This window comes from Bacillus sp. C1, assembly GCF_054570475.1.
The window spans coordinates 1-57,671 of sequence record NZ_JBTMZT010000007.1 but is presented as its reverse complement, the minus strand read 5'-3'; the positions used below and the strand labels follow the sequence as shown (position 1 = coordinate 57,671).

At 35.9% G+C, this 57,671-nt stretch carries 51 protein-coding genes, 1 pseudogene and 2 riboswitches; of the genes and pseudogenes, 38 read left to right on the top strand and 14 right to left on the bottom strand.

What is annotated here, in order from left to right; genetic code table 11:
- The first annotated feature begins 137 nt into the window (after positions 1–137).
- Entirely contained in the window at positions 138–899 is a 762-nt protein-coding gene (locus ACX5JI_RS18390) for a C39 family peptidase (protein ID WP_459502486.1), read from the top strand.
- A gap of 188 nt (positions 900–1,087) precedes the next feature.
- Here ACX5JI_RS18390 and ACX5JI_RS18385 read toward each other — a convergent pair whose 3' ends face one another.
- The 4 genes from ACX5JI_RS18385 to ACX5JI_RS18370 all read right to left on the bottom strand — a co-directional run bounded on the left by ACX5JI_RS18385 (position 1,088) and on the right by ACX5JI_RS18370 (position 5,119).
- Entirely contained in the window at positions 1,088–2,503 is a 1,416-nt protein-coding gene (locus ACX5JI_RS18385; RefSeq protein WP_459502485.1) for an amino acid permease, read from the bottom strand.
- A gap of 375 nt (positions 2,504–2,878) precedes the next feature.
- Entirely contained in the window at positions 2,879–4,306 is a 1,428-nt protein-coding gene (locus tag ACX5JI_RS18380; RefSeq protein ID WP_459502484.1) for a PTS galactitol transporter subunit IIC, read from the bottom strand.
- Between the two features lie 19 nt (positions 4,307–4,325).
- The gene (locus tag ACX5JI_RS18375; RefSeq protein ID WP_459502483.1) at positions 4,326–4,646 is read right to left on the bottom strand and encodes a PTS sugar transporter subunit IIB; all 321 of its coding nucleotides are present in this window, start codon (positions 4,644–4,646) and stop codon (positions 4,326–4,328) included.
- 14 nt (positions 4,647–4,660) lie between these two features.
- Positions 4,661–5,119: a PTS sugar transporter subunit IIA gene (locus ACX5JI_RS18370; protein ID WP_459502482.1), complete on the bottom strand. Its 459-nt coding sequence runs from the start codon at positions 5,117–5,119 to the stop codon at positions 4,661–4,663.
- 100 nt (positions 5,120–5,219) lie between these two features.
- Positions 5,220–5,320, bottom strand: a riboswitch (SAM riboswitch).
- Positions 5,321–5,388: 68 nt separating this feature from the next.
- Positions 5,389–5,495, bottom strand: a riboswitch (SAM riboswitch).
- A 132-nt stretch (positions 5,496–5,627) separates the two neighbouring features.
- Here ACX5JI_RS18370 and treR point away from each other — a divergent pair.
- The 12 genes and pseudogenes from treR to ACX5JI_RS18310 all read left to right on the top strand — a co-directional run.
- On the top strand, positions 5,628–6,338 hold the full coding sequence (gene treR, locus ACX5JI_RS18365) for a trehalose operon repressor (protein WP_459502481.1): 711 nt from the start codon (positions 5,628–5,630) through the stop codon (positions 6,336–6,338).
- Between the two features lie 157 nt (positions 6,339–6,495).
- A complete protein-coding gene (gene treP / locus ACX5JI_RS18360; protein WP_459502480.1) occupies positions 6,496–7,923 on the top strand; it encodes a PTS system trehalose-specific EIIBC component in 1,428 nt (475 codons plus the stop codon).
- A 13-nt stretch (positions 7,924–7,936) separates the two neighbouring features.
- Positions 7,937–9,598: an alpha,alpha-phosphotrehalase gene (gene treC, locus ACX5JI_RS18355; RefSeq protein ID WP_459502479.1), complete on the top strand. Its 1,662-nt coding sequence runs from the start codon at positions 7,937–7,939 to the stop codon at positions 9,596–9,598.
- Positions 9,599–9,772: 174 nt separating this feature from the next.
- Positions 9,773–10,744 (top strand): phosphotransferase enzyme family protein, encoded by a 972-nt coding sequence (locus tag ACX5JI_RS18350; protein WP_459502478.1) that lies wholly within the window; start codon positions 9,773–9,775, stop codon positions 10,742–10,744.
- 356 nt (positions 10,745–11,100) lie between these two features.
- Positions 11,101–12,561: an alanine/glycine:cation symporter family protein gene (locus ACX5JI_RS18345; protein ID WP_459502477.1), complete on the top strand. Its 1,461-nt coding sequence runs from the start codon at positions 11,101–11,103 to the stop codon at positions 12,559–12,561.
- 154 nt (positions 12,562–12,715) lie between these two features.
- A complete protein-coding gene (locus ACX5JI_RS18340) occupies positions 12,716–13,444 on the top strand; it encodes an amino acid ABC transporter ATP-binding protein (protein ID WP_459502476.1) in 729 nt (242 codons plus the stop codon).
- Positions 13,445–13,456: 12 nt separating this feature from the next.
- The gene (locus ACX5JI_RS18335; protein ID WP_459502475.1) at positions 13,457–14,287 is read left to right on the top strand and encodes a glutamate ABC transporter substrate-binding protein; all 831 of its coding nucleotides are present in this window, start codon (positions 13,457–13,459) and stop codon (positions 14,285–14,287) included.
- 63 nt (positions 14,288–14,350) lie between these two features.
- Complete coding sequence (locus ACX5JI_RS18330) at positions 14,351–15,007, top strand: amino acid ABC transporter permease (protein ID WP_459502473.1); 657 nt, start codon at positions 14,351–14,353, stop codon at positions 15,005–15,007.
- The gene (locus ACX5JI_RS18325) at positions 15,008–15,652 is read left to right on the top strand and encodes an amino acid ABC transporter permease (RefSeq protein WP_459502472.1); all 645 of its coding nucleotides are present in this window, start codon (positions 15,008–15,010) and stop codon (positions 15,650–15,652) included. It begins immediately after the preceding gene.
- A gap of 391 nt (positions 15,653–16,043) precedes the next feature.
- Positions 16,044–17,462 carry an amino acid permease gene (locus tag ACX5JI_RS18320; RefSeq protein WP_459502471.1) on the top strand — a complete coding sequence of 473 codons (1,419 nt, stop codon included), beginning with the start codon at positions 16,044–16,046 and terminating at the stop codon, positions 17,460–17,462.
- A complete protein-coding gene (locus ACX5JI_RS18315; RefSeq protein ID WP_459502470.1) occupies positions 17,446–17,826 on the top strand; it encodes an OsmC family protein in 381 nt (126 codons plus the stop codon). Before ACX5JI_RS18320 ends, ACX5JI_RS18315 begins: the two co-directional genes overlap by 17 nt.
- A gap of 146 nt (positions 17,827–17,972) precedes the next feature.
- Positions 17,973–18,242 (top strand): annotated as a pseudogene (locus ACX5JI_RS18310) (HIT family protein); the annotation flags it as partial.
- Between the two features lie 21 nt (positions 18,243–18,263).
- Here ACX5JI_RS18310 and ACX5JI_RS18305 read toward each other — a convergent pair.
- Positions 18,264–19,637: a sensor histidine kinase gene (locus ACX5JI_RS18305; protein ID WP_459502469.1), complete on the bottom strand. Its 1,374-nt coding sequence runs from the start codon at positions 19,635–19,637 to the stop codon at positions 18,264–18,266.
- Positions 19,634–20,326, bottom strand: coding sequence for a response regulator transcription factor (locus ACX5JI_RS18300; RefSeq protein ID WP_459502468.1), 693 nt, complete (start codon positions 20,324–20,326; stop codon positions 19,634–19,636). Before ACX5JI_RS18300 ends, ACX5JI_RS18305 begins: the two co-directional genes overlap by 4 nt.
- 473 nt (positions 20,327–20,799) lie before the next feature.
- Between ACX5JI_RS18300 and ACX5JI_RS18295 the strand changes: the two genes are divergently transcribed.
- The 3 genes from ACX5JI_RS18295 to ACX5JI_RS18285 all read left to right on the top strand — a co-directional run bounded on the left by ACX5JI_RS18295 (position 20,800) and on the right by ACX5JI_RS18285 (position 23,061).
- The gene (locus ACX5JI_RS18295) at positions 20,800–22,242 is read left to right on the top strand and encodes a SulP family inorganic anion transporter (RefSeq protein WP_459502467.1); all 1,443 of its coding nucleotides are present in this window, start codon (positions 20,800–20,802) and stop codon (positions 22,240–22,242) included.
- 81 nt (positions 22,243–22,323) lie between these two features.
- On the top strand, positions 22,324–22,746 hold the full coding sequence (locus ACX5JI_RS18290) for a universal stress protein (RefSeq protein ID WP_459502466.1): 423 nt from the start codon (positions 22,324–22,326) through the stop codon (positions 22,744–22,746).
- Positions 22,747–22,944: 198 nt separating this feature from the next.
- Entirely contained in the window at positions 22,945–23,061 is a 117-nt protein-coding gene (locus ACX5JI_RS18285) for a DUF4027 family protein (RefSeq protein ID WP_459502465.1), read from the top strand.
- A gap of 118 nt (positions 23,062–23,179) precedes the next feature.
- On the opposite strand, the gene glpT is transcribed toward ACX5JI_RS18285, so the two are convergent.
- Positions 23,180–24,526 carry a glycerol-3-phosphate transporter gene (gene glpT, locus ACX5JI_RS18280; protein ID WP_459502464.1) on the bottom strand — a complete coding sequence of 449 codons (1,347 nt, stop codon included), beginning with the start codon at positions 24,524–24,526 and terminating at the stop codon, positions 23,180–23,182.
- Positions 24,527–24,791: 265 nt separating this feature from the next.
- On the opposite strand from glpT, the gene ACX5JI_RS18275 reads away from it, so the two are divergent.
- From ACX5JI_RS18275 to ACX5JI_RS18230, 10 genes are all read left to right on the top strand, one after another.
- On the top strand, positions 24,792–25,250 hold the full coding sequence (locus ACX5JI_RS18275; RefSeq protein ID WP_459502463.1) for a MarR family winged helix-turn-helix transcriptional regulator: 459 nt from the start codon (positions 24,792–24,794) through the stop codon (positions 25,248–25,250).
- Between the two features lie 19 nt (positions 25,251–25,269).
- Complete coding sequence (locus ACX5JI_RS18270) at positions 25,270–26,883, top strand: MDR family MFS transporter (RefSeq protein WP_459502462.1); 1,614 nt, start codon at positions 25,270–25,272, stop codon at positions 26,881–26,883.
- Positions 26,884–27,027: 144 nt separating this feature from the next.
- Positions 27,028–28,005, top strand: coding sequence for a LacI family DNA-binding transcriptional regulator (locus ACX5JI_RS18265; protein ID WP_459502461.1), 978 nt, complete (start codon positions 27,028–27,030; stop codon positions 28,003–28,005).
- A gap of 13 nt (positions 28,006–28,018) precedes the next feature.
- Positions 28,019–28,915: a ribokinase gene (rbsK, locus tag ACX5JI_RS18260; protein WP_459502460.1), complete on the top strand. Its 897-nt coding sequence runs from the start codon at positions 28,019–28,021 to the stop codon at positions 28,913–28,915.
- The gene (rbsD, locus tag ACX5JI_RS18255; protein WP_459502458.1) at positions 28,912–29,307 is read left to right on the top strand and encodes a D-ribose pyranase; all 396 of its coding nucleotides are present in this window, start codon (positions 28,912–28,914) and stop codon (positions 29,305–29,307) included. The genes rbsK and rbsD overlap by 4 nt, the downstream gene beginning before the upstream one ends.
- Positions 29,308–29,325: 18 nt before the next feature.
- Positions 29,326–30,810, top strand: a complete 1,485-nt coding sequence (locus ACX5JI_RS18250; protein ID WP_459502457.1) for a sugar ABC transporter ATP-binding protein — start codon at positions 29,326–29,328, stop codon at positions 30,808–30,810.
- Between the two features lie 3 nt (positions 30,811–30,813).
- Positions 30,814–31,749 carry an ABC transporter permease subunit gene (locus ACX5JI_RS18245; protein ID WP_459502456.1) on the top strand — a complete coding sequence of 312 codons (936 nt, stop codon included), beginning with the start codon at positions 30,814–30,816 and terminating at the stop codon, positions 31,747–31,749.
- A 14-nt stretch (positions 31,750–31,763) separates the two neighbouring features.
- A complete protein-coding gene (gene rbsB / locus ACX5JI_RS18240) occupies positions 31,764–32,687 on the top strand; it encodes a ribose ABC transporter substrate-binding protein RbsB (protein ID WP_459502454.1) in 924 nt (307 codons plus the stop codon).
- Positions 32,688–32,722: 35 nt separating this feature from the next.
- Positions 32,723–33,370: a fructose-6-phosphate aldolase gene (fsa, locus tag ACX5JI_RS18235; RefSeq protein ID WP_459502453.1), complete on the top strand. Its 648-nt coding sequence runs from the start codon at positions 32,723–32,725 to the stop codon at positions 33,368–33,370.
- 950 nt (positions 33,371–34,320) lie between these two features.
- Positions 34,321–35,163, top strand: a complete 843-nt coding sequence (locus tag ACX5JI_RS18230) for an N-acetylmuramoyl-L-alanine amidase (protein WP_459502452.1) — start codon at positions 34,321–34,323, stop codon at positions 35,161–35,163.
- Positions 35,164–35,193: 30 nt separating this feature from the next.
- Here ACX5JI_RS18230 and ACX5JI_RS18225 read toward each other — a convergent pair whose 3' ends face one another.
- A complete protein-coding gene (locus ACX5JI_RS18225) occupies positions 35,194–36,348 on the bottom strand; it encodes an MFS transporter (RefSeq protein ID WP_459502451.1) in 1,155 nt (384 codons plus the stop codon).
- Between the two features lie 228 nt (positions 36,349–36,576).
- On the opposite strand from ACX5JI_RS18225, the gene bdhA reads away from it, so the two are divergent.
- The 4 genes from bdhA (at position 36,577) to ACX5JI_RS18205 (ending at position 40,960) form a co-directional block, all read left to right on the top strand.
- Positions 36,577–37,629: a (R,R)-butanediol dehydrogenase gene (bdhA, locus tag ACX5JI_RS18220; protein ID WP_459502450.1), complete on the top strand. Its 1,053-nt coding sequence runs from the start codon at positions 36,577–36,579 to the stop codon at positions 37,627–37,629.
- Between the two features lie 114 nt (positions 37,630–37,743).
- Positions 37,744–38,088 carry a potassium channel family protein gene (locus ACX5JI_RS18215; protein WP_459502449.1) on the top strand — a complete coding sequence of 115 codons (345 nt, stop codon included), beginning with the start codon at positions 37,744–37,746 and terminating at the stop codon, positions 38,086–38,088.
- Between the two features lie 410 nt (positions 38,089–38,498).
- Complete coding sequence (locus ACX5JI_RS18210; protein WP_459502448.1) at positions 38,499–39,671, top strand: amino acid deaminase/aldolase; 1,173 nt, start codon at positions 38,499–38,501, stop codon at positions 39,669–39,671.
- Positions 39,659–40,960, top strand: coding sequence for a D-arabinono-1,4-lactone oxidase (locus ACX5JI_RS18205; protein ID WP_459502447.1), 1,302 nt, complete (start codon positions 39,659–39,661; stop codon positions 40,958–40,960). Before ACX5JI_RS18210 ends, ACX5JI_RS18205 begins: the two co-directional genes overlap by 13 nt.
- A gap of 62 nt (positions 40,961–41,022) precedes the next feature.
- Here the strand turns inward: ACX5JI_RS18205 and ACX5JI_RS18200 are convergent, their stop codons facing one another.
- Positions 41,023–41,325 carry an antibiotic biosynthesis monooxygenase family protein gene (locus ACX5JI_RS18200; RefSeq protein WP_459502446.1) on the bottom strand — a complete coding sequence of 101 codons (303 nt, stop codon included), beginning with the start codon at positions 41,323–41,325 and terminating at the stop codon, positions 41,023–41,025.
- A 604-nt stretch (positions 41,326–41,929) separates the two neighbouring features.
- Here ACX5JI_RS18200 and ACX5JI_RS18195 point away from each other — a divergent pair.
- The 5 genes from ACX5JI_RS18195 to ACX5JI_RS18175 all read left to right on the top strand — a co-directional run bounded on the left by ACX5JI_RS18195 (position 41,930) and on the right by ACX5JI_RS18175 (position 46,345).
- Complete coding sequence (locus ACX5JI_RS18195) at positions 41,930–43,255, top strand: 3D domain-containing protein (RefSeq protein ID WP_459502445.1); 1,326 nt, start codon at positions 41,930–41,932, stop codon at positions 43,253–43,255.
- A 103-nt stretch (positions 43,256–43,358) separates the two neighbouring features.
- Positions 43,359–43,586 (top strand): helix-turn-helix transcriptional regulator, encoded by a 228-nt coding sequence (locus tag ACX5JI_RS18190; protein WP_459502444.1) that lies wholly within the window; start codon positions 43,359–43,361, stop codon positions 43,584–43,586.
- Positions 43,579–44,052: a DUF2178 domain-containing protein gene (locus ACX5JI_RS18185; RefSeq protein WP_459502443.1), complete on the top strand. Its 474-nt coding sequence runs from the start codon at positions 43,579–43,581 to the stop codon at positions 44,050–44,052. The genes ACX5JI_RS18190 and ACX5JI_RS18185 overlap by 8 nt, the downstream gene beginning before the upstream one ends.
- A 125-nt stretch (positions 44,053–44,177) precedes the next feature.
- Positions 44,178–45,614 (top strand): choice-of-anchor I domain-containing protein, encoded by a 1,437-nt coding sequence (locus ACX5JI_RS18180; protein WP_459502442.1) that lies wholly within the window; start codon positions 44,178–44,180, stop codon positions 45,612–45,614.
- A 95-nt stretch (positions 45,615–45,709) separates the two neighbouring features.
- The gene (locus tag ACX5JI_RS18175) at positions 45,710–46,345 is read left to right on the top strand and encodes a class A sortase (protein WP_459502441.1); all 636 of its coding nucleotides are present in this window, start codon (positions 45,710–45,712) and stop codon (positions 46,343–46,345) included.
- 153 nt (positions 46,346–46,498) lie between these two features.
- On the opposite strand, the gene ACX5JI_RS18170 is transcribed toward ACX5JI_RS18175, so the two are convergent.
- Positions 46,499–47,884 (bottom strand): peptide MFS transporter, encoded by a 1,386-nt coding sequence (locus ACX5JI_RS18170; protein WP_459502440.1) that lies wholly within the window; start codon positions 47,882–47,884, stop codon positions 46,499–46,501.
- A gap of 509 nt (positions 47,885–48,393) precedes the next feature.
- Between ACX5JI_RS18170 and brnQ1 the strand changes: the two genes are divergently transcribed.
- The gene (brnQ1, locus tag ACX5JI_RS18165) at positions 48,394–49,695 is read left to right on the top strand and encodes a branched-chain amino acid transport system II carrier protein BrnQ1 (protein ID WP_459502439.1); all 1,302 of its coding nucleotides are present in this window, start codon (positions 48,394–48,396) and stop codon (positions 49,693–49,695) included.
- A gap of 316 nt (positions 49,696–50,011) precedes the next feature.
- On the top strand, positions 50,012–51,739 hold the full coding sequence (locus tag ACX5JI_RS18160; RefSeq protein ID WP_459502438.1) for a DUF2339 domain-containing protein: 1,728 nt from the start codon (positions 50,012–50,014) through the stop codon (positions 51,737–51,739).
- Between the two features lie 35 nt (positions 51,740–51,774).
- Here the strand turns inward: ACX5JI_RS18160 and ACX5JI_RS18155 are convergent, their stop codons facing one another.
- Both ACX5JI_RS18155 and ACX5JI_RS18150 read right to left on the bottom strand, forming a co-directional pair.
- Entirely contained in the window at positions 51,775–53,322 is a 1,548-nt protein-coding gene (locus ACX5JI_RS18155) for a DNA-binding protein (protein WP_459502437.1), read from the bottom strand.
- 184 nt (positions 53,323–53,506) lie between these two features.
- Positions 53,507–54,898, bottom strand: a complete 1,392-nt coding sequence (locus tag ACX5JI_RS18150) for an amino acid permease (RefSeq protein ID WP_459502436.1) — start codon at positions 54,896–54,898, stop codon at positions 53,507–53,509.
- A gap of 538 nt (positions 54,899–55,436) precedes the next feature.
- On the opposite strand from ACX5JI_RS18150, the gene ACX5JI_RS18145 reads away from it, so the two are divergent.
- Positions 55,437–56,729 carry an NCS2 family permease gene (locus tag ACX5JI_RS18145; protein ID WP_459502435.1) on the top strand — a complete coding sequence of 431 codons (1,293 nt, stop codon included), beginning with the start codon at positions 55,437–55,439 and terminating at the stop codon, positions 56,727–56,729.
- A 46-nt stretch (positions 56,730–56,775) separates the two neighbouring features.
- Here ACX5JI_RS18145 and ACX5JI_RS18140 read toward each other — a convergent pair whose 3' ends face one another.
- Together ACX5JI_RS18140 and ACX5JI_RS18135 are read right to left on the bottom strand one after the other, a co-directional pair.
- Positions 56,776–57,213, bottom strand: coding sequence for a GNAT family N-acetyltransferase (locus ACX5JI_RS18140; protein ID WP_459502434.1), 438 nt, complete (start codon positions 57,211–57,213; stop codon positions 56,776–56,778).
- A gap of 16 nt (positions 57,214–57,229) precedes the next feature.
- Positions 57,230–57,463, bottom strand: coding sequence for a DUF4022 family protein (locus ACX5JI_RS18135; protein WP_459502433.1), 234 nt, complete (start codon positions 57,461–57,463; stop codon positions 57,230–57,232).
- Positions 57,464–57,671 lie beyond the last annotated feature (208 nt).

Sequence of the window (57,671 nt, the reverse complement as noted above, 5' to 3'; positions counted from 1 at the left end):
CGGACTGTTTGTGGTCTGTTTTTTTGTAGCTAACAAACAATCTGTGGTCAGGGAAAAAATAACAATAGGATTTCATCTGTAAGAGTGCAAAATAGAAAGGGATTATTTAAATATGAAATGGAGTCAGAATCATATATATGAGAAAATATGTAAGATTGTATAGTTTGTTTTTTATGCTATTGATATTATGTGCGGGATGCATATTTGTTAATAAGGAATCTTCGGAGCAAGTACAGGTGGGTCAGAAGTCAAATCAATATAGGATGCAGCAAGTAAATCAAGAATGGCCAAAATTTTTACCGGAGAAAATGATATTATCACAGGTTCCGTTTATAAGCCAACTTCCGGAATTAAAAAGGGGGTGTGAAGTAACGAGTTTGGCAATGCTACTTCAATCGGCAAATATTCAAGTAGACAAAATGAAATTAGCGAAAGAAATAGACAAAGTTCCATTCTGGATTGGAAAGAAGCATGGACATCCAAATGAGGGATTTGTTGGGAATATATATACGTATTCTTACCCGGGGTACGGTGCATATCATAAACCTATTTATAAGTTAGCAAAACAATATTTAGGGGACCGTGCAATGGATTTGACTGGAAAAAATATAGAGAGTATTTATACACAGATTCGTTCTAAAGTACCTGTGTTAGTAGTTATAAATTCTACTTTTCGGCCGCTTTCAGATAGTCAGTTTCACAATTGGGAAACGCCGCAAGGAATGGTTCGGATTACATACCATGAGCACAGTGTTCTCGTGACAGGATATGATAAAGACAAGGTGTACATTCATAATCCTCTTGGAAAAGAGCCACATATAGCTGTTTCAAAAAATGAATTTCAGGCAGCTTGGGAGCAGATGGGGAAGCAAGCAATTAGTTATAAGAAAGGAACGTAAGGAATGCGATCAATTTTTATAGCTAATTTTGTTTGATGATTGAGTAGTTATTTGTATTATGATATAAACAAGTTTCATTTACCTGTAATAGAATGGAACATTTCTGTTATGCAAAAGAGGCAGTTGTAGCTCTTATTCCAGTAAATATGGAATATAGCTAACAGTTGCCTCTTTTTGATTAACTTACTCTATTCTTTTTTCTGGATCGGTGTAGATGGTGCCGATTTTTTCATAAGGAATGGATAAAGAATAAGTCCTAATACAAATAATCCAATGCCTAAGAAAAATGTTTTTAAATCAGCTGTTCCAGTTTTAATTACCCATAGAGAATATAAAAGTGCTAGCGCAGTAATGATTCCATCTTTTATGCGAGAACCTGGTGTTATATCATATGTTTCCCCGGTAACAACGAGTTTTAACTGGTAAAGAGTAGAAACAAGATATGGAATTAAATATGCTAAAGTCGCAACAACAATCGCAAAACTATAAGCTTCTGAAACAGTACCAGATATTGTTGAGAATAAGAAAATTTGCGTCATAATATTTGTAACAAACAACGAATTTGAAGGACTTCCTTTTTTATTTGTTTTGCCAAAAAATTGTGGGAAAAGCCCGTTCTTTGCTGCTTGATAAGGTACTTCTGAACTGACAACAATCCATCCTACAGTAGATCCGAACAATGATATAAGTGCAAGGAGTGCCATAATGTAAGCACCTTTATTACCAATTGCTAGGCTTAATGCATCAACGAGTGGCTTTTGTGATTCTTTTAACGCATCTTGCGGAAGAGCGCCCATCGTAAGTAAGGTAATTGCCATGTAAATAAGAAGAGCGATAATTAATCCAAAAATCGTTGCTTTTTTTACATCGCGCTGTGACTTGGCACGATTAGACAGCATCACTGCTGACTCAATTCCGATAAATGCCCAAAGCGTTGCGATCGCAGCAGCGTTTATTTGTCCGCCTAATGGAATTGATTTCCCGGCCTCATTCATAAATGTTTGACCATCACCAAAATTAGAGGCGTTAAAAATAAATAATGTAATAACGATGAACATTGTAAATCCAATAATCTTTGCGATTGTTGCAAGTAAGTTCATGTTACCGGCACGATCAATATTTTGAGAAAGAATGTATTGAATGCCCCAGAGCACAATGCTGCATACAGCAAATGTTAATCCTTTTCCAAGTTCTAATGAAAAACCGTTTAGTGAAAAAAGAATTTGCTTACTTTGTAATACTGGGAAGAATGTAGACAAGTACCCCGCAAATGAAATAATAACAGAAGCTGTAGCAGCCCAGTTAGCAGCCCAGTATCCCCATGCCATACTATATCCAGCTGCTTTACCCATTTTTTGAGAAGTAAACATTGCCTGTGCATAACTTTGTGGACCAGCCTTTAACTCCGGTTTACGTACGGCAAGGTTTCCAAATACAAGAGCAATCATAAATACACCAAGCCCAGTAATTGTCCATGCAAGTGTTGATCCCATCGGACCTGATACTTGCGCTAAATTTGCTGGAAGCATAAATACGCCGCCGCCAACCATATTTCCAACAACAAATGCTGTTAAAATCCATAAACCCCATTTTTTTGTTCCCATAGTTGTATAACTCCTTTGTAGTAGTTTTGCTTACTCATCGTTTTTTACTAGCATTTTTGGAAAATAAAAAAGAGCCATGTAGATAAAAAATACCTACATGGCTCTTTGCCGAAGTGTAGGTACAACGGGAATAACCCTTGTACCTACGCGTGAATTTTTCCGCTAGGTTTCAAGGGTTTACGTATGATGATGATGTTTTTGTGCAAATGTAACTACAGTTGTATTCGTAAGCATAGTTCTTTGCTCCCTTTCTCCTCTGATTTTGAAGTTAGTATACTACATGTCTTTTAGAATGAAAAGAAAAAAATTTATAAGTACATATATTTTTGTTTGAAAATGCATGAACATTTTTGATTTGTTTGGTGTTGGTAAAACTTACATTTTAGCTTGTTTTATATTTACAGAATCATGCAAAGGTAAATCATTGGCATGTTCTAAATAGTTTTGGATATCCAGTTTGTATTTTCTAAAGAATACATATGTGACAATATAAAGAAGAAGTATACCCCCAATCCAGAAAGGAGATTTTGATAAAAATGCTAAAAAAATTAGTCCTGTTACAGGAGATGTAAGAATTCCGAAACTTGTAATCAGAAGGACACCCGCTGGAATGGTTACTCCAACTTGTTGTGCAACTTCTGTAAATATTGGTGCAGTGTACGTTGCCATATAAAGGCCTAAGCTAAACCAAATTACACCAATTAGAATAGATTTAAAAATATTTCCATTTGTAATTGCTACTATTCCTTGAACCATATAAGGGAGTGCAATTAGATCGACAATAGGGAGTACTTCATTTCCAGGTAAAATTAATGCTAGTATAACCATAATTGGAATGAGTAAGATACCAGTTGTTAGTGTAGCGGTTTCACCATATCCCATTGCATCATTTACACCTAAATACCAATCTCTTGGGTTATTTTTATCTTTGTTAATATTTTTTTTTGCAGATTCTGTAAGTGGTAAAAAAGCTTGAGCAAATATCCCTGAAACCTTTGGAAAAATAGTCATAATAGCAGCGGTTGAAATTCCTACAGTAGTAATTTGTCCCCATGCTTTTAACGTATTAAGAGAATGAAAGTTCCCTAAAATTCCGATACTAGCACCGAGAAAGAGCCCTAGAAAAATAGGTTCTCCAAATAATCCTAGTTTTTTCTTTAGAACTTCTGGATTGGCATTTACTTTTCCAACACCTATCTTTGTTAGAAGACGATTTAATCCAATTGCAAATGGAATACTCCCAACATGATGTAGCTGTACAATCGCACAGCGAGGATACTGAAAATATGTAGACCATCTTTTGGATAATAGTTCTGCAAAAAGAAGACTGTAAAGATTGAGTGTAATCATACAAGCAAAAGCCAACCATAAGTTATTTGTAACTAAATAAATCATAGAGCCCCATACCATGTAGGAATAATTGTTCCACAAATCTCCAGGTTGGAAAATGTTTGTCCATTTTATTAAAAATAATCCGATTTGAAGTAATAGTGCAACGCCTACAAAGATCATTCCAACTTCCGTAGAATAGGCAACAATAGAGCTAGCTTGCCAGCCAATATCAAATACTGGAAGACTGACTCCTGTACTTTTCACCATATTTTGAACGACAGGCATAATAATAGGGATATAAGCATTGAGTAAAAGAGTGAAGCCTTGTAAGCCGATACCTGCGTATAAAGCAGAATAAAAAGCTTTTTTACGATTTACTTTTAAAGCAATGGCGATTATAAAAATAACAATTGGTACAAAAATAGATGCACCAAATGTGTCAAAAATCTTTTTAAGAAATTCTAGCTCCATTTGTATCAATCCACCCGTCTTATAAATTTGTGATAGTTTCCTTTTCTACAATGGTATGAATGACGTGTCTTACTTCTTCTAAAAAACTTTCTTCATCAAAACCAGTTAAAAATCCAACAGCATTAATGGTTGGAATAGAAAGGTTTTGAGGGATAGGTGTAGTGTAAGCAATAAAGTCATATTGTCTTTCTTCCAAAAACTGTTCGACTTGTGTCGGCTTAACCTCAGTTGTCGTAATCGTAATATAATCTTCGCTTAAAGCCTCTTTTAGTTTTTCTGAAACCATAGTAGAGCTGACTGTACCTGAACCACAAACTGTTAAAATATGAAATGTTCTCATGTTTTTTTTCCTCCTTAAATAGTAAGAGCTGAAATAGAGTTTATAATCTCTAATTTTGTAGATGCAGCAGTTAGCTGTTGAAGCTGCTGTGGATGTTGAATAAGTTTCATAATTTCCTTAAGTATTTGAATATGTTGTCTACCGTCTTGTAATGCAAGTAAGAACAGAACTTGCACATTTGTTGTTTCTTTTTCGAGATTTCCCATAAGAGTAAAAGGGATAGATGATTCTAATGTAATTACACTAATGACAGGTTGTATAATATGTGAAGAATCAGTATGAGGAATTGCTACCCCGATGTTTCCGGTGGGGAGACCTGTTGGATGATGCATTTCTCGTTCTAGGACAGCTTGTGAGAAGGTTTCTTTTACAAATCCCTGTATAAGTAAGTCGGTGGAAACTTTCTCTAAAATTTCTTTAAATGTCGTGCCTGAAAGTTTTGGGTAAATAAATTGTTCATGGAAAATATCCAAATAACTCATCTCCTCTTTAGTTGTAATTTAGTTATGTGGTAATAAAAAATCACCCCTTTCTATACGAAGAAAGGGATGATTACTTTGATAGAAAATCATCGCCTTATCTGTCGCTTTAAACGCAGGAATTGGCACCTACCTAATAATATAGGGGTTGCCGAGGTTTCATAGGGCCGGTCCCTCCACCTCTCTTGATAAGGATGAAAGTATGAAAATAATAAAAAACCTTCTCGATAAGAAGAAGGTTTTTGAATACACAATATCGCTTCTTCTTATCTTTTAGAATTTAAATTCTAAAGGAATTGGCACCTACCTAAATAACATAGGGGTTGCCGAGGTTTCATAGGGCCAGTCCCTCCACCTCTCTTGATAAGAGTTTGTTAATTTTGATTTTTGTAAAATATGTGAATATTGTATAGCTAATGTGTAAAATAATCAAGAGGAAAAACTAATTTTCTGGCATGCTATAATACAAGTAGAAAAAGAAGGTGGCAAGGGGTTATTCAAGATGATGAGTAAGTATGAGCAGATTTATACGGAGATAAGTGATTCAATTGATAATCGCAAGTTAAAAGAAGGGTGTAAAATTCCTTCTGAAACAGAATTAATGAAACAGTATGAAGCAAGCCGTGGGACAGTAAGAAAAGCTGTTGATTTATTACAGGAACGTGGGTACGTACAAAAGATTCACGGTAAAGGCGTTTTCGTTTTAAAACGAAAAAATATTGAATTTAACTTTGGCGGTATTGTGAGTTTTCAAGAGGAAAACGAACGATTAGGGCGCAAATGTATAACGAGTGTTGTAGAACAGGAACAATTGTTAGTCTCGAAAGAAATCGCAAAATCATTAAATGTAAAGACGAAAACAAAGGTAGATCATATTAAACGTGTTCGAAATATTGATGGGGAAAATGTAATTTTAGATGTAAACTATTTTGTATCTGAATATATTCCCGGATTAACAAAAGAAATTGCTGAGAATTCGATTTATAAATATATTGAACAAGATTTAGGATTACATATTAGTTATGCACAGCGTGTTATTGAAGTTCAGCCTTGTACAGAGGATGATCAAAAATATTTAGATTTGAATGGTACAGATTATGTTGTTGTTGTCAAAAACTTTACGCATCTTTATGATGGAAGCCAGTTTGAATATACAGAGTCACGGCATCGACTTGATATTTTTCATTTTTCAGATGTAGCTCGGAGAAAATGAGGAGATGAAACGATAAAGTTTCATCTCCTTTTTTTGCGTTTTGGGGGAATAAGAAAAAATTTCGCAAACTCGTATATACGAGTGTTGACTAACTTATATATACGAGTTAATATGTATTTGTAAACGGTATCAAAAAAAGAGAAAAGAGGGATGGGAGATGGCCAAAGATTATCGGAAAGTAGCAGAAGAGGTGCTGAAATATATTGGCGGGGAAGAGAACATTGAACAGGCAGCTCATTGTGTAACGAGACTTCGTATTGCGTTAAAGGATGAAAGTAAAATAGATAACGATAAATTGCAAGCGATTTCTTTAGTGAAAGGAGCGTTTCATAACGCTGGTGTGTTTCAAATTGTTATTGGTCCAGGAGATGTGGACCGCGTATATGCGGAATTGATTGTGCTTACAGGTATGAAGGAATCGACAGTAGCGGATGTGAAGGATTCGGGGAATCAAAAGTTAAATCCGATGCAAAAATTTGTAAAGATATTTTCTGATGTATTTATGCCGATTTTACCAGCGATTGTTACTGCTGGTTTATTGATGGGGATTAATAATTTATTAGGTGCTAAGGACTTATTTTTTGATGGAAAGAATTTACTAGAAGTATATCCGAACTTAGGCGGATTATGGGATTTAATTAATTTGATGGCAAATACAGCATTCGTATTCTTACCAGCGCTTGTTGGGTGGTCAGCAACGAAGCGTTTTGGTGGAAGTCCAATACTTGGGATTGTAATGGGATTAATGCTTGTACATCCGGATTTATTAAATGCATGGAATTATGGGAAAGCAGCAGCGGGACTTGATGGGCAAAAGATTGAGTACTTTGACATTTTAGGTCTTTTCCAAATTGAAAAGGTAGGATATCAAGGACAAATATTACCGGTTTTAGTAGCGGCATTTGTATTAAGTAAAATTGAGATTTTCTTAAAAAAACATGTACCAAATGCGATTCAACTATTAGTTGTGCCGATTACGACAATCGTTGTGACTGGTGTACTAGCACTAGGAATTATCGGTCCAGTTACACGTCATATTGGTGATTTACTAACGGCTGGATTAGTTGGTGTATATGAAACAGTACCAGTACTTGGTGCAATTCTATTTGGCGCACTATATGCACCACTTGTAATTACGGGGATGCATCATATGTTTATTGCAATTGACTTACAGTTAATCGCACAACATGGTGGTACGTTCATTTGGCCGATGATTGCACTTTCTAATATTGCACAAGGTAGTGCTGCGCTGGCGATGTTTTGGATTTCTAAAAATCAAAATGATAAAAGTATGGCGTCTACATCCGCAATTTCAGCGTACTTCGGTATTACAGAACCAGCGATGTTTGGCGTAAACTTACGAAATAAATTTCCGTTTTATGCAGCAATTATTGGTTCGGCACTAGCAGCTGTATTCATTACATTAAATGGGGTATTAGCACCAGCGATCGGAATTGGGGGATTACCAGCATTTATTTCCATCATTCCGAAATCGATTCCGATGTTTGTTGTTGGGATGATAGTCGCAGTAGTAGTACCATTTGTTTTAACATGGTTATTTGCAAAACGAATAAAAAAGAAGTAGGAGGAAGTTTGACATGAAAGATTGGCAGAAAAGTGTTGTCTATCAAATTTATCCGAAAAGCTTTAATAGCTATTACAATACAGAGACGGGCGATATAAAAGGTGTCACAGAGAAGTTAGATTATTTACAGGAGCTTGGTGTTGATTATATTTGGCTAACGCCAATTTATCGTTCACCGCAAAATGATAATGGCTATGATGTGAGCGACTATTATTCTATAGACCCGTCTTATGGAACGATGGAGGAATTTGAAGAACTTTTACTAGAAGCGAAAAAACGTGACATTGATATTATGCTTGATATTGTTGTTAATCATAGTTCAACGGAGCATGGTTGGTTCAAAAAGGCGCGCGAAGATAAAAATAGTCCGTACCGTGATTTCTATATATGGCGTGATGAAAAGAATAATTGGCAATCTAAATTTGGTGGTTCTGCTTGGGAATATGACGAAAAGACAAGGCAATATTATTTACATTTATTTGATAAAACACAAGCTGATTTAAACTGGGAAAATGAACAGCTTCGAAAAGAAGTATATGAAATGATGCATTTTTGGCTGGATAAAGGTGTTAGAGGATTTAGGCTTGACGTTATTAACTTAATCTCAAAAGAACAGCACTTTGTAGATGATGAAGGAACATCAGCTACAAGTGATGGGCGTAAATATTATACAGATGGACCTCGTGTTCATGAATATTTACAAGAAATGAATCACGAAGTATTTGAAGGGCATGATGTAATTACTGTTGGAGAAATGTCATCGACGACAATTGAGAATTGTATTAAATATTCAAATCCAGATCGCAATGAGTTAAGTATGACATTTAGCTTTCATCATTTAAAAGTAGATTACCCAAATGGTGATAAATGGACAAAAGCTGATTTTGACTTTATACAGCTGAAAGAAATTATGTCGAAGTGGCAAAGTGAGATGCAAGAGGGCGGAGGATGGAACGCATTATTTTGGTGTAACCATGATCAACCGCGCATCGTATCTCGTTTTGGGAACGATAAAACATATAGAAATGAATCAGCAAAAATGTTAGCTACTGCGCTGCATATGTTACAAGGCACACCTTATATTTATCAAGGTGAAGAAATCGGAATGACGAATCCAGGATTTGATAATATCAATTTGTATCGTGATGTAGAATCTTTAAATATTTATAAAATGAAACGAGAAGAAGGCATGTTAGATGAAGACATTATTGAAATCTTACAGCAAAAATCTCGTGATAATTCTCGTACACCGATGCAGTGGAATGAAGAGGAACATGCTGGATTTACAACAAATACGCCTTGGATTTCCGTTGCGGGTAATTATAAAGAGGTGAATGTAGAAAAGGCACTGAAAGATAAACAATCTATTTTTTATCACTATAAAAGGCTCGTTAAACTTAGAAAGAAATACGATATCATTACAAATGGGAAATATGAAATGATAGATGCAAGTCATCCGAATGTATGGGTATATACACGGAAGCTAGAAGATGAAGTACTACTTGTGGTCAATAATTTTTATGAAGAGACAATTATATATTCTGTGCAAGAAGAAATGATAGATAATGAAATGAAGCAAGAAATATTACTATCGAATTATGAGGATTCAAGTAATGATATTAGAAACCTTACACTGAGACCGTATGAATCTATAGTGTACCGGTTTATTAATTAATTGAAATAAGAGGTTGTATGTGTATAACGTACAGCCTCTTATTTATTTTGTGTTATGTTTCAAACGGATTACTGTTCATATGCTGGAGTGTTAACTTAGTTACATTTTTATAGAAGTATTTTTCACTTGTATGGCGAATTATATATGGATACATAAATAAGGGGAGAGATACAAATGGAAATAGCTGTAGAACGAGTTTTTACGAATGAAATTTTGGAGGAAGCTAGAAAGCGATTTAACGTTACGGTGGAAGAAACGCCACTTGGTGATTTTGAAAACTATATTTTTCGTGCAGAAGATGAAAAGAGAGTACCGTATGTACTAAGGTTAACGCATTCTTCTCATCGATCTGAAAAACAAGTAGAAGCAGAATTAGATTTTTTACAGTATTTGAAAGAGCAAGGAGCTAAAATTGCCGGACCTTATTATTCAAAATCTAGAAAACTCGTAGAAGGAATAGAAGCGATAGATGGGACCTTCTTTTATGCTTCTCTTTTTTCATATGCACAAGGAGAAAGTGTAAAGGGGGGGGCATCTACTCATTGGAAAGAGAGTTTATTTGAAGCGTGGGGAAAAGCGATTGGTCAGCTCCATCGTCTGACAATGAAGTATCCTGAAACAGAATATCGTGATACGTGGGAAAAAGATGAGAAAGCGATTGTTGACGAATTAGAAGAGAAACGAGTGAAAGAAATTGCATATGTATTGATTGATAAGATCAAAGCGTTACCGATAGAAAGAGAAAGTTTTGGACTTATACATGGCGATATTCATCAAGGGAATTTCCATTACGATGGGAAAGATTTAACCATTTTTGATTTTGATGATACGACTTATAACTACTTTATTCATGATTTGGCAATGGTGATTTATTATTCTGTATTGATGACGGACTGGACAGAAGAAGAGAAAACGCAGTTTGCTCGTGAGCAATTTAAGATTGTTAAAAAAGGATATGAATCTGAACACCAGTTGGCAGAAATGTGGTATGAATCACTACCACTATTTTTACGCCTTCGCGATATTGGTTTATATGGTACGATTCAGAAGAAATTTAAGGGAAAAGAAATGCCAGATCAGTTCGGAAAACTAGCAGATGAAATTTATGTAAGGATTATCAAGCAGGAACCAATTGTGAATATATAATACACATGTAATGAAACAAAGTATATAACATGAATATATATAAATCCAAATTAAAAAACGAACATCAAACCATTCTTTTCAGATGGATGAGAGCATCAGGCCATGGATAGAAGCGGTCAGTGCCTTTTTTAGCCCCATTCCATGTGAAAACAGAAGGAGAAAACGAGTGAAGGTCTCTGTCTGTTCTTCATAACCATAATGTATCTGTTATAAAATCAAATTGGATTTATATATATTTTGTTTTTTTATACAAAAATATGTTTATTTTATCAAAATAATATTGTCATAGACTATAGATGCATCTATAATTTTATGTATATTCTGAATATTCTTTATAAAGAGAGGGGGAAATGGACTTGGAAGCTTTCGTTACTTGGTTGAATAGCATAGTATGGAGTCCAGCACTTGTTTATTTATGTTTAGGCGTAGGTTTATATTTTTCAATACGAACGAGGTTTTTACAAGTTAGGCATGCTGGTGAGATGGTGAGACTTACATTTAAAGGAGAAAAATCGGAAGCCGGTGTTTCTTCTTTCCAAGCGCTAGCGCTTTCTTTATCAGGACGCGTTGGAACAGGGAATATCGCTGGTGTAGCAACAGCAATCGCTTTTGGTGGTCCGGGAGCGGTCTTTTGGATGTGGGCTGTAGCATTTTTAGGAGCAGGTTCTGCTTATGTGGAATCAACACTTGCTCAAATATATAAGACGAAGCATCAAGGACAATTCCGTGGTGGTCCAGCTTATTACATTGAAAAAGGTTTAGGCGTTAAGTGGTATGCACTTATGTTTGTTGCTGCTACCATTCTTGCGACTGGTATGTTATTACCAGGTGTTCAAGCGAATAGTATTGCAGTAAGTTTGGAAACAGCTTTTGGTATTCATACATCTGTCTCAGGAGCAGTATTAGTTGTTGTATTAGCACTTATTATTTTTGGTGGGGTTAAGCGTATTGTTAACGTAGCGCAGGTTGTTGTGCCATTTATGGCAGTTGGATATATACTTGTTGCTTGCGTAATTGTATTTATGAATATTGAAAAATTACCTGAAGCATTTATGTTAATTATAAAAAGTGCATTTGCATTAGAAGCTGCGTTTGGAGGAATTATTGGTTTAGCGATTTCATGGGGAGTAAAGCGTGGTATTTATTCGAATGAAGCTGGTCAAGGAACTGGCCCACATGCTGCTGCGGCTGCTGAAGTATCTCATCCAGCAAAGCAAGGCCTTGTACAAGCATTTTCCGTTTACATTGATACATTATTTGTTTGTTCAGCAACGGCGTTTATGATGATTATTACGGGGATGTATAACGTATTTGATGCAAGCGGAAAAAACTTCATTGTAAATAAATTAAATGGTGCCGAACCGGGACCTGGGTATACACAAGCTGCGGTAGAATCTGTATTCCCTGGATTTGGAAGCGGTTTCGTGGCAATTTCTCTATTATTCTTTGCATTTACAACAATTATGGCGTATTACTACATTGCAGAAACGAATATCGCTTATTTAAATCGTGATAAAGATCGTCCATGGATGTCACTTGTTTTAAGAATTGTTTTTTTAGGTGTTGTATTCTACGGCTGTGTGAAAACAGCAGCAACTGCTTGGGCTCTTGGCGATATTGGTGTAGGGATTATGGCTTGGGTCAATATCATTGCAATTTTACTTTTACAAAAACCGGCACTGTTAGCGCTGAAAGACTATGAAAAACAGAAAAAAGAAGGAAAAGATCCTGTATTCGATCCTCGGGAACTAGGGATTAAAAATGCTGATTTTTGGGAGCACGAATATGGAAAAGATAAGAAAGAAGAAGTATCGTAAACGGCATTTGTATGACTTGTAAATAATGTAAAAAAGGCAAAGGGAATTTTCTCTTTGCCTTTTTTATGTCCAAAATATTGTAGTCAGTTATTTTTTTATGAAGCTTTGAATATACAAAGAACGTACAGGCTTTTTATGGAGAGGGGGGAGTACGATGATTATTTTCAAAAATGTAAATAAATATTACGGTAATTTTCAAGTCTTAAAAAATATTAATCTTCAAGTGCAAAAAGGAGAGGTAGTTGTAATTGTTGGTCCATCAGGATCGGGAAAAAGTACGCTCTTACGTTGTATAAATCAATTGGAAACAATAACAGATGGTGAATTATTCGTTCAAAATGTGGAAGTGCATAATCCAAAAACAGATATAAATGAGTTGCGCCGAAATATTGGAATGGTTTTTCAACATTTCTATTTATATCCACATAAAACGGTGCTTCAAAATATTACGTTAGCACCGATGAAAGTGAGCAATATTTCAAAAGAAGAAGCTGAAAAAATAGCGATGTTTTATTTAGAAAAGGTTGGAATTCCAGAGAAGGCTAAAGTGTATCCGCATCAACTATCAGGAGGACAACAACAAAGGGTAGCGATTGCAAGGGGATTAGCGATGAAGCCGGAAATTATGTTGTTTGATGAACCAACTTCTGCGCTAGATCCAGAAATGATTGGTGAAGTATTAGATGTAATGAAAGCGTTAGCTAAAGAGGGAATGACAATGGTTGTTGTGACTCATGAGATGGGATTTGCACGTGAGGTAGCAGATCGAATTTTATTTATGGATGAAGGTCAGATTATCGAGGATACAGTGCCAATCGAATTTTTTGCTAATCCACAGCAAGAAAGAGCACGATTGTTTTTAAGTCGCGTTTTAAATCATTAAAGGAGGAGTTTCATGAGTAAAATCAAAAAATGGTTCACTCTGCTTGTTTTTGCTTGTTTGTTTACGCTTATTGTCGCAGGATGCGGAAATAAAAAAGAAGAGGCAAAAGAAACAAATACAAAACAAGGCGGAGTTGTTGAGCAGATTAAGAAACGGGGAAAATTAGTGGTCGGTGTAAAGAACGACACGAATTTATTTGGATTGAAAGACCCTGGGACAGGGAAAGTAGAAGGATTTGATATTGATATAGCAAAGGCGCTTGCGAAAAAAATACTTGGAGATGAGAACAAATTAGAATTAAAAGAAGTAACTTCTAAAACGCGCATTCCAATGCTGAAAAATGGGGATATTGATGCAATTATCGCAACGATGACAATTACGGAAGAACGGAGAAAAGAGGTTGATTTTTCAGAAGTATATTTTAAAGCTGGTCAATCTTTACTCGTCAAAAAAGGGAGTAAGATTAAAGGTATTGATGATGTGAAAAAAGATGTAAAAGTATTAGCAGTAAAAGGTTCAACGTCTACAAATAATATTCGTCAAAAATCACCGGAAGCAACTGTATTGGAATTTGAAAATTATAGCGAGGCATTTACGGCGTTAAAAGCAGGTAAAGGTGATGTTTTAACGACAGACAATGCAATTTTATATGGAATGGCAAAACAAGATGCAGATTATGAAGTAGTTGGGAAAATCTTTACGGATGAGCCATATGGGATTGCAGTTCAAAAAGGTGCGGATGACTTAACGAAAGAGATTAATAGTCTATTAAAAGATATGAAGGCAAGTGGAGAATACGATAAATTGTACGAAAAATGGATTGGGGAAAAGCCTGAGAAATAAATAATAAGAGCGAGAGGATGAGGGAAGCTCATCCTCTTCTTGTAAAGAAAGAGGGGGGAGTATTTGCCTGATTTTTCTATTTTGATAAATAATATTGATATGTATGTAGAAGGATTTAAATATACGGTAATGTCTAGTGTAATTGCGTTAATTGGAAGTTTTATTGTAGGAGTTATTATGGCAGTGATGCGGATTGCACCTATTCGTATTTTGAACTGGATTGGATCGATTTACGTAGAATTTGTTCGAAACATCCCGATTGTGTTAATTGCGTTTATATTATATTTTGGATTTCCAGTAATAGGAATTACTTTGAATGGTTTTGTAGCAGGGACAGTTACTCTTACGATATATACGGCTGCGTTTATTGCAGAAGCGATTCGAGCTGGCATTCTGTCGGTTGCGAAAGGACAGATGGAGGCAGCAAGGTCCTCAGGGTTAACATACGTACAAGCGATGTATTATATCGTTTTACCTCAAGCAGTTAAAATTGTTATTCCGCCGCTTGGAAATCAATTTCTCAATTTGGTGAAAAACTCTTCTATACTGGGGATTATTGCAGGAGCAGATTTAATGTATCAAGGAGATTTAATTTCAACGAAAACATTTGTTACTTTTGATGTGTATATATTCGTAGGGATATTTTATTTGATTTTAACAATCCCGCTCAGTGTGCTGGTGCGTTATTTTGAGAAACGCTTGGCGAAGGGGGCGGTGTAAATGGACTTTCGAGGTGCTTATACAGGAGAACATATATTATTTTTGTTAAAAGGACTAGTTATAACATTAGAAATCGCGGTTATTGCTATTTTACTTAGTTTTATAATTGGCAGTGTCATTGGGATACTTCGGTATGCAAAAATTCCAGTTGTATCTCAATTACTTGCTGTTATTGTTGAAACGATTCGTAATTTACCCCTTCTTTTAATTATTTTCTTCACGTATTTTGCATTACCGGAGATCGGACTAAAATTAGAAATTAAAACAGCGGCGATTGTCGCATTAACAATCTTTGAAGCAGCGATGATATCAGAAATTGTACGAAGCGGTTTGTTATCGATTGAAAAAGGACAAATTGAGGCCGCTCGGGCATCTGGTTTATCGTATACAAAAACACTGTGGTATATTATTTTACCGCAAGCATTAAGACGTATGGTACCACCGCTTGTTAGTCAATTTATTTCATTACTCAAGGATACATCATTAGCAGTTGTTATTTCGTTACCAGAGCTTATGCATAATGCACAAATTATTAATGGGCAAAATGTAAATTATATGATTCCTACATTTATACTAGTAGCGTGTATGTATTTCGTTGTGAATTATAGTTTATCAATTGTATCTAGAAGATTAGAAAGTCGTTAACTCTTACATGAGAATATATAAATGCAAATTGAAAAACTGACACACCCCTTACTTTTTAGTTGGAAGAGAGCATCCGGCCGAGTGTAGTAGCGATCAGTTCCCTTTTTAGCCTCATGCCATGTAAAAAACAAAAAGAAGAAATAAGTGGGGATTTCCTTTTGTTTTCATAACCGCAATTTAGTTGTTGGAAAATCAAAATGTATTTATATACTATGTAAGAGTTTTTTTGTATCTAGTTTAGAGGTCGAAAAAACAACTTGATAATTGAAATTTTTATCATTTTATCAGAAAAGTTTTAATTTTATATAGAAATTGTAATCGCTTTCGTGTATATTTTTATTATCAGAAAATTTTAAAAGAGATAGAGGGTATGGATTAGGGGAGGAATACTATGCAGCAAGCAACGAATGAGAAATTACATCGTACGATGAAGAGTAGACATTTATTTATGATTGCACTTGGAGGTGTAATCGGAACAGGTTTTTTTCTTGGATCAGGATATACAATTAACCAAGCCGGCCCAGGGGGAGCAATTCTTTCATATTTAGTCGGCGGATTTATTATGTATTTAACAATGCTTTGTCTTGGTGAGCTCACGGTAGCAATGCCGGTGTCTGGTTCTTTCCAAAAATATGCGACGAAGTTTATCGGTCCAGGAACAGGGTTTATGATTGGATGGCTGTACTGGCTTGGATGGGCAGTTACAGTTGGATTAGAGCTTACATCAATTGGTTTAATGATGAAAAGATGGTTTCCGAATGTAGATGTTTGGGTATGGTGTCTTGTATTTGGATTTATTTTATATATGTCAAATGCTATCTCAGCAAAGAGTTATGCGGAATTAGAATTTTGGTTCTCAAGTATTAAAGTTATTACAATTATTGCATTTGTTGTTCTTGGTGGTAGTGCGTTATTCGGTTTATTACCATATGATGGGAAAGAAGCGGCGCCACTTTTTTCTAATTTTGTGAGCGATGGTGGATTGTTCCCGAATGGACTCGCAGCGGTACTTCTTACGATGATTACCGTTAATTTTTCGTTCCAAGGTACCGAGTTAATCGGGATTGCAGCAGGAGAGAGTCAAGAACCAGAAAAAACAATCCCACGTGCGATTCGTAATACGGTATGGCGCATTATGTTGTTCTTTATTTTAACGATGACGATTTTAGTAGGTTTAATTTCATGGAAAGATGCAGGGGTTATTGAAAGTCCATTCGTTGTTGTCTTTGATAAAATAGGTATTCCATACGCAGCAGATATTATGAACTTCGTTATTATCACAGCTTTATTATCTGTAGCGAATTCAGGATTATATGCAGCAACTCGTATACTATGGTCACTTGCAAATGAAGGAATGGCACCAACTTCTTTCAAAACGGTAAATAAGCGCGGTATTCCGATTACAGCATTAGTAGTTACAATTGCAGTAGCGGCGTTATCTTTACTAACAAGCTTTTTAGCAGAGGATACAGTATATATGTACCTATTATCTATAGCTGGTTTATCTGCAGTATCAAGCTGGATTATCATTGCATTGTCACAACTTCGTTTTAGAAGCCAGTACATAAAAGGTGGCGGAAAATTAGAAGACTTAAAATATAAAACACCGCTATATCCATTTGTTCCAATTTTAGCGTTAATCACAAATAGCGTTGTTGTAATTAGTTTAGCGTTCATTCCAGAACAGCGCATGGCGTTATATTGCGGCATTCCATTTATCATTTTCTGTTACGTGTATTATTATATAACTAAGAAGCGGAAGCAAATTACGAAAGTGGAGATGGGAACAACGTATGAAACTAACAATTAAGCATGAGGATATTACGGCAGAACTTTCCCATGGACAGTTGCAAATTGGGAAAGAAAGTGGACATACACCATTAGAATTACTAGTTTCTTCTATTGCAGGATGTAGTGCGATTGTCTTTCGAACAATTTTAGAAAAAAAGCGCATTACATATGACACGTTTACAATTGAAACGGAAATAGGGAGAAGTGAAGCTTTATCAAAACCGGTGGAAAGTGTTCATTTGCGTTATAAAGTAAAGGCAGAAGGAATCTCGCAAGTACAATTAGAAAAAGCGTTAGAGTTTGCGGTGAAGAATTGTACAATTGTGCAATCTGTGAAGGATAGTATAAAAATTACGGAAACAGTTGAGTTAGTTAGTGAGTAATCTTAGGAAAAAACGAGAGCGAGATCATATAAATCTTGCTCTCGTTTTTTGTAATATACTGAAAAAAGGCGATAATTATGAAGGTGAATCAAGAATGTTTAGGGTGTAAATTAGCAAGGAATGAAGAACTTGATGTAAATACCTAAAAAGCGATTATGGATGCTTCTAAGTTGATTTCAAAAGCCATCAAGTTATTGTATAAACCAGATGGAATTACAATTTGTCAAAACGGTGGGATCTTCAATGAATTAACACATTATCATATGCATGTTGTACCGAGATATAAAGAGCGATCATTTGCAAAATTTTATATGGAACAATCGATGGATAGTGAAGGTGGAAATTATAATTTTGAAGAGACGAAGAAATTATTACAAGAAGCAATAGAACAAATCATAGAGATAGAAAAAGCTTAAGAAGAATTGTCTTAAGCTTTTTCACGTGTGAATTGGCAACGAAATCGTAAAGCAAGAACCATAGTTTAATGTACTAGTAACAGTGACGGTCCCGCCATGAAGTTCGACGATTTCTTTTACAATTGCAAGTCCTAATCCTGTTCCACCAGTTGTGCGTGATCTTGCTTTATCAACGCGATAAAATCGTTCGAATATATGCGGAATATCTTCTTTTGGAATGCCTTCACCGGTATCTTGAATGGAAATTTTAACATGTGTTGGATTTTGTATGACGGTGATTTTAATTTTTGTATTTTCCGCTGAATGTGCATAGGCATTATTTAAAATATTGATAATAACTTGTTCAAATCGTTGTTCATCAAGAGTTATAGAAAGGGAAGAAGGACATGTTAAAGAAACATGAATCTGTTTTACTTCATACATAATGTTCACTTTCGTAATAATACGAGAAAGAAAGTGATACAAATGTACTTCCGTTGTCACGATGGAAAAGTTATGTTGTTCCATTTGCGCGAGTAAAAATAAGTCTTGTACTAAATTTGTAATGGAATCAGCTTCATCTTTTATAATCGATAAATATCTTTGACGCTGCTCAGGAGATGTATGATCTTTCAGTGCAATATCTGCATATCCCCTCACATAGGTTAGAGGGGTTCTGAGTTCATGAGCAACACTTGCGAGAAATTCACTGCGTTCTTTTTTCATATAATGCAAATCATTTGCAAGCGTTTGGATGGAGCTAGAAAGTTCGCCGATTTCATCATTTCGAGAAGTAGCTAAAGAAACAGATAAATCACCACGGCTCATTTTTTCAGTAGCGTGCTTCATTCGAAGAAGTGGTTTTGTTAATAATCTTGATAGTAGAAAAATCGTAATAACGGTTAGTATAAAAGTAACTGCACCAGCAATAATAAATTGCTTAGTTAACCCGTCAATCATATGCTCAATCGAATCAGTGCCGAGAAACATGTACACATAGCCTTCTGTCTTTCCTTTTATTACAATTGGACTAACTGTGCATATATAATTAGATGTTTTCCAGTGGTTTTCTATAATGGTTCCGTTATGACTTGTATTTGTTACCATTTCTCTAATATGTTTTTTTATGGTGGAATCTATATTATTAGATTTCGCTAATATTTTTTTATCTGTATTTGTAATGACAACCGTTGTTTCAGTTTCTGATTCCATTAAAGCGACATGAGAGATTGTTTTAGCATCAAAATATTTCTCAAGAACATCTCGATGGCTATTTCCACGCTTTAATAGCGCAGTCATTTCTTCATTCACCCTTGTGTTAACAAGGCTGAAATACAGCAATATAAATAGGATGCTTTCAATTAAAAATGTAACAATTAAAAAATAAAATCCGAGTTGAACAGAGATTCTTTTCATCGCGCAGCTCCTTGATTTTCAGTATCCATCCAGCGATAGCCAACTCCGTACACAGTTTTTAAATGTTCATCAATTGGAAAATCTGCTTTTCGCAATTTGTCACGTAAATTACGAATATGAGAATCGACTGTCCGGTCTTCTGTATTTGTATTTAGTCCCCAAATGCGTTCAATGAGTTGATCGCGGCTGAGCACATGATTCTTATGGCGTAAAAATAATCCAAGTAAAGAAAATTCAATAGGTGTAAGCAAAATTTCTTGATCATAAACAGAAGAAAAATGTTTTGTTTCATTCCATAGAATTCCCTTATATTGTATGCGTTCATGCTGATTCGCTCGCCGCAAGACGGCTTCAATTCGTGCCAATAGCTCAGATTCATGGAACGGCTTCGTTATGTAATCATCCGCGCCAATTTTTAAACCTTGAACAACGTCTATCGTCTGATCTCGTGCAGTTACCATAATGATAGGAATGTTGCTAAATGAACGGACTTTTTTACAAGTTTCCCACCCATCCATTTTTGGCATCATAATATCGAGAAGAACGAATCTGAAATTTTGTTTTTCTATATAGGAAATGGCTTCTTGCCCTGAAGTTACACAGACACAATTATATCCTTTTGGAGAAAGGTAAAGGGTTAACAGTTCTAACATTCTTGGTTCATCATCAACAAGTAGTATATCAACCATAGAGGTTCCCCCATATTTGTTATTTGTTATGTAAAGTGTAATGCAAAATCATGAAGAAATGGTGCAGATTATGATGCGAATGCATAATTTCTTCAGAATTGGTTGTTATTGTATACTTTAAGTAAAGGAAAGGTTTCATAACCTGTGTATAATTTATTGATGGTGATCCCACGCTAAGCCCATATTCATGGCTTATTATTCGAGAATCCAGAGCATATTTCGCTTGAAACATACGGAATATTAGATGAAAAGTTAGAGATTGTCCAAGCGAATGGTGAAGGGTACGGTGGACATGAAGTAAAGAAAGACGCTGCATAAGTGAGGTGCCCCCCGATTGTTAGACACAGTCTAACAATCGGGGGGCACTTTTTTATGGCAGAAAATCTGACACTCGTTATATAATAGCACTCGTGCAGTCGGAATGATTTTCTTAGGGAGAAAATCAAAAGAAAGCAAAGTAGAGGAGTGTTATCTTGTTACAAACTATAAAAACTGAATGGTTTTCTAACGTGAAGGGAGATGTGTTATCAGGTATTGTCGTTGCATTAGCATTAATTCCTGAAGCAATTGCCTTTTCTGTCATTGCAGGGGTAGATCCAATGGTAGGATTGTATGCGGCTTTTGGTATTGCGGTGACAATTTCATTTGTTGGCGGAAGACCGGGAATGATTTCTGCAGCAACAGGTGCGATGGCACTGTTAATGGTGACAATTGTAAAAGATTATGGATTACAGTATTTGTTTGCTACAACTATTTTAACAGGTGTCGTTCAAATTATCTTTGGCGTATTAAAGCTAAGCTCATTTATGAAATTTGTTCCGCGTTCTGTTATGAGCGGCTTTGTGAATTCGTTAGGGATTTTAGTGTTTACAGCACAATTGCCACATTTTCAAGGGGCAAGCTGGCACATGTATGCATTAGTAGGATTAGGACTTGCAATTATTTATCTATTTCCACGTATTACAACAGCAGTACCTTCTACACTTATTGCGATTATTGTCGTGACAAGTATTGCAATACTTGGCGGGTTACAATTACGTACAGTTGGTGATATGGGAAGTTTACCAACAGAGTTACCGTTTTTTAGTATTCCAGATGTGCCATTTACGCTAGAAACAGTAGCGATTATTTTACCGTATTCGATTATGTTAGCTGTTATCGGCTTATTAGAATCACTCCTAACAGCATCTCTTTTAGATGATATGACAGATACACCAAGTAATAAGCATAAAGAAGCACGTGGACAAGGACTTGCCAATATTGTTGCTGGTTTCTTTGGTGGAATGGCAGGGTGTGCGATGATTGGACAATCTATCATTAATATAAAATCAGGTGGTCGTGGGCGCTTATCTACATTTGTAGCAGGTGGATTTCTCATTGTATTGCTCTTCGTCCTTGGTGACTATGTGATCCATATTCCAATGGCAGCATTAGTTGCAGTTATGATTATGGTGTCGATTGGTACGTTCGATTGGAACTCTGTATTCACTCTGCATAAAGTTCCAAAAGGTGATGCATTTGTTATGGTTGTAACAGTCGCAATTGTTCTTGTGACGCATAATTTAGCTCTTGGTGTTATGATTGGTACAGTAATAAGCGCAGTTTTATTTGCATGTAACATGGCAAAGATTCACGTGAAACATTTTTATGTTGGTGAGAAAAAGGTATATACAATTTATGGACAACTCTTTTTTGCATCTACGACAGAATTCATAAATGCATTTCAGTTTAAAGAAGATGTAAAAGAAGTAGAAATTGATTTTATACATGCCCATGTATGGGATGATTCAGCGGTCGCAGCAGTGGATAAAGTCGTGCTGAAGTATGAGAAAAATGGTGTGAAAGTAAAAATAACCGGATTAAATGAGCGGAGTTCAGAGCTTGTTACAAAATTAGCGAAACAAGCTGTTCGTTAAATAGGAAGAACCTTTTCGGAGGACCGAAAGGGTTCTTTTTGTATTATAATACGAGTATGATGATGAAAGGGGCTTCAGCATATGTACAAGCAAATTATACTAGCATGTGATGGTTCAAGACACGCGCTCCGTGCAGCAAAGCATGCCGCACATATTGCGAAATGTAGTAAAGAAGTAACCGTTGAAGTTGTATATGTTGTAGACAATAGAACAGCGAAATCAGATATTATACAAGGCCAAACAGATATAGAGACCATCTCATCTAGTAGAAAAGATAGATTAAAAGAAATTGAGACTTTATTACAGCAAGAAGAACTCTCCTATAAGATTACAATTTTGCATGGTGATCCAGGAAATACACTTGTACAATATGTAAATACAGGAGACATTGATCTTGTTATAGTAGGGAGCAGAGGATTAAATACATTGCAAGAAATGGTACTTGGTAGTGTGAGTCATAAAGTAGCAAAACGAGTGAAATGTCCGGTAATGATCGTCAAGTAACAGACAGCAATAATGTTGTCTGTTTTTTATGTTAAATAGGCATCGAAATGAAAGAAGAGCCCATATAAATTGAAAGTTTATTTTCCATGAATAAATCTTACAATTTTGTAAGACAGCTGTTAGGTAAATCGATGTTATAAAATCTTTTCTATTGATATGATGGAATCATCAAAGGGAGCGAATGGGAGGATGAAAGAAATGAAAGTATTTCAACATTTATCATATAGTCAAGGTGTAAGTTTAATTTGTTTGACTGGATTTGTCAGTTCAGTACTGTTAGCTGTTGTTATGAAGATGGTCCAGCAAATCTTTTAATAAGAAGGATTTTGTAAATAGAAGGGAAATGATTGTTATAAATGGCAAGGTAATCGTAACAAGTATAATTAAAAAATAGCCTCTTGCATAAAAGAATCTATGCGAGAGGCTATTTTGTTTAGTTTTGTGGTTTTGCCGATCCTGTATTCAACGTTAAAGCAAGGAATACAATTGCAAGTACACAAGATGCAAGTAATAGAATGAAACCGCCATCCCATCCGAAAGCATCTACAATAAAGCCCATTGCAGCACTAGCAAATGAAGCACCGCCAAGATAACCGAAGAAACCAGTTAAACCAGCAGCAGTACCCGCAGCTTTTTTGGGTGCTAAGTCAAGTGCGTGTAGTCCAATTAGCATAACTGGTCCGTAAATTAAGAAACCAATTGCAACAAGTGCGATGCTATCAATCATTGGATGACCAGCAGGATTTAACCAGTAAACAAGAACGGCAATGAATACGCCAATCATAAATAAAATGCCAGCAGGTGCCCGGCGGCCTTTAAAGAGCTTATCACTCATCCATCCGCAAAGAAGGGTACCTGGAATACCAGCCCATTCATATAGAGCGTAGGCTGTACGAGAGCTACTATGAGTAAAGCTTTTTTCCTCTACTAAATAAGTAGGTGCCCAGTCTACAACGCCGTAGCGTACAAAATATACAAATACGTTAGCGATAGCGATGTACCATAAAAACTTATTGTTTAGTACATACTTGAATAAAATTTCTTTTACCGAAAGCTCGCGTTCACGATCAACTGTTTTTTCATCTGAAGGATACTCGCCTTTATATTCCTCAATAGGTGGTAATCCACAAGATTGAGGTGTATCGCGCATTGTAATTAATACATAAACCCCAACTAAAATTGAGAGAATGCCAGGGAAGTAAAAGATGCTTTTCCAATCATTAGCGAAGAAATATAGTCCTAATGTAACGAGAGATGGCATGATTGCTCCCCCAACATTATGAGCAACATTCCATATGGACATTTTTGTACCACGTTCGCTAACTGAGAACCAGTGAACCATTGTCCGACCACATGGAGGCCACCCCATACCTTGTACCCATCCATTTAAAAACTGGAGAACAAACATAAGTAAAATACTTGTCGTAATAAAAGAAAAAGAACCGAAAATAATATTAATGATACCGGATAAAAATAGACCTGCAGCTAAGAAATAACGAGGGTTACAACGATCGGATACAATCCCCATTATAAATTTACTTAATCCATATGCAATGGATACAGCTGAAAGGATGATACCAAGTTCCCCTTTACTAAATCCTTGTTCAACAAGATATGGCATAGCCAGTGAAAAGTTTTTGCGAACAAAGTAGTAACCTGCATAACCAATGAAAATGCCTAAAAATACTTGCAAACGCAGTTTGCGGTATTCGCTATCAACACGATCGGCAGGCAATCGTTCTGTATGCGGCGCAGGCTTGAATAAATTAGTTAAAAACATTGCTTAAAATCCTCCTCTATTATTGTAAGCGTTTAACAACATGGCAAATAAAAAAGACCATGAAATATAGAAAGGGATCTTTCTATGTTCCATAGTCGTATACTCTAATTCTCCATGACCTTTGCTATTAACTTCGTCACAAATTATACAACTTTGTGACGAAATTGTAAACGTTTTTATGAAAAAAGTTATTGACGGGAAATGTTTTGGAGTTTAATATTTAAATACATTAAATATTTTATTGGTTAAATAAGAGGTGGATAAAATGCCGAATGATATGACTCATATTGATAAAATTCAGGCGCTAACATTTTCTATTGGAAAGAAAATGCAAACGGAGTTACTAGAACAAATGCAAGCATCAGGACTTACACCACCGCAGTTTTACATTTTGAAAATTTTGGATCATTATGGCGCGTCAAGGGCGACAGAGTTAGCCAAGAAAATGTATGTAAAACCAAGTGCAATTACAGTGATGATTGATCGCTTAATTGATCAAGAATTAGTGCTGCGTTATCACGATGAAAATGATCGCCGTGTTGTCGTAATTGAGTTAACGAATAAGGGGAAAGATGTACTAGAAGAGGCAATGAATGCTCGCAATCAACATATTGCGAAGTACTTTTCACAATTAGAATTGCAAGAGAGAGAAGATTTATTACGCTTATTTGAAAAGTTAGAGGCAATTATTTGTGGATCATCTGGGGAAAAAGAGACAATTTAAATGGAATTGAGGAGATTAAATGGAACAAAACGAAAATCAAAATAGGAAATTGCTGTTAATTGGTTTAATCATCGCCATGTTATTCGCAGCCTTAGACGGAACAATTGTTGGTACAGCGATGCCACGTATTGTCGGAGAACTAGGTGGATTAAGTTTAATGACATGGTTAACAACAGCATATATGTTAACATCAACGACAGTTGTACCAATTGCAGGTAAGTTAGCTGACTTATTGGGACGTCGTAACGTATATATAACAGGATTAATCATTTTCATGGTTGGTTCAGCACTTTGTGGTATGGCAAATGGTATGACGGAATTAATTATTTTCCGCGGTATTCAAGGTCTTGGCGGCGGTATTATGATGCCGATGGCAATGATCATTATCGGAGATATGTTTACAGGAAAAGAACGCGCGAAATGGCAAGGGATTTTCGGAGCATTATATGGTCTTGCTTCTGTAATCGGACCACAAGTTGGTGGTTGGATTGTTGATGCTGTGAACTGGAGATGGGTATTCTATATTAACTTACCAGTTGGTATTTTAGCGACAATCTTTATCGCGATGGGATTAAAATCGCATAAACAAACAGGTCCGATTAAAATTGACATTGCTGGTATTTTCACGATGATTCTCGGTGTTGTAAGTTTATTACTTGCACTAACATTTGGCGGGAAAGATTATGCGTGGGGTTCTTGGCAAATCATTGGATTATTTGTGCTTGCATTCATTGGTATCGTAGGCTTTGTCATTGTAGAAACAAAAGCAGAAGAACCGATATTACCAATGCATTTCTTTAAAAACCGTACATTTACACTACTAAATGCAATTGGTTTCTTTATGAGTATTGGGATGTTTGGTGCAATTATGTTCGTTCCATTCTTTATGCAAGGAATTGTTGGTGTAAGTGCAGCTGAATCTGGCACAATTATGACACCAATGATGATTACAATGATTGTTATGAGTATTATAGGTGGTCAGCTCGTCTTAAAGGTGGGCGTGAAACCGCAGATTATTACAGGAATGCTCATTATGGCTGGTGGTTTTTGGCTATTAACAACGATGGATATGCATACAAGTAAGCTTGTTGCTACTTCTTATATGATGGTTATCGGTTTAGGAATGGGTCTTGTCATGCCAACTTTAACATTAGCATTGCAAGAAAGTTTCCCGAAAAAAGACCTTGGCGTTGTTACATCTTCAAGTCAATTTTTCCGTCAAATCGGGGGAACATTCGGAATTACGATTTTAGGTTCTATTATGAATAACACTTCAGGTACAACACTAACAAACAAATTGGTACCTGTTTTGGATACATTCCCAAAAGAAGCAGGGCAAATGGTAACGAAATTTAAAGATATGATTCATACAGACCCACAAGGTCTATACTCTATGCTATTTAGTCCAGAAGCATTGAAACAAATGCCGGAAGCATTTGCTAATAGCATCGTACCTATTTTGAAAAATTCTTTAGTGGATTCACTTCACACTGTATTTTTAACAGGATTAGTCTTTATCGTAGTAGGTGCTATCTTTACGATTTTCTTACAGAAAATCAAGTTGTCTAATCGTAAAAAAGGTGAAGAAGAGCCAGTTGTAGAAGACAAAGATACAGATGTATCATATTCATAATGAGAAAAAAGCATCGCCTTATGGTGATGTTTTTTTCTTTGTGTATAACATATAAGTTTTTTTAGATAGAAATGATTGACGTATTTTTATAAATGAGTTATATTATTTTCTGTAAACGGTTACATGTAGTGGGGAGAGAAAAGAATGAGTACGATTAAAGACGTTGCAAAATTAGCGGGGGTATCTGTTGCGACCGTTTCCAGAGTATTGAATAAGAATGGTTACGTTCATGAAGATACGTTAAAAAAAGTGGAACGAGCAATTGAATTGTTAGATTATAAACCGAGTACAGTAGCGCGTTCTTTATATAATAAAAAATCTCATCTAATCGGCTTAGTTGTTCCGAATATCGTGAATCCATTCTTTCCAGAGGTTGCACGCGCTGTAGAGGATGTAGCACATAAGCAAGGGTACAAAGTTGTCCTTTGTAATTCTGATGAGAGTTTAGAGAAAGAGAAACAATACATTGATGTGCTCAGACAAAATAATGTTGATGGGTTTATCGTAGCAACGAACCCACAAAATAGTATGAATTACATGAACTTATCGGTGCCGGTTATAGCAATTGACCGCATGTTTAATGAGCGTATTCCGACCGTATATGCAGACAACTATGCGGGAAGTAGAAAAGCAACAAAACTATTGATAGAAAAAGGTTGTAAACATATTGCTCATATTCGTGGACCACGCGATGTGAGTACAGCGAATGAGCGTTTTGAAGGTTTCGTAGATGTGATTACACAATATGGGCTGTCTTATATGATTGCAGAAAGTACGTTTGATCCAGTAGATAGTGAGCGTGTGGCAATGGAATTGTTAGAAGAGCATTCACATATTGATGGGATTGTAGCTGGAAATGATTTGATTGCTATTGGTGTCGTAAAAGCTGCATTACAAAAGGGGATTTCTATTCCAGATGATCTGCAAATTATCGGATTTGATGGTATTTCTTTAACTGAAATGATGTATCCATCTTTGACAACAGTAGCGCAGCCTATTTATGAGATGGGAAGAATCGCAATGCAGTTATTGTTAGAACAGATGGAAGGAAAGCAATTAAATACAGAAACGGAACATTATCGTTTACCGATTGAAATTATAGAACGAAATACAACGAAGTAAGGAGAGGAGATATATGCCAAATATTGCAGTAGTCGGCAGTATTTCAATGGATTTAGTCGCTGTTTCGAAAAAAAGACCGAAAGCAGGAGAAACAGTAATTGGAGAAGCGTTTCATACAGTACCAGGAGGAAAAGGTGCCAACCAAGCTGTTGCGGCAGCTCGATTAGGTGCGAATGTAGCGATGGTAGGTGCTGTAGGACATGATAATTATGGTAAGCTCGTTAGAAAAAACTTAGAGAATGAACATATTTTCATTGACTATGTGGTACCGGTTACAGATGAAACGACAGGAATTGCGCACATTGTTTTAGCAGAAGAAGATAACAGTATTGTCGTTGTACAAGGTGCGAATCGTCTCGTGAATGAACAAGTTGTGAATCGTGCAAAAGATCTTCTTGTAAAAGCGGATATGGTTGTCCTTCAGCTTGAAATTCCACTTGAAACAGTGAAATACGTTCTTGCTATTTGTGAGGAGCATAACATTCCGGTTATGTTAAACCCAGCTCCAGCACAAGTATTATCAAAAGATATTTTGGAGAAGGCAACGTATATTACACCAAATGAGCATGAGTGCCGCATTGTACTAGATGATTTTACGTCATCAATTGAAGAGTTACTTGCGAAATATCCAAATAAGTTATTGATGACAGAAGGTGGAAACGGCGTTCGCTTCCATAATGGTACGGAAATTGTTCATGTACCAAGTATTGCTGTTGAAGTGGTAGATACGACAGGGGCTGGTGATACGTTTAACGGTGCATTAGCAGTCGCACTTTCAGAAGGCGAGATATTAGAGAAAGCAATTCGTTTTGCAAACATTGCCGGCGGTCTCTCTGTAACAAAACTTGGAGCACAAGGTGGTATGCCAACAAGAGGGCATCTTCGAGAAGTGCAGGTGATTGTTGGATGAAAAAGCATGGTGTATTAAATAGTGAAATTGCCGCAGTACTTGCGTCACTTGGGCATACAGATACAATCGTTATTGCTGATTGTGGATTGCCAATCCCTGATGGTGTGAAACGAATCGATTTAGCTGTAGAGCTTGGGAAACCTTCTTTTTTAGATGTATTACAAGTTGTACTAGACGATATGGCAGTTGAAAAATTGACATTAGCAGAAGAGATTACTGTGAATAACGAAGAAGTAAATCGAGAAATTGAAGCAAGTTTAAATGAAGTCGCTTTTGAATATGTGTCTCATGAAGAGTTTAAAGAACTTACAAGACAAGCAAAAGCTATTATTCGTACAGGAGAAGCAACGCCGTATGCGAACATTATTTTACACGCAGGCGTGATTTTTTAATAAAGGGATGTGATGAGAATGCGTATTGAAATGACAAACATTTCAAAAGCGTTTGGTGGCAACCCTGTTTTGAAAAACGCACAGTTTCGTATTGAAACAGGAGAGGTCCATGCACTAATGGGGGAAAATGGAGCGGGTAAATCAACGCTCATGAAAATTTTAACAGGTGTGTATACAAAAGACTCTGGTCAAGTCACGATTGATGGTCAAGAACGGACATTTAAAAATGCAAAAGAAGCGGAAGAATACGGGATTGCATTTATTCATCAAGAGTTGAACATATTACCAAATTTAACAGTTGCTGAAAATATGTTTCTTGGGAAAGAGTTGGTGTATGGAAAAACGGGTATTTTGCGGACTCGCCAAATGAATGCTACCGCGCAGCAACAATTAGCCGACCTTGGGCTTCATGTAAGAGGGGCTATGCCGGCGGGTGAATTATCAGTTGGACAACAGCAAATTGTTGAAATTGGTAAGGCTTTAATGACAAATGCGAGCGTTATCATTATGGACGAGCCGACAGCAGCGTTAACAGATCGTGAAATTGAAACGCTCTTTACGGTTATTAATAAGTTACGTAAAGAAGGGGTGTCATTTGTTTATATTTCACACCGCATGGAAGAAATCTTTTCAATTTGTGACGCAATTACGATTTTACGTGATGGAGGATATGTGGGGACAAGGTTAATTCCTGAAACATCATTCGATGAAGTAGTAAGTATGATGGTTGGTCGTAGCATTGGAGAACGTTATCCAGAGCGAGATGCAAAGATTGGCGAAGTGATTTTTGAAATGCGTAACGGCACGAAAGAAGGAAAGTTTGAAAATATTTCGTTTCAAGTGAGACAAGGAGAAATTCTCGGTGTTGCTGGATTAATGGGGGCTGGTCGTACTGATATTATGAAGGCGATATTTGGATATGAACCGTTAGACTCAGGACAAATATTTGTGAATGGTCAGGAAGTAAAAATTGACAGTCCAATTGATGCGATACGTCAGAGAATTGCCTTTATTACAGAGGATAGAAAATCAGAAGGGCTTGTATTAGATTTTTCGATTCGTGAAAATTTAGCCTTACCAAACCTAGAGAGTCTTTCTAAAGGTAGTGTAATGGACAAAGAAGTAGAAACGCAGTTCACAGAAGATATGATGAAGCTCCTTAATGTAAAAGCAGCGAATGGAGAGCAAGCTGTTAAATCACTTTCTGGTGGGAATCAGCAAAAGATTGTAATTGCGAAATGGCTGGGGATTCATCCGCAATTACTAATCTTAGACGAGCCAACACGAGGCGTCGATGTTGGTGCCAAGAAAGAAATTTACTCTATTATGAACAAGATTACAAATCAAGGGGATGCCGTTATTATGGTTTCATCCGAACTTCCAGAAGTATTAGGAATGAGCGATCGTGTTCTTGTTATTCATGAAGGTAAAGTTGGAGGTATTTTGGAGAAAGAGAAAGCAACGCAAGAGTCCATTATGGCATTAGCTACAGGGGGAGAATAAATTATGGTTAATAAGGGGAATGTATTGCAACAACTTGGTTCTTTAATTGGATTGGTGCTTATCATTGTAGTCATTACAGTATTAAATCCAGCGTTTATTGAAATCCCCAATTTATTTAATATTTTGCGCCAAGTATCGATTAATGCACTCATTGCATTCGGAATGACCTTCGTTATTTTAACAGGGGGTATTGACTTATCGGTAGGTTCTATTTTAGCATTATCAAGTGCACTTGTTGCTGGAATGATGGCAAGTGGCATGGACCCGTTCCTTGCAATGGCAGTTGGATTATTGTCTGGCCTTGTAATGGGAATTGTAAACGGTATCATCATAGCGAAAGGAAAAGTGGCACCATTTATTGCGACATTAGCAACAATGACCATTTTTCGAGGACTCACGCTTGTTTACATGGACGGACGTCCGATCACTGGCCTTGGTGATCACTTAATGTTTCAAATGTTTGGTCGTGGTTACTTCCTTGGTATTCCAGTACCTGCTGTAACGATGATGATTGCTTTTGCAGTTCTGTACTTTATTTTAAAGAAAACGACGTTTGGTCGCCGTACCTTTGCAATTGGGGGAAATGAAGAGGCAGCGGCATTATCAGGTATTCATGTAACGAGAATAAAAGTAATGATTTATGGTCTTTCCGGTGTTTTGGCAGCGCTTGCAGGTATTGTGTTAACGTCACGTTTAGATTCTGCGCAGCCAACTGCTGGTACTTCTTACGAATTAGATGCAATTGCTGCAGTTGTATTAGGAGGAACAAGTCTTTCTGGCGGAAGAGGCTGGATTGTTGGTACATTCATCGGTGTATTGATTATCGGTGTATTAAATAACGGCCTAAATTTATTAGGAGTATCATCTTTCTTCCAACAAGTTGTAAAAGGGCTTGTTATCTTACTTGCTGTATTAATTGATCGTCGAAAAGAAGCATAATGGAGGGACAATTCATGAAAAAATGGTTACTTGTACTCGTTGCACTTATCATGGTAATCACTGCTGGTTGTTCAATGGAACCACCAGAATGGGCGAAGGATTCTAGCGATAAAGGTCGAAATAAAACTATTAAAGTTGGATTTTCTGTCTCCACTTTAAACAATCCATTTTTCGTTACGTTGAAAAAAGGGGCAGAAAAGAAAGCGAAAGATAGTGGCATTGAACTGATCGCTGTTGATGCACAAAATGATGCAGCCAAGCAAACGAACGACGTTGAGGATTTAATTCAAAAAGGCGTTGATGTAGTTGTCATTAATCCGACAGATTCAGATGCAGTTGCTTCAGCAGTAAGTGCAGCGAATGCAGCAAACATTCCTGTTATTACAGTAGACCGCGTTGCGAACGCAGGAAAAGTTGTTTCACATATTGCATCAAATAATGTAGAAGGTGGAAGCATGGCTGGTAACTACATTCGTGAACTTGTTGGCGAGGGTGCAAATGTTGCTGAGCTAGAAGGGATTCCGGGGTCATCCGCAGCTCGCGAGCGTGGGAAAGGATTCCATAACGTTGCGGATAAAGAATTGAAAGTAGCCGCAAAGCAAGCAGCAGACTTTGACCGCGCTAAAGGGTTATCAGTTATGGAAAACATTTTGCAGGCAAATAGTGATATAAAAGCAGTATTTGCTCATAATGATGAAATGGCACTAGGTGCACTTGAAGCGTTAAAATCTGCTGGTAAAACAGATGTCGTTGTGGTTGGATTTGATGCTACGGAGGATGCTGTAAAAGCGGTTAATGAAGGACGTATGGCAGCAACTGTTGCGCAAAAACCACAGTTAATCGGAGAGAAGGCGATGGAAACAGCAAAACAAGTGAACCAAGGTAAAAAAGTGGAAAAATTCATTCCGATTGAATTAGAGCTTATTAAGAAAAAATAAAATATAAATTTACATTTAGGAAGGAAGAAATACAAATGAAATTTTTTATTGATACAGCAAACATCGAGGAAATTAAAGAGGCAAATGAGTTAGGAGTATTAGCTGGTGTAACAACAAACCCATCACTTGTAGCAAAAGAAGGCGTAGATTTTCATGCACGCATTCGTGAAATTTGCAGCGTTGTAGAAGGACCTGTAAGTGCAGAAGTTATTAGCCTAGAAGCAGATAAGATGATTGAAGAAGGAAAAGAATTAGCAAAAATCGCTCCAAACGTTGTTGTAAAAGTTCCAATGACAAAAGAAGGATTAAAAGCAGTAAAAGCATTTTCTGACCTAGGTATTCGTACAAACGTTACATTAGTATTCTCAGCAGTACAAGCATTACTTGCAGCGCGTGCTGGTGCAACATATGTATCACCATTTTTAGGTCGCTTAGATGATATTGGTCATAACGGTATGGATCTAATTCGTCAAATTGCTGACATCTTTACAATTCACGGTATTGAAACAGAAATTATTGCAGCATCTGTACGTCATAGCGTACATGTAACTGACGCAGCATTAAACGGCGCACACATTGCAACAATTCCGGCAAATGTAATTGGGGCATTAGTGAAACATCCATTAACAGATCAAGGAATTGAGAAGTTCTTAGCGGATTGGGAGAAAACTCAAGAGAAATAAATAGAATGATAAAAAATCACAACTCATTTGTTTGAGTTGTGATTTTTTTATTGTATGGAAAAGCGTATGAAGTTTTTTAGGAGGAATATAGTGTTGTTAAAAATCATTCGCCTTTTTTTTCGTTTTCTTTCGAGGTTTAAAAACTAAGCAATTATTACCTTTTGAGAAAATTATTGTGCTAAATTATGGTTGCAGTTGTGCTATATAATCAGTTTTTCGATAATTATCTATTAACTTTAATCACTTAATAATATGTTATAAGACATTAAAAATAAAGACAGATACTTGTAATAACATTTCTTTTTAAGTCATGGAGTCTCTAGTTTATCCATAAAAAGCCTATCAAATAATGTAGGGAAAAGAAATATTTCCGAGGAAATTGTCGAGCCATAGTTGGTGGGTATTCATTTTTTAGGGGAGCGGGAAAAAATATTGTTTTTACATATAAGATTGTCTATATTTCCAATGGAAAGATGGAAGTCATTTCATAAAAAAGAAAGGGAGATTGATAGTAAAATATTCATATTGATAAAGGAAGATTGTAACAACATGGTTGTTAAAGAGGGAGGATGAGTTTCAGCAAATCAAAATGATTAGTATTTGGATACAATTATTACTGAAAAGTAATGAGAATAAAAATGGAAGTAATAAACTTATGAAATATGACAAAATTATATTTTTTTGATATGAAGATAATAAGTTTTTTGTTTTTTATTATAAATAAATACATATATTTTAAGGGTTTGCTAAATTTGAATTCCAAAAATAGTTACTTGTACAAAAACAAAATTATTGATTTTGTTTTTTATTTTGAGTAAAATTCAAAAGGATTAATAAGAATAGTTTAGTAGTATAATTGAAATCCTTTTTTAGGAAGAGGATGTAGAGTCTAGTAGACTTAGAGTGTAGGGAATATTTATAAAGTTATAAACCAAGGGAGAGTAAAGTAAGTGACAGCATTGAAAGAATTATCAGCTTTTGTGAAAGGTAGTATTGTTTTATTATTTGTAGCATGTATGTATTTCGCTATACCAACTGCACATGCAAGTGCAGAGACAGTTAAGATTTATCTTGATCCAGGTCATGGCGGAACGGATACAGGAGCGATTGGAAATGGTTTAAAAGAAAAAGACTTAACATTAGATATTGCAACACGTATTCGTAATATTTTAAACTCAGAATATAAAGGGCATGAAATTAGAATGAGTCGTACAAGTGATGTATACCCTACATTAACGAAGCGAACAACTGATGCGAATAATTGGGGAGCAGACTTTTTCTTATCTGTACATATTAATAGTGGTGGTGGCACTGGCTATGAAGATTATAGTTATCCGAATGCAGGAGCACCGACTACGACTTATCAAAATATTATCCATCAAGAAATTATGAAGACAGTAAATTTTTCTGATCGTGGAGTGAAAACAAATAATTTTCATGTGCTAAGAGAGACAAATATGCCCGCTATACTAACTGAAAATGGTTTTATTGATCGAGCAGAAGATGCTAAAAAATTAGGTAATGCAGCATTTAGAGAACAACTTGCAAGAGGGCATGTAAATGGTTTAGTAAAGGCATTTGGATTACAGAAGAAAACATTCTTAATTCGTGTGAAACCAGAGGAGTTATATTATTATAATAAACCTGATTGGAATGCTAAGGCGGGTACTGTGAAAAAGGGTGATGTATTCACTGTTGTGGAAACGTTAACTGTAAATGGTTCAAAAATGTATAAGCTAAAATCAGGAAACTATATAACTGCTAATCCTTCATATGTTGAGGTTTTACAGTAAATATTTGATTAAAAAAGAGACAATGATGCATTAATTCATCATTGTCTCTTTTGTTTTTTCTCGGACATAAATCATTCCAGCAAATGTTAGTAAAAATGCAGTTCCAATTACAAAGCTTACGCTTGGTGATGCTCCAATTGCTCCAACTGTAAAGGAGCCAGCAACAACACCTAATGAGAAGAATGCATAAAATAATCCGAATGCTTTTCCGCGTTTATCTTCAGTTGTATTTTCAACGAGTAAAGCATTAATAGATGGGAAGAGGATGGCGAATCCAATTCCGTAAATCATCATCACAACAAAGAGCATACCTTTTGTTGTAAATATGCCAAGCAATGATAAAGCAAACGCCATGACTGCAATACCGATTAGCATCAGTTTTGAACGGTCAAATCGATCATAAATACGATTTGTTGGCAATAAGAAGAAGAGGATCGCAGTAATCCCAAAGACACTTAGCATCATGCCCGTTGTGGATGCTTTCAGTGCCAATGCTTCTACTTTTACTGGCAACATATATGTGACGATTCCTTGTGAGAACATTAGTGTAAATGCACCAATATATGCTTGTAATAACGGCTCGGATTTTAATAATCCTATCATATCTTCTTTGTTCATAATTTGCGTTCGTGATGTATCTTTTCTAGTCACATTGTTTGGTAATAAGAAAAGAGAAACGATTGTACCGAGTACCATTAAGATGGAAATGGTAATAAAGACCCATTCTACACCTGCGGTTGCTTTCATAATGCCACTGAAAGCAGGGCCAACGATAGCCGCTGTTCCGACAGCAGCGCCAGATAGTGCCATTGCTTTTCCTTGTTTTGTAGATTTCGTTTGTTTAGATAGGAACGTAAATGCTGCTGGAATTAAGAAGCCATCACTAAATCCATGTAAGAAGCGAACGATAAGTAATTGTTCGCCGCTTTGGACAACGGTATACAATAATACTATAAGACTCGTAAATCCCATACTTATATAGAGTACTTTCTTTGCACCATATTTATCAACAGATGCACCTGCAATAATATTGCCGATCATATTGGCAAACGAGTACATCCCTACAACAAGGCCGATAATAAGAGGAGTTCCCCCTAGGCTTTGTGCGTAAGTACTCATAATAGGTAATTGTGAAAATGTATCTAAAAACGCTATGATAACAATAAAATAAATGAAATATTTCAAGTGATGTTCACCTCTCCTATGTTATTATGGCATAATGCGAATTTCACCTGCAATGAAATTGAATTAACAGATGTGGAAAAAAAGTACAAAGTGACAAAATAGTGAATTTTATTTGTTAAAATTTAGTGAAAATAAGATCAATGTTTTGAAATATTTGGATATCGATACTATAATAGATTAGTAAACTTCACCAGGTTAAGTATATGTACATAGAGAGGGATGTATAAAATGAAAGCATTACTTTGGCATAATCAACGTGATGTAAGAGTAGAAGAAGTTCCAGAACCAACTATACGATCAGGAGCAGTGAAAATTAAAGTAAAATGGTGTGGGATTTGTGGAACAGATTTACATGAATATTTAGCAGGACCTATTTTTATTCCAACAGAAGAACATCCACTAACACATGTGAAAGCACCTGTTATTTTAGGTCATGAATTTAGTGGAGAAGTTGTGGAAATTGGTGAAGGAGTTACAAATTATAAAGTAGGGGACCGCGTTGTTGTAGAACCAATCTATTCTTGTGGTAAATGTGAAGCTTGTAAACATGGGCATTATAATGTTTGTGAGCAACTTGTTTTCCACGGTCTGGGCGGAGACGGCGGTGGTTTTTCTGAATATACAGTAGTACCAGAGAATATGGTTCACCACATTCCAGATGAAATGACATATGAACAAGGGGCCCTTGTAGAACCGGCAGCAGTTGCCGTTCATGCAGTGCGCCAAAGTAAATTAAAAGAAGGCGAAGCGGTAGCTGTATTTGGTTGTGGCCCAATTGGACTTCTCGTTATTCAAGCAGCTAAAGCAGCAGGAGCTACACCTGTCATTGCAGTTGAACTTTCTAAAGAACGTCAAGAGTTAGCGAAATTAGCAGGTGCTGATTATGTATTAAATCCAGCAACACAAGATGTGCTAGCTGAAATCCGTAATGTAACAAATGGTCTAGGTGTAAAGGTTAGCTTTGAAGTGACAGGTGTTGAAGTTGTACTTCGCCAAGCAATTGAAAGTACAAGTTTCGAAGGACAAACTGTAATCGTCAGTGTCTGGGAAAAAGATGCGACAATTACGCCGAACAACTTAGTATTAAAAGAAAAAGAAGTTGTAGGTATTCTTGGGTATCGTCACATTTTCCCAGCGGTTATTAAATTAATTAGTTCTGGCCAAATTCAGGCAGAGAAATTAATTACAAAAAAAATTACAGTGGATCAAGTTGTAGAAGAAGGATTTGAAGCACTCGTAAACGATAAAAATCAAGTGAAAATTCTTGTTTCACCTAAATAACATATAATAATGAAAAAAGTGGTCTTTTTCTAAGGAGAAGGCCACTTTTATTATGGATAGAAAGATGATAGACTTTCCTTTGAAGAATTAGTTCGATTAAGAAAGGAGAGTCATATGCTTTCATTTGTACTAACTTTAAAACGAATGTTAAAAGCTTGTTTAAGAGCGTGGAAAGATAAAGAATTTCAAGTGTTATTTGTATTAACGATTATAACGTTAATATCAGGGACTATTTTTTATAGCACGGTAGAGGAATTACGTGTAATTGATGCATTATATTTTAGCGTTGTAACATTAACAACAGTTGGCTATGGAGAGTTCACTCCACAAACAGATTTAGGAAAGATTTTTACGATATTTTATATTTTTATTGGGATGGGCTTAGTGTTTGGATTCATTCATAAGTTGGCAGTAAATGTTCAATTGCCGAATATATTATCGAGGCGAAAGAAAGAGTAGAAGCAATCAGGGATGTACCTGGTTGCTTTATTTTTTACAATATTTTAGCCGTTTCTTTGCAGAAAATTAATATTCGTTTACTAAAATACGAATGAATCCGATTGAACGTAGAATAGTTCTAATATGAACATTTACATAATTTATTTTCTCAATAGTAATCAGTAGAAAAAAAGAATATTCTAATATCGGGTTGATAATATAACTTGAAGTATGTGCTCTACATAAAATAAATATAAACGGAGGCTTTCATATGAAAAAGAAGGTATTAGCATTAGCGGCAGCAATTACATTAGTAGCTCCATTAAAAAGTTTCTTCGCTATAGAAGAAACTTTTTTTTATTTATACAAAGGAAAATAATAGTTTTCTTCCAATATATATAGGACATATATATAGAAGGGGAGAGGAAAATGTGAAGCGTAACATATTTCAAAAAGTTCCCTTGCCATGTGCATTTCTTGCTGAAGAAGCGCTAGAGAAAAATATTCAATCCATTATTCAATTGTGTGGAGAAAAGAAAGTTCGTATTGCGAGTAAATCGTTACGATCTGTTCCGGTAATGAAGCGAATATTAGCTGCTCATAGTTGTTTTCAAGGTATTATGTGTTTTTCACCACGAGAAGTACTATTTTTAATAAAACAAGGATTTAATGATTTGTTGCTTGGCTACCCTGCATATGATGAAGAAGCACTTCGAGAAATTAGTTTACTTACAAAACAAGGATTTGTTATTACGTGTATGGTAGATTGTGAGGCACATATTGTTTATTTAGAAAGAATTGCAATGCAGGCTGGCGGCTTTTTTCGAATATGTTTTGATATTGATATGAGTAGTCGTTTTTTAGGGGTACATTTTGGGGTAAGGCGCTCTCCGTTACGAAAGAGCGCTGAAGTTGTCAAAATGGTAGAAAAGATAAAAAAATCTTCAGTTTTACAAATAGATGGTGTGATGGGATATGAAGCCCAAATTGCAGGGGTGGGAGATTGTGTCCCAAAACAAGGTTTGAAAAATCAAGTTGTTTCTTATTTAAAAAGAAAATCTACATTTGAAGTGATGGAACGTAGGCAAAGCGTTGTACAAACGCTAAAGGAACAAGGGATTACACTTCGTTTTGTAAACGGAGGAGGTACGGGAAGTGTAAAAATGACGATGCAAGATGAATCTATTACAGAGATTACAATAGGCTCTGCTTTTTATTCTCCTAAGCTCTTTGATTATTATAAAGAAATTATGTTTGAACCAGCTGTTGGCTTTGCATTGCCAATTGTTAGACAACCAAATCCTCACATATATACTTGTCTAGGCGGTGGGTATATCGCTTCAGGATCGATTGGAAAAGACAAACAGCCCGAGATTTGGGAGCCAAATGGGGCGAAGTTGTTAGCTTTGGAAGGGGCTGGAGAAGTACAAACGCCAGTTTATTACGATGGTTTAGAACATTTAGTGGTTGGAGATGTTATGTTATTTCGGCATAGTAAAGCGGGAGAATTGTGTGAGCGCTTTTCATCGTTACATCGTATTGCGGGGAATAAAGTGATAGGGGAATATACAACATATCGGGGGGATGGCCAGTGCTTTCTGTAAAAGGGGAGAAATGGAGAAATTGGACAGGAAATGTAGAAGGAAATCCACAATATATGATGTATCCGAAAAGTATAGAAGATGTAATGGAAGCAGTGAAGTTTGCAAAAGAACAGGGCAAGAGAATTCGTGTTGTTGGATCAGGACATTCTTTTACACCTCTTGTTCAAACAAGGGAAATTTTAATTTCTTTAGATGAATTACAAGGGATTGTGAAGGTTGATTCCCAATCATCTATAGTAGAAGTATGGGCTGGAACAAAGTTATATAATTTAGGAAAACGATTAGAAGACGAGGGATACGCACAGGAAAATTTAGGAGATATTGATTCGCAATCTATTGCGGGAGCAATTAGTACAGGAACGCATGGGACAGGTATTCAATTTGGTAGTTTAGCAACGCAAGTAGTAGAAATTACAGCTGTGCTGGCATCTGGAGAAATACTTGTTTGTTCTGAGAAAGAAAACCCTGGATTTTGGAAGGCATTTCAGTTATCACTCGGTATGCTTGGAATTATTGTGAAAGTAAAATTAAAAGTCATTCCAGCTTACTCACTTATCTATGAAAGTAAAAAAGAACCGTTGTCTACTGTCATAAATAAATTAGAGGAATATAAGCAAAATCGGCATTTTGAATTTTTTGTGTTTCCGTATTCAGATGATGTGCAGGTGAAAATTACAAATGAAACGACAGGGAAAGGGAGGGACTTAAAGTGGCATAAGATTAAGACAGAACTACTCGAAAATGTCGCTTTTTCATTATTATCTAAAGGATGTAAGTGGATTCCTTCGATAAGTAAAGGAGTTAGTAAGTTGTCAGCGAAAGTAGTGCCGAATGCGAAAACAATTGGCCCGAGTTATCAAATATTTGCAACCTCTCGTCATGTTCGCTTTTATGAAATGGAGTATAGTGTTCCGGCAGATTATATGAAAGATGTAGTAGGCGAAATTTGCAATCTGATTGAAACGAAGAAATTCCAAGTTCATTTTCCAGTTGAGTGTCGCTATGTAAGGGAAGATGATATATGGATAAGTCCTGCTTATAGAAGGGATTCAGCGTATATTGCTGTGCATATGTATAAAGGAATGAAATATGCTGCGTACTTTACAGCGATAGAACAGATTTTTCAAAAATACGAAGGGCGTCCACATTGGGGAAAAATGCATACAATGGGATATAAACAATTACAATGTGTGTACCCGCAGTTAAGCGCTTTCTTAGAAGTTAGAAAAGAGATAGATCCGACGGGATTGTTTTTAAATCCATATGTAGCAAAAATGTTTTCAGTGTAGTTGCTATATTTATCAAGATAAAGAAAGAAGAGCCTAGCTGTAAATTTGCAGCCAAGCTCTTTTTAATACGGATATTTCACATGCGTAGCATTGGATCTTGAAGAAAGGATATAGCTTTGAAATTGTTGTGTCCATGGTATAGTTGGCGTTTTTTGTTTTTGGGCAATCCACTCATGATAATCTTGCTGTGTTTTCCATAATATACGAATCATATACTCGTTTCCATGTTCAGTACGCTTCGTACGAGGAAATTCTAAATTAATAAACCCGTATGTACCGGAGTTTGGATAGTATTGTTGTAATCCACGAATCATTTTTTCCTCATAGCCAAGTTTAATATGAATAAGTTTTGTAACAATAAACATGATTGCACCCCTTTAGTAGTATTGGTAAAAAGTTAGAGTGAATATGTTGCTTTAGTCATAACATGTGCAATCCCTCCTGTCATTCTTACGAGGTAGGATCTATCCCGTTCGTAATGCGTGATGCATATTATAATTATACTATTCTGAAAATTAAGTGTAAATATAAGGAAGACGACAAATTTTTTATTCTGCTATTTGCGGGCAGTAAGACCTTCACCTCACGATTCAGAGAGAAGCAAGAAAGGATAGGTAGGGGGCGGGCTACCTGTAAAAGCCTGATTGGTGAGAGCTGATTAAAGTTTCACTTTATAAGATAAGAGTGTAAAGTGAATTTGTAATAGGTTGTCAAAAGACGCATTTTTATATTAGTGCTATTTATGCAAGATTTGACAATGTTTTTAATGTCGTGTAATCTTTTATTCCTAATATGTGAATCTATGTCTTTGTAAGATTTGTATAAAAATAAAATGTTAAAAGTTAAGAGTTTATTACATTTTACGGTTTGTTTTTTGTTTTTTGTCATGAAAAATAAAGTGTATTTAATGATTTTGTAAACAAACTGTAAAATAAATCATGTATAACTGTATAAGAAGGGAGTCGGATTATGAACTATTTTAAGCGAATCAGTAGTCTAGTATTAGCAGGAATTATTGGTCTTTCTAGTACAGTCGCTGTCAAAGCTGAGTCAAACGACGAGAAACTAAACAACATGCAACAGCAATTGCAGCAGAATAACAATGATATTCAGCAAAAAGAAGACGAGAAGCAAGTTGTTAATAAAGAAATACAAGGTATTGAAAATGAACTACATAATTTAAATAATACAATTACAAAGAACAAAGAGGAACAAGCTTATATTCAACGTAAAATCGATGAAACACATGAACAAATTGAACAGAAAAAGCATGAAATTATCGTTTTAGAAGATAAAGTACTTGCTCGTAAAGATATTATGAAAAAACGTATGGTTTCCGTTCAAAGTAGCTCAAATACAAGTTTAGTAGTAGAAGTTGTCGTAGAATCAAAGAATTTTGCTGATTTCATACAGCGTATGACGGCAGTATCTACAATCTTAGAGGCAGATAAAGAAATTTTACGTCTGCAAGAACAAGATCTTCGTCAAATTGAAGAAGACAAAAAAGTAATTGACGAAAAAGAAGCATCTTTAGAAGTAGATAAAAAACAATTAGCAAAAGCGCAAGCAACTTTACAAGAAAACTTGAACAAGCGTCAAGAAAACTTACAAGCTGTACAGGCGAAATATAATCAACTTGCCGGACAAATTAATTTAGCTGAACAAGAAAAAACGAAAATTGAAGCAAATATGAAAGAAGTCCAAGAAACAATTGCTCGTGAGCAAGAAGCTGCAAGATTAGCAGCAGAAGCACAAGCAAAAGCAGAAGCGGAAGCGAAAGCACAAGCAGAGGCTTTAGCGAAAGCACAAGCAGAGGCTTTAGTGAAGGCGAAAGAAGAGGAAGAAGCAAGACAAGCAGAAGCTGCTAAGAAGCCAGCACCAGAATCTAAGCCAGCACTAGAATCTAAGCCAGCACCAGAATCTAAGCCAGCTGAAAGTGCGAAACCAGCACCTACACCTCAGCCAGCTCCAAAGCCAGCTAAGGGTGGACGTGAAATCTACGTAGAAGCAACTGCTTATACAGCTGATCCATCTGAGAATGGAAATAAGCCGGGTGATACTGTAAAATCTGCAATGGGTCATAACTTAACTGCAAACCCAGGAATGAAAATAATTGCTGTTGATCCAGCTGTTATTCCGTTAGGTTCTCGCGTATATGTTGAAGGATATGGAGAAGCAATTGCAGGAGATACTGGCGGTGCTATTAAAGGTCACCGAATCGATGTATTAATGCCAAATAAAGCTACTTCTAGTGCTTGGGGACGAAAACAAGTTAAAGTTACAATTTTAAGCTAAAACAAAATCCAACTTTACAATATGTAAAGTTGGATTTTTTTACAAAATAAATGTTAAGTTAAGTTTACATTTTGTAAAGTTCAGCATACAATAATGGTAAGAGGTGGTAAAATTGACCATTTATAATAGGGTGAAGGAGTTAAGGGCCCGTTTTAACTTCACGCAAAGCGTATTAGCTGAAAAAGTTGGTGTAACAAGGCAAACGATCGCAGCAATTGAAAAGGGTGATTACGTTCCATCGTTGTTATTAGCACTAACGATTTGTGATGTATTTGATTTGAAGATGGAAGATGTGTTTGTTTTAAATAAGGAGGGGGAAAACGGTGAATAGAATCATTTTGTCTTACGTGGTGAATGTGTTATTTATCGGCTTGGCTAGTTGGGCGTTTATTGAACTCTATTATGCTGTTATAGAACTTGCAAATATTATTCAATCAGAAAAAGTGCCATTTGAAATATCAATGAGCATCACACCGTTGTTATTATTATTGATTGTAGCTGTTGTATCAACTATTTTTTATAAAGTTCAAAAGAAGAAATATAAGAAATTATCTTTTTGGATGTTTCCCTTGTTATTTCCACAAGATGATGAGCGGGAAGAAATTATTACAGCAAAAGCATGTCGTACGGCTTTTATGGCGCTTTGGTATGTGATACCGATTGCAGCTGCATTGCTTGTTATATATCCGATTGTAACCCCGTATATTCCTGCTTATCCACTATATATTATGTTTTTAATCTTGTTTATACAATTGACTATATTTCATATTTCACTTTATCGAAATAAAATCGCTTAAAGACGTGCCGCGTGCACGTCTTTTTTTAGCCTGCTTTTTTACAAAAAATTAACGCATGTGGAAGGGAAGATTTACAACTATCTTTTATGATAAAAGTTGGCTTATTAAATAAAGGGAGTGGGGAAATGAAAAAAGCGTTCTTATATGGTGGGATGATCGCAAGTGTATTATGGACAGGACATGATGTACATGCAGAAATATTAGAAAAGGATACACAGCAAGTTATAAATAAAATAGAAGTGTTACCAAAGGGGAGTATTTCTAATCCTGCATATCGGGGAAAAGTGGAAAAAATGGTGACGGACTTCATTAGTAAAAAACATAAGGATACAAAAATTAATCGGATTGCCGCATTTCAAATGCCTAATGGAAAGGCTGAAATTACAGCATCAACACCTGATGGGAATACACTTGTTGTTACAGAAGCAGATTTAGGACAAATTCAAATTTTATCGATTGCGGATTTAGAGAATATAAAAGTATTAGGAAATGTGAGTTTTAAAGAGGTTCATTCGGAAGCGGAAGTAACGAGTGTAACGGTTACACCGAATGGGAAATATGCCCTGGCTTCTTTTCGAACTGGAGATAATTTATATCATGCAAATAAAGGACAAGTGGCGGTAGTGGATTTAGCATCACAGCGAGTTGTAAAATCATATGAAGTAGGTGTAGGGCCAGATTCGGTGGCGTTAACAGCGGATGGAAAAACACTTATTATTTGTAATGAGGATGAAGAAAACGATCCGAATGATGAGAATGAAGTGAATATGAAAAAAACAAAGAGACCAGGAAGTATTTCAATGATTACATTTCCTGACGGTGATGTTACGCGTGGAGAACATGTCGAGCTCCCAATCCATATGAATAACGTTGGTAATGGAGCAATTTATGAGCATGATCCGCAGCCAGAGTATGTAGCGATTAGCCCAAAAGGAGATAAAGCGGCTGTTACATTGCAAGAAAATAATGCGATAGCAATTGTAGATATCGCAGGGGAAAGAATTGAAAATATATTTGGTTTGGGTACAACAACACACAAAGCGGATTTACAAAAGGATGGTACGATATCTTTTCAAGATGAGATAACTGCACGATTAGAACCAGATGGGGTGACATGGGATCCGTCTGGGCGATTTCTCGTTACTGCCAATGAAGGAGATCTTAGTAAAAATGAATTGAAGGATGGCGTAAAGTCAGGGGGAAGAAATATTACCGTATGGAGTCAGGAGGGCTCACTTGTGTACGATAGTATGAATCTAATTGATGAAAAAATAGCTGTTGCTGGTTTATACCCTGATAATAGAAGCGAAAACCGCGGAAGTGAAGTGGAAAATGTGGCAACTGGTAAGATTAAAGACAGTCCTATTTTAGCAATGGCTGCTGAAAGGGCAAATGCTGTATTATTTTTTGATATGACAATTCCGATGTTCCCAGTTTATATTGGACTTGCGCCATCAGCTGGGGCAGCGCCGGAAGGGATTCATAAAGTAAATGGCCGAGATGTATTTGTGAGCGCGGATGAAGGAGATGGAATGTTAAGTTTTTACGGTATAAGTAAATAAATTTCTTTTCCTTCTCGTCTCGCACTTGTACATATAGCCATCTTACTTTATCATCTTATATAGAAGTAAGATTCTGTAAAGGAAAGGGATTATGTATGAGTAAACGAAGAGTATATAGTATACTAGCAATTCTTTTATTTATTGTAGGTGGGGTACTAATTGGGAAACCATTTTATGATGAATATAAGGCGGGACAGAAGCAAACAGAAAATGCAAAAGTTGTTCAAAAAATGGAATACGAAAAACATGAAACAAAATTTGTAGATGCTTCGAAAATTGAACAACCAGATTTAGCGGAAGTTGCGAATGCATCGTTAGATAAAAAACAAGTCATTGGACGTATTGCTATTCCAAGTATTTCGTTAGAATTGCCAGTTTTAAGTGGTTCAACTGAGAAGAATTTACTATCAGGTGCGACAACTGTAAAAGATAAGCAAGAGATGGGAAAAGGAAATTATGCATTAGCAGGACATAACATGTCCAAAAAAGGTGTTCTATTTACTGATTTATCCTCTTTAAAGAAGAACGACAAAATTTATTTATATGATAATGAAAATGAATATGAATACGCTGTTACTAGCGTATCAGAAGTAACACCTGATAAATGGGAAGTTGTAGAAGATCATGGGAAAAACGAAGTGACACTTATTACGTGTGTATCTGTAGTAGACAATTCAAAGCGTTTTGTTGTTGCAGGAGAGTTTGTAAAAGCGAAGAAATTAAAAGGTTAAATGAAAAGCTCACTCTTTATGAGTGGGCTTTCTTCTATAAACGATTTGTGCCAAGTGAATATAAGGAATATAAGGATTATAAAGAGTCATATAAGCAAGCAATAGAAAAGGGTGAAAATGCATAAAAAGATGAGGGACACTCCCTCATCTTTTTTAATCCATCCACTTAACTAGCTTTTTAGAAAGTAATAATAAGACACATCCTAGGACAATAGCTACAGCTCCAATGACAGTAAATACTTCTGAATAGCCAAGTGAAGTGGTGAAACTAGCAAGTTGACCACCTAAAATGTTAGCAATCCCTGAACTAGCTAGCCACACGCCCATTAGTAATGAAGCGAGTTTTACTGGTGCAAGGGAACTGACCATTGATAATCCGACTGGTGATAAGAATAATTCACCTAATGTATGGAATAGATACGTAAAGACAATAAATAATAGGTTTGCTTGTTCCGGAATATGTTGTTCGTCACTACCTGTTTTCAATGTGGCAATCACAAGAATCATATAACCGATTCCAAGTAAAATCATACCAAGTCCCATTTTAGTTGGGATTTTTAAATCTCCACGTTTTGTTGTAGCAAGCTTAGCCCATAGTGCTGAAATAACAGGAGCAAGTAAAATAATAAATAGTGGATTGACTGATTGGAACCAAGATGTTGGGATTTCCCATCCGAATACAGAACGATCAACAAATTTGTTCGTATATAATGTTAACGAGCTACCAGCTTGTTCAAATCCAGCCCAGAAAAAGACAACGAAGCAAGTCAAAATAACGATAACGGCTGTATGTTGTTTTTCTTTTTTTGTAAGTGGTGTATTACCAGCTGTTTGATTTCCTGATGCTGTTTGTAAATTTCTTGTTGGCTTTTTACCAATATCGCCAAGGAAGCGATTAGATAACGTTGTGAATAAAATTTGTCCGACAATCATACCGATTGAGGCAGCTAAGAATCCGTAACGGAAACCGTAATGAACAACACCATCTACTGTTGTTTTGAATAAATTTTCTGATAAAAATCCGCAAACGAGTGGAGCTAAAAATGAACCGACGTTAATACCCATGTAGAAAATTGTAAATGCACTATCGCGTTTTGGATCATGTTCTTCATACAATTCGCCAACAAGGGTAGAAATATTTGGTTTAAAGAAACCATTACCAATAATAATAAGCCCAAGACCAAGGTATAGGCCAATTTGATTTTGCAGGGCAAAGAGTATAAGGTTACCAATTGCCATTGTTACGCCGCCCATCGTGATAGCTAAGCGTCTTCCGAGAAAGCGATCAGTTAAGTATCCACCAATCATAGGAGTAAAATAACACGCTCCAGTATAAAATCCGTAGATAGAAAGTGCCCATCCAGGACTAAAGCCAAGACCACCGCTTACTAAAGCTGTTGTTAAATATAATGTTAGTAATCCTCTTAATCCATAGTAACTAAATCGTTCCCACATTTCTGTGAAGAAGAGTAAGTATAAACCGGGAGGATGTTTCTTGTTTCTTTGTTGTTTTTTTTCAAGGTGTATCGCTGATTCCATTTCAGTTTCCTCCTGACACAAACAAAAACCAAGTAAATAGTTTTATTTGTTTAATAGTTTACTTTATTAACTATTAAAAGTCAATAAAGGTTAATTTTTCAGAAGAAATTGGAAAACATGGCGGATATAGAATGGGGATTTCTTTTATGATAGACTATGGATTATGTTTGTTTTTGCATATAAGTACAAGAAATAAAATCTTTTTTAGATGGAAGAGATCATCCGCATATAGAAGCGGTCAGAGCCATTTTCAGCCCCATGCCACATGAAAACAAAAGGAAGTCTATTTTTGTTTTCATAGCCGCAACTGATATATCTTCCTTTTTAGGTGGGAGAGAGCATGGGTTCTTAGATCCTTTTCCGTCCTTATGGCTCAGTGAAGATAAAGAGAGAAGATGAGTATGAAGCACCTTTTGTTAGGTGTAGCGGCTATATGTTGAAAAGTTAAAGTGAATTTATATGGGATGGGAAGGATTCCATCTTATTTGAAAACAAAAAAGGAGACAGAAATGAAATCATTGCAGAAAAAAGAAATTTTACTTATGAGCTTAATGTTATTTTCCATGTTTTTTGGAGCTGGAAATCTTATTTTTCCACCTTTCCTTGGATATGAAGCAGGGGACCATGTGTGGATTGCTTTGTTTGGATTTATTATATCAGCAACTGGGCTGCCGATATTAGGTGTGATGGCAATTGCTAAAGCCGGAAGTTTTCAAGGATTAGCTAATCGTGTCCATCCTTCTTTTGCAATTATTTTTCCTTGTTTAATTTATTTGTTTATCGGTCCAGGGCTTGGCATACCACGTGCAGGAAGCTTAGCTTTTGAAATGGGACCAGGACAGTTTTTCACAGAGGCTAGTAGTGCATTCTTGTTTGTCTATACAATCATCTTTTTTAGTATTGTATATTGGTTAAGTTTATCGCCATCGAAATTGATGGGGCTGTTTGGAAAGTTGCTAACACCGCTATTATTATGTATGATTGCTCTTATTTTTATAAAAAGTATGTTTACCCCAGTAGGAGATGTTCAAGTACCTGTAGGAAACTATGGAGAAAATCCAGTATTTCAAGGGTTTTTAGATGGATATTTAACGATGGATGCTTTAGCGGCATTAATTTTTGGAATTGTTGTGGCTAATACTTTACGTGCTAAAGGAGTACAAGATGAAAAAGGACTAGCGAAGTATATGAGCATGGCAGGTGTCGGTGCTGGTCTTTTATTATCTCTTATTTACGTTATTCTCGGATATGTTGGATCTGTAAGTGGATCGCTTGGAAAGTTTGATAATGGTGCGCAAGTATTAGCTCATATTATGACTGTATTATTCGGACAAAGCGGAGTGGTATTATTAGGAATTATTTTTACAGTTGCTTGTTTGTGTGTATCGATTGGCCTTGTTACATCGTGTAGTCAATTTTTCGCAGATGTATTTCCAAAAGTATCTTATAAAGTATGGGCGTTTGCTTTAAGCACTGTTAGTATGATTCTTGCTAATTTAGGACTGACACAAATTTTAAAAGTATCGGTTCCGATTCTTGGATTTATTTATCCGATTGCGTTAACCCTTATTATTTTAGGACTATTTCATAAGTATATCCATAAGTATACGTTTATATATCCAGTATCGATTGGATTTGTAGCAGTATTTAGCGGGATAGATATTTTAAATCGTAACGTGTTACATTCAAAATGGACACCTATATTAGAAAACATTCCTTTATATACAGAAGGAGTAGGCTGGATTGTTCCAGCGCTTATAGGTGGCTGTTTAGGCGTGATTGTAAGTGCTTGTATGAAAAAGAAGGATTAGACAAAAAGGTGTTTTCTATATTAGAAAACACCTTTTTGGTTTAATTTAATTCGCCTATAAACTGTATTTCTTTTTCGTTGTAATTCGAATCAGGAAAAATTTTCTTAAAAAATGAATAAGGTAATAGTATGATGTAGGTAACTGGAAATTGAACCAATTATAGGTTCATCACTGTAACATAGGGGGATTTTTTGCAAATGAATCAAATTTCATACACGGAACAGAGAGGGGAGTGTACTCATCCCCATATTTTGTGGTGAGGAATCCAATTATAGGTGCATTACTAGTTTATTAGCATCATTAGAGGGGGGAGAACATGAAACAAGATTTAAACAAAAAAATAGAGGCCCTAGAAACAGCAATTGAAACAATACAGGAGACGCTCTATGAATTAAAGTCACAGCAAAAAGCGATGGAAGAAGAAAAAGTTCAGCAAGTAAGAGAGCCTATCGAAAAGAAACCAGAAGTCGCTATCTCTAAATTGGATGTACCAAAAGAGGAAATTGTTGTTAGCGAAGAAAAGGTGAAGGAGCCAGAGGTAAAGCAGGTAGATATATCGGCGTTCAAGCCTGAACCATTTGATATTATAAAATTTTGTCAGACATGGTTACCACGCATTTTCGTTGCGATTATGCTCCTTGGAGTCATTTGGTTATTTAAAGCGGGGGTAGATGCAGGGTTACTTACCCCGGTTATTCGGATTGTATTTGGCGTTATATTATCAGTTGGTTTGTACTATATAGGTGATATGCAAATAAAACAGGAGCGGCAAGCGCTAGGACTCGTGTTAGCTGGAGGAAGCATTACGAGTATTGTTTTAACAACATTTGCTGCGCATTATTTATATCATTTCTTTCCAGCGAGTATTGCATTTATCTTAAATATTATTTGGATTATACTGGGCATTTACCTTGCTAAGCGATATCAATCTGAGTATCTCGCTATATTTGTATCTGTAGGGGCCTTTTTTGTACCGTTTTTATTAAATAGTACGACACCTAATTCTTACGTTTTCTTTGGATATGAAACACTGTTAACGATTAGTTTATTATGGTATGCGTATAAAAATCGCTATCAGTATTTATATATGGTGTCTTATATTGTTTCTGTACTCGTAACGTTTGTCTTTTTTGTGATTATGACAGTATTACTAGGGCATTTACAGATGCAATTAACAATTGTTTATGGATTAATTCATATTACATTGTTTTGGCATATGTGTATGGATAGAAACTTTATTTACCAGCCGCGCATGGCGATATTTAGTGCGAATGCCATCTTTTTTATTATGGCAATTGTAAAAATCCCAGATTTTACAACAGGAGGTTTATTGATTAGTACAATTGTACACACTGTAATGTTTGTAATTGAATATAAGAAAAATAAAAAATCGTTATTTACTGATCTTTTATTTGGATTTGCGATGGGCTCGTTTAGTTTAGCAATTTTATATGAGTTCAGTCTAGTAAACGGAGCCATTGTATTAATGCTACAAGGATTTTTAGGCATTGCTACTTCTGCGAAATTAAAACAAGAAATTAAGTTTTATATTAGTTCGGTTATTTATGTAATCGGTATGCTACAAACGCTTGTTAGCCCATTTGAGGCATTTATGTCAGCTGCTTTTGTAGCACATTTCATTTTAATTGGAACATTTTATTATGGAATGATGAAAGTGAAATCAATGTTGCAGCATTTTGGGAAATATGTGTATTCGATTGCACTCTATGTCTTTATGGTACTTGTGTTTATTACGATTACTAGAGTAGGAGAAGTTCTTTCAACAAATGGAAGTGTTATTAGTGTATCTGTTTCTCTTTTATGGATGATATATGCTTTAGTATCAGTTTGGTTTGGACGTAATAGAAGAATGAACGAAATATTATACGCTGGGCTAGTTGTATTAGTTGTGACAGTTTGTAAGTTGTTTTTCTTAGACTTACCAGAAGTATCGATGATGATCAGGGCAGTATTATTCTTACTTGTCGGTGGACTTGGAATTGTTATTTCTAGAATGTTTTTCTCGAAAGAAAAAGATGAGTAGTAAAAAAAGCAATCCGTGTAGGATTGCTTTTTTGCTTATTGATTATTAATAGTGACAGCTTCACTATATTTTGTCGTTGTATTTTGACGAAGGCGCAAAGTTGCTTGTCCAGTTGTATTTGGTGCAAGTTGTACATTTACTACTTTTTCAGAAAAACCTAAGCTATTCGTTGTGAAAGAGAATGCATTACTATAGCCAAATGTAGAAGGCCAAGTGCCATTTTCATTTTGTACTTTTGCAACTTGTGTTCCTCCAGTTGTGAAAATACCTAGAGAATAATTATTATATGTCGTATTAGGCAATAAATTGTTTACTTGCAGTTTCATTTGAAATACTTCGTTGTTTGGTAGAATACTAGGGCGAATGATCGTGTAATCACGAGCTAGTATAGTTCCATTGTATCCGTAAGAACCAGGTTTAAATGTATTTGTATTGAACCATTGATATCCTTGATTTGGAGCGCTCCAAGGTTCTGGTTGTGGTTCAGTTGATAAACTAGGTTGTTCAAATGTTTGTAAAGGGGTTGGATTATCAAGCTGTAAGCCACTTACTTGATTTAAGCTTGTGTAGTTTTCTTGTTTGGACAACCAATTTACAATGTTTTCTAATAAATTAGCATCATTTTCTTCTTTATATCCATCATATGTTTTTTTTGCTTGTCCTGTATCTTCCCGAACGTATTTTGGAGATGCATCTTCAACAGGAGAAGAATCGCCGATAAAGGCTGCTTTTCCAAGGCCAACTTTAGCAATAGCAGCATAAGGACCTTCTGCAATACCACCGCCATTATAAACACCGCTATCAACAGCATTATTCCATTTTGGTGGATTTTCTGGAAGGTATACGATTCCTTTTGCTAATTTAGGGTTCGTAATAGCCAGAGTAGAACCGGCATGCATAGCTACTGATGAAACACCTTTCGTAATATCGAAGGATTGTTCAGGTGATACAATATTTTTGGCAGATACATCCCCAAGTGCATTATATCGAAAACGAATACCAAAGTTTTGTGACAACCAATCAGAGCTTTCTACTCCTTGCATGGCTGGCGAGTTTACTTCTTCATAGGGCATTCCTTTTGCAGGGTTGTCCCATGCGCCACGTCTGTAGCCGTTAAATACCTCTGAAGAATCCCAGCGGTTTTTATTTCGGTCGGCATTATAGTGATCTGCAATAAAGAAAATACTACCACCATTTTTTACGTATTGTAGCATAGCGTCTTGTTCAGATTTTTTATAAGGAATATTTGCTTCAGGAACGATAAACACTTGATAATCTTTTAAATCTTCATATGTAATCGGTGTAGATTTGCGAAGCTCTTTTACAAAATATCCATTTTGGGCAATACCATTTCCAAAATCGGAAAAACCCCCATCAATGACCCAATCAGCTGTGCCAGCTGTTTGCCCATGTGTATTATCAAATAATACTTTTTTTCCGCTGTTTTGATTTACAACTTTCGCAGCAATTTCAGGTGCTGGATCTGTAGAACCCTCAGCAGAAGCAGATGGTATGTACGCGCCTCCGATACTGAGTGTAATTGCTGCTGCTAAAGAAAGTTTAAGCCATTTGTTGTTCTTCATAGAAGAATCCCCCTAATAATAAATATATATATGCCTTAATAATGTAATTGATTTTTCTGTAAAAATAAAGATGTAAAATGTAAAATATACGAAAAATTTGTAAAAATAACGTGGATTTTGTTGATAAATATTTGTATAAAAAGTAGGAAAACCCCTTCCTCGTTATAAGGAAGGGGTAATATATTTAACTAATTTTAGAATTTCGTGCAGCATCTACCTTATGAAATCCTTTTGCATAATACACAACCACTAATGCGATCAACCAAATTGGTCCAACAATTAATGCAATGCGTGTATCCTCTGAATAAGCCATAATTCCTAATACTAATGTAAGGAAACCAAGTGAAAAATAAGAGCTTAATGGATGTAAAGGCATTTTATACGTTAAATTTTGCTTCGTTTGTGCTGGTAGTCCTTTGCGGAAGCGGATTTGAGAAACTAAGATGATGCCCCATGTCCAAATTGCTCCGAAAGTTGAAATACTAGTAAGCCATGTAAATACTTTTGCAGGAACGAGATAGTTTAAGATAACGCCAACAAGTAAGACGAAAGAAGTTGCTAAAATCCCTTTACTTGGAATCCCATTTTTATTTAAATGGCCGAACTGTTCAGGTGCCTTTTTTTGTTCTGCTAATGTAAATAACATACGTCCTGTACTAAATAAGCCACCGTTACAAGAAGAAAGAGCTGCTGTTAAGACAACAAAGTTAATAATTCCAGCTGCTTTCGCTATCCCAATCTGTTGGAACGTTAATACAAATGGACTTCCTTTATCACCAAGTTCGTTCCATGGATAAATTGCCATCATCACAAATAATGCCCCAACGTAGAATAGTAAAATACGCCAAAATACGTTATCGATTGCTTTTGCTAATGTTTTCTTTGGATTTTGTGCTTCGCCAGCTGTGACGCCGATGAGTTCAACTCCTAAATAAGCGAATAAAACCATTTGTAAAGAAAGAAGTAATCCAGAAAACCCATTTGGAAACCATCCGCCATGTGACCATAAATTTGAAATTCCAGTAGCGATCCCATCGTTTCCAAATCCAAATAAAATAATGCCTGTCCCAATTATTATCATACTGATTATTGTGACAATTTTAATTAAAGCAAACCAAAATTCCAGTTCTCCAAATACTTTTACAGATAAAAAGTTAAATGCGCTCATTAATACGAGAGCCATTAATGCCCAAATCCAGCGAGGGATATCTGGAAACCAATATTCCATATAAATTCCAGCGGCAGTGATTTCGGCCATACAAGTAACAACCCATAAAAACCAGTAGTTCCAACCAGTAATATAACCTGCTAGTGGTCCTAAATAATCATGTGCATATTTACTAAAAGATCCAGCAACAGGCTGTTCAATTGCCATTTCTCCAAGAGCACGCATAATGAAGAAGATAACGAGTCCAGCAATCATATAGGCTAATAGAATAGAAGGTCCAGCTAATTTTATAGCGGAAGCGGATCCTAAAAATAATCCAACTCCAATAGCTGATCCGAGTGACATTAATGTAATATGTCTTTGTTTTAAACCGCGGTTTAAAGTTCCTGATTTGTTTGTATTCTGCATAAGAAGCCTCCTTGTAGAATGAAAAGTTCGAATACGCTTTCGTAAAGTTCGACTGTTTTAAATTATAAAACATTTCTCCCTGTTATGCTACAAAAACAATTTGGAATTATCTGTACTATATCTATGTCGTGGTGAAAGGATATCTTTGGACCGATTGGTGAGGGCTGATTAAAATTTCACTTTATTTCGTAGTAGGTGAAGAAGCATTTGTAGTCACGGTTACGAAGAATAGTAGGTGGCTTGTATTCAGCTAAAGAGGGATACAAAAGATTTGAGCGCTCCTATCTATGAGCGGGCGCTGTCTCTTATCTAAAAAAGGTTTTGTCCGCTTCTATGCATGGTCGTATGCTCTCTTCCACCTAAAAAGAAAGTTTTTTCTATTTTGCAATTTGTCAGACCTAAACTTAAAATTCTAAATATTACCTAATACATTGACGCTTCTTTTTAAGGATTGGTAAGATTAAGTATTACATTTTTTCGCATAATAATGAAAAAGAATGTGTGATAATAATTCATTGTATAGGAAGGGTACCTCAGTATGTTTCAATTACAAAAGTATAACACTTCTGTGAAGCGAGAGGTTTTAGCTGGCATCACAACATTTTTTACATTCGCGTACATTCTTGTCATCAATCCGAAAATATTATCTGATGCAGGTGTACCATTTGATCAAGCATTTACGGCAACAATTATTGCGACAGTTGTCGGGACGTTATGTATGGCATTTTTCGCAAATTACCCAATTGTGATTGCGCCGGCAATGGGAATGAATGCCTATTTTGCTTATTCTGTTGTGCAAAAGGCAGAAGGGATTACATATGTTATTGCGTTTTCAGCAGTATTTGTAACAGGGATTATTTTTCTGTTACTATCTTTCACATCATTTCGTCAAAAGCTGATTGTAGCGATTCCTGATAGTTTAAAACAGGCGATTGCAGGTGGGATTGGGTTATTCATTGCTTTTATTGGGCTTCGATTATCGGGTATTATTGTGGATCATCCATCTAATTTAGTAACAATCGGTAACTTTCATTCACCAGCTGTTATGTTGACTTTATTTGGTTTAGTATTGGCAGCAATATTAATGGTTTTACACGTAAGTGGATCGCTATTTATTAGTATGATTGTGACAGGTATTGTTGCTTATTTTACAGGACAACTGCAGTTTGAGAATAAAATTGTGGCGATTCCGCATTTACCAGAAGGAATTATCGTTTCTAATCCAATCCATGCATTTTCTGATGTAATAGAATACGGATTATACGGTGTTGTTTTTTCTTTCTTACTCGTTCTTTTATTCGATACAACAGGTGCGTTGCTCGGTTTAATTAAACAAGCTGGTTTAAATACGGATAACGCAGAAAAACGCTTCGGGAAAGCTTTCATTGCTGATGCAATAGGCGGTACAACGGGAGCAGTGTTTGGGACGAGCCCAACAGCAGCGACAATTGAATCATCAGCAGGAATTGCAGCAGGTGGTAAAACAGGATTAACGGGTATTGTCGTAGTCTGTTTAACAATTGTGACTGCGTTTTTTAGTCCTGTAATTTCTTCCTTATCAAGTGTGGCAGCGATTACAGCTCCATCATTAATTATAGTAGGAAGTTTAATGGAACAAAGTATTCGTGATATTAACTGGAGTGAATTTGAAGATGCACTGCCCGCATTTCTAATTTTTGTAGGGATTCCATTAACATCTAGTATTGCAAACGGAATTGCAATTGGATTTTTAATTTATCCGATTTTAAAGATTGTGAAAAGGAAAGGGAAGGAAGTTCATCCGCTTCTGTATTTCTTTGCAATTTTATTTGGATGTCATTTGTTTTTATAACATAGTAAAGGTACTTCTTTATAGGAAGTACCTTTTACTATGTATTTTATAATGTTTTATACATTAACTTATGAAGTCCAATCGGATGTATATCAAATATTTCACCATGCTCAAGGAATCCTAATCGCTTGTAGTAATCTGCAACGGTGATCCGAGCATTACACCATAATATCTCTACCTGGCGCTCTTGTAAGATTGCTGTAGCTTGCTGGATTAATGAGCTACCGGCATGTTGTTTCCGAAAGGTAGGGACTGTAGCCATACCTCGTAAACGATAGTGATTCCTACCTTGTAAGGAAGGCTCTACTTCAGATGAGAAGGAAGCGATGCTAATGAGTTCTTCGTTTAGAAATGCACCTAGATGGAAGGAATTTATTTCATAATCAGATATGTATTTGCAATCCCCTAATTGCTGATTTGGTCGTAAAATGTTTTGCCGTAGTGCGTATGTTTCAGAGGGATCAATCTGCGTAATTATAATCATACACAATCATCCTTTCTTATGATGATTTTTCTATAAGTTGCAGAAAGAAATAGGCAGGTGCCACACAAAGACCTAGTATGCTACACGTTCCTAGAATAAGAGAAAGAAATAGGCAAAAATACTTTGTTCCATTTGATTTTTTCCATCCGTAGCTACAAATTTCAATGCTAATACCGATGAGAATAATGGCAACGAGGACTTCTGCTAATAATAAAAGCGCTAAAGTTGAAATAGACATATTGTGATTCATCCCCATACTATATGATAGTAATATTTTACCATGTTAAAGTGGGAATTTTAAGAAAAATATTTCGTTGTATTGAAAAAGGCCCCTTTCATTATAAAATGTACCCTATAGAGTAGACACTAAAAAAGTCTCCCTATAGGTTTTTTTGTATATAATTAAGAAAAACATAAAGACTGGAGAAAATTATGAGTAAAAGGGTTTTTACAGAGAA

Bases quoted from the DNA above. Each gene is read 5' to 3' on its own strand.
- rbsD (WP_459502458.1), top strand. From the start codon at position 28,912: ATGAAAAAGCATGGTGTATTAAATAGTGAAATTGCCGCAGTACTTGCG.
- ACX5JI_RS18215 (WP_459502449.1), top strand. From the start codon at position 37,744: ATGCTTTCATTTGTACTAACTTTAAAACGAATGTTAAAAGCTTGTTTA.
- ACX5JI_RS18175 (WP_459502441.1), top strand. From the start codon at position 45,710: ATGAGTAAACGAAGAGTATATAGTATACTAGCAATTCTTTTATTTATT.
- ACX5JI_RS18250 (WP_459502457.1), top strand. From the start codon at position 29,326: ATGCGTATTGAAATGACAAACATTTCAAAAGCGTTTGGTGGCAACCCT.
- ACX5JI_RS18375 (WP_459502483.1), bottom strand. From the start codon at position 4,646: ATGAGAACATTTCATATTTTAACAGTTTGTGGTTCAGGTACAGTCAGC.
- ACX5JI_RS18270 (WP_459502462.1), top strand. From the start codon at position 25,270: ATGGAACAAAACGAAAATCAAAATAGGAAATTGCTGTTAATTGGTTTA.
- ACX5JI_RS18145 (WP_459502435.1), top strand. From the start codon at position 55,437: ATGTTTCAATTACAAAAGTATAACACTTCTGTGAAGCGAGAGGTTTTA.
- bdhA (WP_459502450.1), top strand. From the start codon at position 36,577: ATGAAAGCATTACTTTGGCATAATCAACGTGATGTAAGAGTAGAAGAA.
- ACX5JI_RS18275 (WP_459502463.1), top strand. From the start codon at position 24,792: ATGCCGAATGATATGACTCATATTGATAAAATTCAGGCGCTAACATTT.
- rbsK (WP_459502460.1), top strand. From the start codon at position 28,019: ATGCCAAATATTGCAGTAGTCGGCAGTATTTCAATGGATTTAGTCGCT.
- treR (WP_459502481.1), top strand. From the start codon at position 5,628: ATGATGAGTAAGTATGAGCAGATTTATACGGAGATAAGTGATTCAATT.
- ACX5JI_RS18340 (WP_459502476.1), top strand. From the start codon at position 12,716: ATGATTATTTTCAAAAATGTAAATAAATATTACGGTAATTTTCAAGTC.
- ACX5JI_RS18305 (WP_459502469.1), bottom strand. From the start codon at position 19,637: ATGAAAAGAATCTCTGTTCAACTCGGATTTTATTTTTTAATTGTTACA.
- ACX5JI_RS18385 (WP_459502485.1), bottom strand. From the start codon at position 2,503: ATGGGAACAAAAAAATGGGGTTTATGGATTTTAACAGCATTTGTTGTT.
- ACX5JI_RS18265 (WP_459502461.1), top strand. From the start codon at position 27,028: ATGAGTACGATTAAAGACGTTGCAAAATTAGCGGGGGTATCTGTTGCG.
- ACX5JI_RS18350 (WP_459502478.1), top strand. From the start codon at position 9,773: ATGGAAATAGCTGTAGAACGAGTTTTTACGAATGAAATTTTGGAGGAA.
- ACX5JI_RS18155 (WP_459502437.1), bottom strand. From the start codon at position 53,322: ATGAAGAACAACAAATGGCTTAAACTTTCTTTAGCAGCAGCAATTACA.
- ACX5JI_RS18290 (WP_459502466.1), top strand. From the start codon at position 22,324: ATGTACAAGCAAATTATACTAGCATGTGATGGTTCAAGACACGCGCTC.
- ACX5JI_RS18160 (WP_459502438.1), top strand. From the start codon at position 50,012: ATGAAACAAGATTTAAACAAAAAAATAGAGGCCCTAGAAACAGCAATT.
- rbsB (WP_459502454.1), top strand. From the start codon at position 31,764: ATGAAAAAATGGTTACTTGTACTCGTTGCACTTATCATGGTAATCACT.
- ACX5JI_RS18380 (WP_459502484.1), bottom strand. From the start codon at position 4,306: ATGGAGCTAGAATTTCTTAAAAAGATTTTTGACACATTTGGTGCATCT.
- ACX5JI_RS18135 (WP_459502433.1), bottom strand. From the start codon at position 57,463: ATGAATCACAATATGTCTATTTCAACTTTAGCGCTTTTATTATTAGCA.
- ACX5JI_RS18170 (WP_459502440.1), bottom strand. From the start codon at position 47,884: ATGGAATCAGCGATACACCTTGAAAAAAAACAACAAAGAAACAAGAAA.
- ACX5JI_RS18335 (WP_459502475.1), top strand. From the start codon at position 13,457: ATGAGTAAAATCAAAAAATGGTTCACTCTGCTTGTTTTTGCTTGTTTG.
- ACX5JI_RS18245 (WP_459502456.1), top strand. From the start codon at position 30,814: ATGGTTAATAAGGGGAATGTATTGCAACAACTTGGTTCTTTAATTGGA.
- ACX5JI_RS18300 (WP_459502468.1), bottom strand. From the start codon at position 20,326: ATGGTTGATATACTACTTGTTGATGATGAACCAAGAATGTTAGAACTG.
- glpT (WP_459502464.1), bottom strand. From the start codon at position 24,526: ATGTTTTTAACTAATTTATTCAAGCCTGCGCCGCATACAGAACGATTG.
- fsa (WP_459502453.1), top strand. From the start codon at position 32,723: ATGAAATTTTTTATTGATACAGCAAACATCGAGGAAATTAAAGAGGCA.
- ACX5JI_RS18150 (WP_459502436.1), bottom strand. From the start codon at position 54,898: ATGCAGAATACAAACAAATCAGGAACTTTAAACCGCGGTTTAAAACAA.
- ACX5JI_RS18285 (WP_459502465.1), top strand. From the start codon at position 22,945: ATGAAAGTATTTCAACATTTATCATATAGTCAAGGTGTAAGTTTAATT.
- ACX5JI_RS18140 (WP_459502434.1), bottom strand. From the start codon at position 57,213: ATGATTATAATTACGCAGATTGATCCCTCTGAAACATACGCACTACGG.
- ACX5JI_RS18325 (WP_459502472.1), top strand. From the start codon at position 15,008: ATGGACTTTCGAGGTGCTTATACAGGAGAACATATATTATTTTTGTTA.
- ACX5JI_RS18315 (WP_459502470.1), top strand. From the start codon at position 17,446: ATGAAACTAACAATTAAGCATGAGGATATTACGGCAGAACTTTCCCAT.
- treP (WP_459502480.1), top strand. From the start codon at position 6,496: ATGGCCAAAGATTATCGGAAAGTAGCAGAAGAGGTGCTGAAATATATT.
- ACX5JI_RS18320 (WP_459502471.1), top strand. From the start codon at position 16,044: ATGCAGCAAGCAACGAATGAGAAATTACATCGTACGATGAAGAGTAGA.
- ACX5JI_RS18200 (WP_459502446.1), bottom strand. From the start codon at position 41,325: ATGTTTATTGTTACAAAACTTATTCATATTAAACTTGGCTATGAGGAA.
- ACX5JI_RS18195 (WP_459502445.1), top strand. From the start codon at position 41,930: ATGAACTATTTTAAGCGAATCAGTAGTCTAGTATTAGCAGGAATTATT.
- brnQ1 (WP_459502439.1), top strand. From the start codon at position 48,394: ATGAAATCATTGCAGAAAAAAGAAATTTTACTTATGAGCTTAATGTTA.
- treC (WP_459502479.1), top strand. From the start codon at position 7,937: ATGAAAGATTGGCAGAAAAGTGTTGTCTATCAAATTTATCCGAAAAGC.
- ACX5JI_RS18180 (WP_459502442.1), top strand. From the start codon at position 44,178: ATGAAAAAAGCGTTCTTATATGGTGGGATGATCGCAAGTGTATTATGG.
- ACX5JI_RS18390 (WP_459502486.1), top strand. From the start codon at position 138: ATGAGAAAATATGTAAGATTGTATAGTTTGTTTTTTATGCTATTGATA.